Consider the following 56,802-nt stretch of genomic DNA (forward strand, 5'->3'; position numbering starts at 1 on the left):
CGGTGCTCAAAGGTTTATCGCGGGGTGGAGCAGCCCGGTAGCTCGTCAGGCTCATAACCTGAAGGCCGCAGGTTCAAATCCTGCCCCCGCAACCAAATCCTACGCTACACTATCCCACATTATCCCAAAGCCACGATCCAGTACGCTAAACAGCTACGATAAAACAGGCTAAATCCCCGACACAAAACACAAATTCTGAAATCGGAGGCGCTGATGATGCCGCTTGCTCGCCATCGTGCATGGCCTGATCGCGGCTGTTAAGATCGGCCGCAAAGGCAAGGCTTCGCGAGCGAGACGATCTGCCGGAAGGTGCGTCACGGCTGATCGATGAAGCCGTTTTCGCATGGGGGCGTAAGCTTTCATATCTGGGCATTGAATCGGGGAAAGGTAGAACGCTGGGGCAGGTTCTCCGGCTGGCTGGGGCGATATGCGAGCGCCTTGCCGAGCCAACGGAAAATGAAATGGACTTCCGTACATTCTCCAGGTTGGCTTCAGGTGACAGCAAAGCGCTTGAACGTAATCTCAGTTCAGTGGCGTCGGCGTTCGCGTGCCTCTGTCCGCAGGCAGAATCGCAAATCGGGCTGGATGCCGAAGAGTTGCTCGCCAGCGTTGGCATAAGACGCCTTCCTCAGCCCGTGCTCATCCATGGTTCCATTGCGTTGGATGGCCAGCCGTTCCCGAAAATGCCTTTTGTCGGAACGCCAGCCGAATGTGCAGGGCGTATCAGCCTGTATGCGAGGCCGACCTACCTGCTGACGATTGAAAACTTCGCATCCTTCGTACGCTATGTTCGTGAGATCGGGCATGGCGACGACGGATTGGTGATTTATTCGGGAGGCTTCCCTTCACGGCCCGTAATGGAGACGATTGCAAGGCTGGCCCGTCAGGCCGCAGTTCCGACCTTTCATTGGGGGGATATGGACGCAGGCGGCGTCCGTATCTTCCGCTACATAGAGCAGCAGTTACTTGCATCGGCTGGGGTTCGCCTGCATCCGCATATGATGAATGCTGATCTTCTTCGACGGGTCGGTTCGAAAGGGCAAGGTCTGGTTCGTATCGGTGAAGTGGCGGAAAGCTCAATCGCAGAGCTTGCTTCTGTTATTGAGCAAACGGGACTCGTGCATGAACAGGAGGAGTTCGATCCGCAAAGCCCACTTTATGCAGTTATATCATTATAATATTATTTAATTTTCTTGTTCTCATTGGTGAAACATATCGCCCATAGCCTGTAGGGCCGCGACGTTTCAGGAGAACGATCATGACGCAATAGCAATCAATACCGCTGGCCGGGGGCATTCGTACAGCCGACCAATGCGGTCGGTCGCTGACGGAGCTTGCGCATACCTCCATTCTACGATTCGCGGACGACGTGATAAATGGGCGTTTGATTGTCATGCCCCCTGACGGGTTTTCGGATTTTTGCTTGGGCTTATCTGAACCGGCTGCATCGGTTCCAGAGATAGTCGAGCTGATAAATCGGCCAGCGCCTTGGGAACGAGAACAGACTGCCGATAAGTGATTGGACTTCACTGGTTGCTCGCCCTCTGGTTTGAAGGCGAGGTAGCTATGCCCATGTTGCAAAAAGTTCGCCTTGCGGGGCGACGATATCCCTGGAAGCCATTGCTAAATAATCTGAAATTGCGCGATTTAAACCCGCAACCAAAATTATCGAAAAAGCCTCGTCACCCAAATGACGAGGCATTTTGCGTTCCCACGCGCCGGAAGCCCGCTCCGACTGTCAGGATCGCGGCTTCGCCCTCAGGCGCAAACCGGTCATCCGGTTGACGGTGTCATTGTGATTCAGTCGGAAACTTCCCAGGGTTGGATGAACCCTCCGCTCATTACCGCACAAGATCATTCGCAACGATAAAGCGCGCCTCAAAGCCGTCTTTCCTGTCACCTGCCGGGGACTGGAACGCGAGTTGGCCGCCAGCTCCGGCGGCGATGGTCTTGGCAATGGCCAGACCAAGGCCGGCGCCCCGCACCAGAGCCTGACCGCGCTCGAAGGGTTCGCTCAGCCGGGCAAGCGTTTCCGCGGGCACGACAGCACCGGCGTTTATAACGCGCAAAATGCCTTCAGCGGACAGCGAGACATGAACCGGCACATTCTGTGCGCCGTGTTTGAGAGCGTTTTCGATCAGGTTTCGCGCCAGTATGGCAAAGGCATCCGCGTCGATGCTCGCAAGCACCGGCCGGTCGGGCTGGGTCAGTTCAATGCGACCGGCAGCGTCGGTAAAACTGCTGAACTCGCTTACGACCAGTCGAAGGATGGCGGCAATATTGACCGGTTTTTCCGCCAGAAGGCGCCCGCCTTCCGCTCTAGCCAGTTGCATCAGCTTTTCCGTCAGCCGGGAAAGACGGCGCAGGGCTGTCTCCATGTCCTGCGCGCGCTCGCGCGTGGCGTCATCCTTTGCCTCGACGATCAATCTTTGCGCCTGTGCCAGCGCCGCCGCTACCGGGGTGCGCAATTCGTGGGCCGATTTGGCCGCAAGACTGCGTTCGGCTTCCAGCGTCAGCTTCAGACGATCCAGCAACCGGTTGACTGCCTTGGCAACGGTGCCGATCTCGGAAGGAAGTCTGTCGACGGCCACCGGATTGAGATCGCCGCCACCACGAGACTCGATCTGGTCGCCGAAGTTGCGCACCGGCGCCATGGAAAATCGGATGATGAGCCAGACGCCGATCAGTCCGAGCGGGACGATCGCGGCGAGCGGCAGGACAAGTGCGAACAGAATATGTCCGGCGGTGCTGCGGCGGTGGGCGAGAGGTTCGGCGACGGTGATAGTGAGGCTGCCTTGCAGCGCCGCGTCGGAATAGAGCCGGTGGGTCGGCGTCGTGGTAAAACCCATTTTCTTATAGGGCGGAAAGATACTTAGGTCCGCATTATGGGACCGCATCAGCACCGTTCCGTTCGCGTCGCGCACCACATAAGTGAAATATTCATTATGCCGACGCAAGGTCGCCACCCGCTGCTCGGTGTCATCTGCATCGCGTCCGAATATTTCGAGTGCCGCGACAGGCAGAATTCGCTGTGCGGTCTCTTCGAGCGCGCTGTCGAAAGCTTTGTTTAGTTCGTGGCGCAGAACCTGCGCCGTCACTATGGTTGTTACAACCAGCAATATGACCGCGCCAAGTCCGAGCCAGAGGGAAAGTCTCCATTGCAGGCTCTTCGGCTGCTTCATTTTGCGCTTCCCAGCCGGTACCCGATGCCACGAACGGTGTCGATGATCCCGTGTCCGAGTTTTTTGCGCAGGCGGCTGACATGAACTTCGATGGTATTGCTTTCAACCTCGTCGCCGAATGCATAGAGACGGTCCTCGAGTTGCGACTTGGTCAATGCGATGCCGGGCCGTTGCATGAAGGTTTCCAGCAGCGCCCATTCGCGACCGGTCAAATCGACGGAGCGGCCGTCTTGCTTTACCGTTTTGGCGGCAAGATCGATCTGGAGGTCGCCTATTTCGACCAGTGGATTGGGATTGCCGCTGTAGCGTCGCGCGACGGCATTCAGTCTTGACGAAAGTTCCGCCAGGTCGAACGGTTTGATCATGTAATCGTCCGCTCCGGCATCAAGCCCTTCGATACGGTCGGAAATCTGGTCCAGTGCCGTGAGAATGATAACCGGCGTGACGCTGCCCTTTGCGCGGAGCTTTCGCAGGAAGCCGATGCCCAGCCCGTCGGGAAGCATCAGGTCCAGCAGGATAAGGTCATAGACCGTCGAATCCAGATGCCCGGCTGCGTCGTCGAGCCGGGTCACCCAGTCCACGGAGTGGCTGGCGGCAATATGGTCGCGAACGGCCTTGCCGAGGATTGTATCGTCTTCGATCAGCAAAACACGCATCCGACAGCCCCCGTTACACACTGAATAAAAGCAATTGAACCACGCCGATCCGATTGAACCGGATCGAACGCGCTTCGAATAAAACCCCGAACTGTCATTTTGCTGAAGGCGTGAGCCTGCCAGCTTCAGGTGTTTGTCAGAAATGGCTGGCATTATCCCCGTCAAAGCGCATTGACCAAGGACAATGACATGATGAAGCACATTGCTGCAACCTTCCTTCTTGTGACCGTGGCGGGAACCGGCGTGGCGCGAGCCGACGACGACTGCCACGTGCCGATGAACCAATGGCAACCCAGGGAAGCGGTTCAAACCATGGCGACTTCGCGCGGCTGGACCGTGACGCGGATCAAAATTGACGACGGCTGCTACGAGGTTCGCGGCTCCGATGAAACGGGCAAAGCCTTCAAGGCAAAAATCGACCCGGCGACACTGGCAATCGTCAAGATGAAACAGAGGGATCGCGATCATGACCGCGATCACGATCGCGACGATGGCCGTCGCGGATCGAAGCGTGGCGAAGGCCAGCAGCCGGGCGCTGCCGCTCCTTCGAACGCTCCTTCCAATCCCCTGTTCGATCAGAATTCCCGACCGAAGGTTATCGTAAAATAAGCAACCGTCGCGCCGACCATCAAAGGCGCTCTTTCAAGAAAGTCTTGTCATGCCTCACAATCCCGAGCGTTATTCGAAAAGCATGGTTGTGGTTCACTGGCTCACCGTCCTGTTGATCCTGGGGGCCTGGTTCACCTCAATGGGCGGACGCCGCATGGTGGAAAATCCGCCCTTGCTGCATTTTTCGCTGGGGCTTGCGGTGCTCGTGCTCGTTCTGCCGCGTTTTCTCCTGCGGCTTGCCGGTGGTGCGCCGAAAGAATCTCCGGCGAAGGGGCTGCTTGCCGTGGCGGCCAAGGCCGGTCACGCGGTGCTCTATCTGTTTCTGATCGCCTTGCCGCTTAGCGGCTGGTATGCCGCCTCGCGGATCGGTGTCCCCATATCCTTCTTCGGTCTTTCCGTGCCAGCAATCACCGCTCCCGTGCAGGGCGCTCCGGGACTGATCGCCGACCTTCATGAAAATGCCGGCACCATCATTCTTTATCTGGCCGGTCTCCATGCGCTGATGGCGATATGGCACCAGTTCGTCCTGCGTGACGGTACGCTCCAGCGCATGTCGCTGCGCTGATAACCGCACCGCATTGTCGGTTCCTGAAACGGCGGACCTGCCAGCAGGTTCGCCGTTTTCGTTTCATGTCTTTCCTGACGAAGTGCTGAAGGAGAAATCGCATGGATGTCAGGTGACGTTCAGCTCGTCTTGCCAGAGTAGCCGGGATGGATGCGGACCCGGTTGGGATCCGCCGCCCGTTTCTTTGGAAAAGGCAGACCGACATGAAAGCACTTCTCGCAATATTGGCAATGACCACGGCGCTTACGCTTCCCGGTATCGCCATGGCGCGGCCCGTGACACTGACCACCACGCTGAACAGCTATGGCGGCGATGGCGCTTATCTCGCCTATTACGTCACCGATGCCCAGGGCAAATATGCCGGCAGTCTGTGGATGGCTGGCGGCAAATCCAAATATTACGAGCATCTGTCCGGGTGGTATCGCGCGACGGGCGGCAATACGGGCGAAATCAACGGCATTACGGGTGCGAGCGTCGGTGCGGGCAGGACGCTTGAAATCACGCTCGATCTGGCCGACGCGCTTTTTGATGCGGGCTATACGCTGCATGTCGATGCCGCCGTGGAAGACATGCGCGACAGTCCCAATGAAGTGGCTATCCCGCTGACGACCGCCGGTGCGAAAACGCCAGTCAAGGGACGGCGCTACGTCGCAACGGTCGATTACTCCCTTTAGAGCGCGTTTCGATCCGATTTCATCAGATCGGCGCTCTAACGATTTGTTTTAACGCGCATCTTTTCCGAAAACCGTTTCACACTTTTCGGGATGCGCTCTAAACGGTGACAGCTATGTTCCGCATTGTCCATCGCTGGCCGGGGCTTCTCGCCGCGCTGCTTCTGATCGTACTCAGCCTGAGCGGCGCTGCCCTGTCGATCTTTCCCGCCTTTGAAAGCGCCTCCTCCTTGCAGGTGGAGGCCACGCTTTCGAGCGCCGATCTGGCGGCGCGCGTTCAAGCCGTCTATCCGCAGGTGGAGCAGATCCGGCGGGCGCCTTCCGGCCGGATTACCGCCTATTGGTTCGATAATGGCGCGCCCCAGGCGGCTGTTATCGACCCCGCAACCGGCAGGGAGATCGCATCCGCCGATCCGAATCCCGTCGAACGCTGGCTGACCAACCTGCATCGTTCGCTCTTTCTCGACGATAGCGGCCGCATCGTCATGGCTGCGGGAGCCGCCGCCATGCTGGTGCTGAGCCTGTCCGGGGCGGTGCTCGTTGCGCGTCGGGCTGGCGGCTGGCAGCACTGGTTCGCGCGCTTGCGCGGCCCGCTTTCCGGTCGTCTTCATGTCGAGATCGCCCGGTTGGCTGTCGCGGGTCTGCTGCTTTCCTCGGCCACGGCCCTGTGGATGACGGCCTCCACCTTCGATCTCATGCCTGACGGGGCTGTATCGCCTGTCATGCAGACCGAGGCAAGCGGCCAGACCGGGGCGCTTCCGGCGGCGATGGAAGCGCTGCGGCAGGTTCCGGTTTCCGAATTGCGCAGCCTGTCATTCGCCGATCAGGGCGATCCGACGGATGTCTTCACCCTCAAGACGGACCGGGGCACCGGCTATATCGATCAGGGCACGGGCACGCTTCTTGGCTGGAGCGATCTGACCGGATGGCAACGCGTCTCGGAAACCGTCTATATGCTGCATACCGGGCGAGGGGCATCCGTACTGGGGCTGGCCCTCGGCCTGATGGCGCTTGGCGTTCCGGCCATGGCAATCACGGGCGTCGTTCTCTGGTTTGCCGGTCGGCGCGGGCGGCCCCGCATTCGCGGCAATGTCTCCGCAGGACGTGCGGAGACGGTCATTCTCGTCGGCAGCGAAGGCGGCAGCACATGGGGTTTTGCCGCGACGCTGCATGCGGCGCTATCCGATGCTGGTCAGGCTGTCCATGCCGCACCGATGTCGGCCTTCGACCCGGCCCGTTACGGGCAGGCGCAGCGCATCCTCATCCTGTCGGCTACTTATGGCGACGGCGATGCGCCCGCCTCGGCCAAGGGGTTTCTCGACCGGCTGTCGTCCCTGTCGGCGGCTCCGGCAATTCCGCTGGCGGTGCTTGGTTTCGGCGATAGCAGCTTTCCGGCCTATTGCGCTTTCGCGCAGGCGGTGACGGAAACCGCACAGGCAGCCGGATGGAAAATGCTCGTGCCGTTCGACACGGTGGATCGCCAGTCGCCGCAGGCATTCTCCCGCTGGGGGCGGGCGCTTGGCTCTGCGATGGGCATCGACCTCGAACTCGCGCATCAGGCCGTCCAACCGGTGGTCATTCCTCTCACGCTTGTGTCGCGCCGTGATTATGGCGCCGAAGCGCAGGCGCCTGCGGCAATCCTGCGTTTCGCTTTGCCTGAACTTCCATTCTGGCAGCGGTGGTTCGGTGGCGGACTGGGCCGCTATGTGGCTGGCGATCTCCTCGGTATTATTCCGGCTGGATCGCCCGTTCCCCGGTTTTACTCGCTGGCTTCCGGGCACGGCGACGGCTTTGTCGAGATCGTCGTGAAAAAGCATCCGGGAGGCTTATGTTCCTCTCAGCTCCTCGATCTGGAGCCGGGGGATGCGGTCAGTGCTTTCCTGCGCCGCAACCCGGCTTTCCATACGGACGGCGCGCATAGGCCCCTGATCTTGATCGGGGCCGGTACAGGAATCGGGCCTCTGGCTGGTTTCATACGCGCCAATGCGCAGCATCGTCCGATCCATCTGTTCTTTGGAATGCGTCAGACGGACAGCGATTTTTTCTATGGCGAAGAACTGCGGGAATGGCAGCAGAAGGGCCAGCTCACGCAACTCACGACCTGCTGTTCACGCGGGAAAATGCCGCGCTATGTGCAGCACGCGCTTTGCGAGGAAGCCGCTGAAGTCATCCGGCTTGTCCGGGAAGGCGCGCGGGTCATGGTGTGTGGCGGTCGCGATATGGCAGCCGGGGTCTCGTCGGCTCTCGCCGATATTCTCGGGCCTGCGGGGCTGACACCGGCCAAACTCAAGGCGGAGGGACGTTATGTCGAAGACGTCTACTGAATTGCAGCGTCATGCGCTGAACGGACCTACCATGGGGACGCGGTGGTCGTCGCTGTTCCATAGCGCGGCCGGGTTCGATGTTGAACCTGTTCGGATAGCGCTTCAGGCGGCGGTGGACGAGGTGGACATGCAGATGTCCACCTGGAAGCCGGATAGCCATCTGATGCAGGTGAATGCCGCGCCGGTGGGGCACTGGATAAAGGTGCCGCAGCGGCTGATGGAAGTCTTGCGCCTTGCGCTCGACATAGGCCGCGCGTCGGGCGGCGCGTTCGATATCGGCATGGGCGATGCCGTGAGCGCCTGGGGGTTCGGCCCTTCCGAGGCCGATCGGGAGCGGATCGGGAAGGCGTTTGAGGCCGGGCGGCGACCGGCCCATGAGGTGCTGGAACTGGATATTCAGGCGGGGATGGTGCGAAAGACCACTCCCGTGACGCTCGATCTCAACGGCATTGCCAAGGGATACGGTGTGGATCGTCTGGCCGGGACATTGCGGGTTTTCGGAATTTCGTCCGGCCTCGTCGGGATCGACGGGGAGATGCGGGCGCTTGGGCTGCGCCCGGATGGCGAGCCATGGTCGATTGCAATCGAATCTCCCGAGCATGATCGCCGCGCGCCTCATTCGATTCTTGCCTTGCAGGATGCTGCGGTCGCCACGTCGGGCGATTACCGGCACTGGGTTGCCATCGGGGACCGCCGCCTGTCGCACACCATGGATCCGCGTCGCGGCGCGCCCCTTATGGAATCTCCGGCTTCGGTCACCGTCGTGGCGCGAAGCTGTGCCGAGGCGGATGCATGGGCGACGGCGCTGATGGTGCTTGGTTCCGAGGCTGGTGCGGCGCTTGCAGGGCAGTTGCGCCTCGACGCGCTGTTCCTGTTGCGCGATGGCGAAGGCGCTATCCGGTCCCGATCCATAGGGCCTCTGTTTTCTGAAGAAGGAACATTTTCATTCTGACTTATATTCGCATGGCATGAAGTCGCCGGTGTATTCGTCGGGCAAAGATGTCGATTTGTGGTTGCCCTGCGCGGCGTTCAGGTTCAACTATGCTGCCTGCCTGGTGTGGCGAATCCGAAATTCGGATTCAAATCAACCATACCAGTGTGGTGGATTTGAAGTTCCTATCATTTGCCTGGCATCTACGTTTAGGAACTTCAAATCCGTAAACCACACTCGATTCAATATCTTGCTAGTGTGGCTTTGAATCCGAAATTCGTTCGCAACACTGCTCCAAAGTGATACGAATTTCAGATTCACCACACTAGCCTGGGCGGAATCTATCTCCGCGCACGGCCAACAGATTTCAATCTTGGAGATACACCATGCTCTACGCTGCGGCCGCTGACCGCTACCAGTCCAACATGATCTATCGCCGCACGGGCCGAAGCGGCATCGACCTGCCGGCGATTTCGCTCGGCCTCTGGCACAATTTCGGGGGCAGGGACGTGTTCGAGAACGGGCGCGCCATTCTGCGCCGCGCCTTCGATCTCGGTGTGACCCATTTCGATCTTGCCAATAATTATGGCCCGCCGCCCGGTTCCGCGGAAGAAAATTTCGGCCGCATCATGGCAAGCGATTTCCGCCCCTATCGCGACGAGATGATCATTTCTTCCAAAGCGGGCTGGGATATGTGGCCGGGGCCTTATGGCGGCATCGGCGGCAGCCGCAAATATCTGATCGCCAGCCTCGACCAGTCCCTGAAGCGGATGGGCCTCGACTATGTCGACATTTTCTATTCGCACCGGGTGGATGCCACCACGCCGCTGGAAGAGACGATGGGCGCGCTCGCGCATCTGCACCGCCAGGGCAAGGCGCTTTATGTCGGCATTTCGAGCTATTCGCCGGAACTGACGCGCAAGGCCGCAGCCATCCTGAAAGAGGAGCGCGTGCCGCTTTTCATCCATCAGCCCAATTACAATATGTTCAACCGGTGGATCGAGGGCGGTCTTCTCGATACGCTTGAGGATTTGGGCACCGGATGCATCGTTTTCTCGCCGCTGGCACAGGGGCTGCTGACGTCGCGCTATCTGAACGGCATTCCCGAAGGGGCCCGCGCGAATCAAAGCGGTTCCCTCAAGGCCAGCGCCCAGAATCAGGAACTTCTCGGGCGTATCCGTGCGCTCAATGCGATTGCCGAGCGTCGCGGACAGACCCTGGCGCAGATGGCAATCGCCTGGACGCTGCGCGATCCGCGCGTGACATCTTCGCTGATCGGCGCGAGTTCCGTGGCGCAGCTTGAAAACTCGCTGGGCGCCTTGAAGGGGCTGGAATTCAGCGCCGAAGAACTGGCCGAAATCGACCAGTATGCGCATGATGGCGGCACCGATTGGTGGAAAAGCTCGACCTCGCTGTAATGCGGTCGGCCTGAGCGATGGAATGAGCAATGCTTTGTGCGTCCGAAACGGCGCGCAAAGCTTCAGGAAGGGGACGGCGGCAGGCACTCGTGAGGCCGGCCGTGGGGCAAAGTTTTTGAGAGCATGTCGCTGCGATCGCTGATGAGCAGTTTCAAATATCCGCTGATCCGGGCAGGGCTGGAGGCTATCGCCTTTTCCGGCGCGGCGAAGCTGTTTCCCGCTGCGGGCGGGCGTGGCATCGTCTTCACCATGCATCATGTGAAACCGGAAGAGGCAGGCGACCGCCACGATCCCAACGCCATCCTGTCGATCACGCCGCAGACGCTGGAAATGGCCATAGAGACGGCACTGGAGGCGGGCCTCGTTCCGGTTCACCTGCACGACCTGCCGAAGCTTCTGGGCGAGCCGGACGGTACAGAGCGCTTCGTCGCCTTTACGCTGGATGACGGCTATCGCGACAATGCAGAATTCGCAGCGCCCGTCTTCGCCAGATATAATGTCCCCTTTACGATCTTCATCACCACAGGTTTCGTGGAGCGCGAACGGTCCATGTGGTGGCGGACAGCCGCGGCCCTCGTGACGGGGGGCGACGGCTTCCGATTCGACTTCGGCGACGGGATGACCGACGTCAGCCTGAAAAGTCCCGGCCAGAAACAGGCCGCATTCAGGCAACTGGCGCAGTTCGCACAGCGTCTGGATGAGGACGAGGCGGTCGCCCGCATCGACATGGCGGCGCAGGCAGCGGGGATTGATCCGCTCGGTCTCGTCGGCGAATCGGTGATGGATGGAGCCGAACTGCGCAGCCTGGCGGAAAATCCGCTTGTTCATCTGGGCGCGCATACGATCACCCACGTCAATCTGCGGCGCGTCGATGAGGTGCGGCTGGCGAAGGAAATTACCGGATCGGCCGACGCGGTGGAGCGTTATGCCGGTTACAGGCCGCGATCCTTCGCCTATCCCTATGGGTGGACGAGTGCGTTTGGCGCGCGGGAAATGAAGGCGGTTGCCGATGCGGGCTTCGCGGTGGGCGTGACCACCCGGCCCGGCATATTGCAGCCCCTCGGGTCGATGCCCGTCATGGCAATCCCGCGTGTTTCGCTCAACGGCTATTTCCAGAAGAAGCGCTATATCGGGGCGCTGGTTTCGGGCCTGCCTTTCAGGCTGGTCTAGGTCCTGACCCTAGTCGCTTCCATCAATCTGCCCGATTTCGGTCATCCTGAAAAGCAAAAATCCCGGACAAAGCCGGGATTTTGATACCTGATCCAAAGAAAAACTGGAGCGGGCGAAGGGATTCGAACCCTCGACCCCAACCTTGGCAAGGTTGTGCTCTACCCCTGAGCTACACCCGCTCGCGCCAGTCGTTCCGGAACCGTTCGTTTCCGTCAGGCAGGCGCTATATGGACTAACGCTCCGAAGATTGCAACAGGGAATTTCGCATCTTTGTGCAAGAATTTGCGAGAAATTCCCGAAGCTGTGGATGACGCCGGAAACATGCCTCCCGAAAGCCGGATCGACGTCGATCAGCGCCCGAGGCGCATGGCGCTGATCAGCGACGCGAACATCGCGAAGCCGGAGGCGAAGAACAGGATATAGGGCGTTCCCTCGACACCCCACTGCGCCAGCAGGAAGGCAACGAAAGCCGCGCCCAGCGACTGGCCGAGGAGGCGGGCCGTGCCCAGCATACCGCTTGCCGCGCCGCTTCGCGAACGCGGGGTCGCGGTGATCATCATGCGGTTGTTCGGGGCCTGAAACAGGCCGAAGCCGACGCCGCAGATCGCCAGGCGCCAGCAGATATCCGGGATCGTCGGACGGTCCGGCAGCATACCGACGAGGGCAAGGCCCGCGGCAAAGGTGACGAGGCCGACCAGTCCCAGAATCGCGGGCGAGTGTCTGTCGGAAAGCCTGCCCGAAAGCGGGGCGACGACGGCGAGCGCGATGGGCCACGGCATCATCAGGAAGCCGACTTCGATCGGCTTGAAACCGAAGACGAGCTGAAACAGGAAGGGCAGCGAGATGAATGCCATCATCTGCGCCAGGAAGGACATGATCGAGGTGCAGATGGAAAGGGTGAAGACGGGAATGCGCAAGAGATCGAGCGGCAGGAGCGGGTCGGCCATGCGCAGCGACCGCCGGGTCAGGAGAACGCCCGCGATCAGGCAGCACAGCGCCTGCACAAGCACGGCGGAAGAGCCTACGCCATTGCCCGCACTGTCGATGGTGGTGACCAAAAGGCCGATGGTGAGCGCTGTCAGCACCGCGCTGACGACATCGAAGCGGCGTGCGGAGCGCTCATTGTCGGGCAGGTTTCCAAGCCCCATCAGCACGGCGGCTATCCCGAGCGGAATGTTGATGACGAAAAGCCACGGCCAGCTCAGGGACGAAAGCATGATGCCCGCAAGCGTCGGTCCGATGGTCGAGGAAACGGCGACGAAAAGCGCGTTGAGGCCGATGGCCGTGCCGAATTTCGCCTGCGGCACGGTATAGCGCAGAAGCGCGGTGTTGACGCTCATGAGCCCGGCCGCGCCCAGCCCCTGCATGATGCGCGCAAAGGTCAGCGCTTCGAGTGAGCGCGAGAAGACGCAGGCGACCGAGGCGACGGTGAACAGCGACACACCCGCCACATAGACATGCCGGTAGCCGTAGATTTCGCCCAGCGCGGCGAGCGGCAGCAGCGTGACGACGATGGCAAGCTGGTAGCCGTTGACGATCCAGATCGAGGCGGAGGGCCCGGCGGAAAAGTCCGCCGCGATGGTCGGCAGAGCGACATTTGCGATGGTGCCGTCGATGACGGCAAGGGTGAGACCCACCATCAGGGTCGCCCATGCCCAGTAGATTTTCGGTTTTGGCAGTCCATCCGGGGCTGTGGGCGCTGCCGGCAGGATGGCGGTTTCATACTTCATTTCATTACCAGTATATTCGGCACACGGCATTTCCGGTGAAGAGCCTGTTATCCAGGGTCAGGACCTATTAATTTGGCGGAAATGGTGTGAAGCCATCCGTTTGGATGCAAGGAGAAAAGGCGAAGGAAATGTGGTTCATTTTCGAGACTTTTCGTGCATGTAGCCGGGCGGATGGACCACATCCTTCGGACACCGAAAGGCTAAGGCCGGAAATTGGCGATCTGCTGCGTCAAGCCGCTCAACCGGGGGGACCACCCCGTTTTTCGCGTCTTTCCTTGCAGTTCTTGTCATTTCAGGTGCCATTTTCATCAAATTAATAGGTCCTGACCCTAGCCGAAAATTGCCCGACGAAAACTGTTTTCGGGCCGTAAACCGGTCCGGTAACGCTATTGTGTGCCGGTTTTCGGCGAAACGGGCATTGGCAGAGCTGATCCGTCGATCTGGCATTCATGTCGTTTTTGTCGCCTTGTGAGAAATTTTCTGTCTTTCATATCCATTTTAATTTCTGAAAAGAGCGTTCGTTTTCACGTTGACTGATTTTGTATCCAGGATATTGTTTGAAGAAAAGTTGGGAGGCTTTTCTATTGTCGGCTTATGAGTGGCGCAGTCAGACCCGTTTGCTGGACGAAGTTGCCGAGGCACTTCGCGAGCGAATCTATGCGGGGGATTATGCGCCGGGCGCGATACTCCGGCAGGAACACCTGGCCACCGAATTCGGCATCAGCCGCACGCCGTTGCGCGAGGCCCTGCGCGTTCTCGAACGCGACGGGCTGGTCATCCATCTGCCGGGCCGGGGAGTGCGTGTCGCTTCCGCCGATCTTGCCCGTCTCATCGATGCCTATGCAGTGCGCGAAGTGCTGGACGGCGTGGCCGCGCGCTTTGCCGCCGAACGGGCGACGGATGAGGATATCGCGAAGCTGCGCGCTTTGGTCTGCGGGCAGGCGGGTGTGGTCGATCCATGGGACGCAAAAGCCTATACCCAGTCCAATGTCGATTTTCATATGGCGGTGATGAGCACGGCGGGCAACGCCTCGCTGGCCGCTTTCGTGCCGCTTTTGCGCATGACATCGCAGGTTTTCGCGCCTTCCTTCTCGCTGTCGGCGGACAGGGCGGGCGAGGCGATCCGGGAACATGGGGTCATTGTCGAGGCCATCGCGGCGCGCGATGGCGAGGAGGCTGAGCGGCTGGCGCGGGCGCATATCCGCGCAACCACCGCAAGACTGGAGGCTGAGACGCCTCATCGGGAGACTGAAAATGAAGCATGAGAACAAGGCGGGAGGAACCGGCTTGCTGCGTTATGGCAATTTCATCGCGGGCCAGTGGCAGGATGCCGTTGGCGGCGAGCATATCACGCTGAAAAATCCCTCTGATGGCAGCGATCTGGCGCTGATCGCGCGTGGCACGAAAACCGACATTGACCTGGCGGTGGCGGCGGCCCGTGGCGCGCTTTCCGGCGACTGGGGCAAGCTGACGGCAACCGAGCGTGGGCGCGTTCTGCACCGAATTTCGGAAGAAGTGCTTAAAAATATCGATCTCCTCACCGATCTGGAATCGAAGGACGTCGGCAAGCCGGTGACGCAGGCTCGCGCCGATGTGGTGGCGCTGGCGCGTTATCTGGAGTTTTACGGCGCATCCGCCGACAAGGTGCATGGCGATACGCTGCCCTATCAGAATGGTTTCACGGTGCTGTCGATCTATGAACCACATGGTGTGACGGGGCATATCATCCCTTGGAATTATCCGATGCAGATTCTGGGGCGTAGTCTTGGCGCGGCGCTGGCCATGGGCAATGCCGCCGTGGTGAAGCCCGCCGAGGAAGCCTGTCTCACGATCCTGGAATTTGCGAAGATCGCCGAAAAGGCCGGTCTGCCGAAGGGCGCGCTCAATGTCGTGACGGGGCTGGGCGGGGAAGCGGGCGCGGCCCTGTCCGAACATCCCGGCGTCAATCATATCTCGTTTACGGGGTCTGTGCGGACTGGCGAGGCTGTTCAGGCGGCGGCTGCCAAAAATACCGTGCCGGTGACGCTGGAACTGGGCGGCAAGTCGCCGCAGATCGTTTTTGCCGATGCCGATCTGGAGCGGGCCCTGCCGTTTCTGGTGAATGCGGGTATCCAGAATGCTGGCCAGACCTGTTCGGCCTCGTCGCGCATTCTGGTTGAGCGCTCTATCTATGAGGAAGTTGTCGCCCGCATGAGCGACCGCTATCGGGCGCTCAAAGTCGGCCCGGCAGGGGCCGACCTGTCGGTCGGGCCGGTCGTCTCGGAACGTCAGAAGGCGATTGTCGAAGGCTATCTGGATCTTGCGGAACAGGACGGGCTGGCCATTGCCGCGCAAGGCGAACTGGTCGCCGATGCGCCGGAAGGCGGCGCCTATGTGTTGCCGACGCTGATCCGCGATGTGCCTGCCGGTCACCGGCTGGCGCAGGAAGAAATTTTCGGCCCGGTACAGGTCATCATGCCGTTCGATACGGAAGAAGAAGCCATCGCGATTGCCAATGGCACGTCTTACGGGCTTGTTTGCGGCATCTGGACCAATGATGGCGGACGCCAGTTCCGTCTGGCCCACGCCATCCATTCCGGTCAGGTCTTCATCAATAATTACGGTGCTGGCGGCGGTATCGAGCTGCCGTTCGGCGGTGTGAAAAAATCCGGCCATGGCCGCGAGAAGGGTTTCGAGGCGCTCTATGGCTTCGCCTCGCTGAAGACCATATCGGTCTGGCACGGATAAATTTAGCATTTGGGAGAAGCAAAGTGTCGCTTGAAGGTAAGGTCGCGCTCATCACGGGAGCAGGTTCGGGTTTCGGCGAAGGCATGGCAAAGCGCTTCGCTTCCGGCGGCGCGAAGGTCGTCATCGTCGATCGCGACGAGGCGGGCGCGAAACGTGTTGCGGGCGAAATCGGCGATGCGGCCATTGCGGTCGCCGCAGATATTTCAAAGGAAAGCGATGTCGATGCGGCGGTGGAGGCCGCTCTGTCGAAATTCGGCAGGATCGATATTTTGATCAACAATGCCGGGATCGGTCACAAACCGCAAAATGCCGAACTGGTCGCGCCGGAAGAATTCGACCGCATTTTGGGTGTCAATGTGCGCGGCGTCTATCTGATGACGCGCAAGCTCATCCCGCATTTCAAGGAGAACGGTGCCAAGGGAGAGGAAGCCGTCATTCTCAATGTCGCTTCGACGGGGGCCGGGCGTCCGCGCCCGAATCTGGCCTGGTACAACGCCACCAAGGGCTGGGTCGTCTCGGTGACGAAGGCGCTGGCAATCGAGCTTGCGCCTGCCAAAATCCGCGTGGTGGCGCTTAATCCGGTTGCGGGCGAAACACCGCTTCTCACCACATTCATGGGTGAGGACACCGAGGAAATCCGCAAGAAGTTCCGCGATTCCATCCCGATGGGCCGCCTGTTGAAACCCGACGATCTGGCCGAAGCCGCGGCTTTCCTTTGCTCGCCCGCTGCCTCTATGATTACCGGGGTTGCGCTCGACGTGGATGGCGGGCGCTCGATTTAAAAAAGAAAAGAGGAACAGGGGAAACCATGGGTAAACTGCTGAAAGCCGGGCTGGTTACAGCCGCGATGCTGGCATCGATCAACGGTGCCTTTGCCAAGGACACGCTGGTCGTGGGCGAAGTGCTGGAACCGCCGGGACTGGACCCGACGGCCAATGCCGCCGCCGGTATCCGGCAGGTTACCTATGCCAATCTTTATGAGGGGCTGGTGCGTATCGTCGAGGACGGTACGGTCAAGCCGCTTCTGGCTGAAAGCTGGACCGTCTCCGACGACAAGAAGACCTATACGTTCAAGCTGCACCAGGGCGTGAAGTTTCATGACGGCACGCCATTCGACTGCTCGGTGGTAAAATTCTCCTATGAGCGCGCCGTCGCGCCCGACTCCACCAATGCGCAGAAAGGCCTGTTCGAGCCGATTGCCAGCACCGAATGTCCCGATCCGGCGACCGCTGTGGTGACGCTGAAGCGCCCGACCTCGAACTTCCTGTTCAATATGGGCTGGGGCGATGCGGTGATGATTGCGCCGAATTCGGCTGCGGGAAACAAGACCAAGCCCGTCGGCACCGGCCCGTTCAAGTTCAAGCGCTGGGTGCAGGGCGATCGCGTGGAACTGGAGCGCAACCCGGATTACTGGGGCGAACCGGCAAAGCTTTCCACTGTCACCTTCCGTTTTGTCAGCGATCCGTCTGCGGCGGCAGCGGCGATCCTGGCAGGCGATATTGATGTGTTCCCGATGTTTCAGGCACCGGAACTGATCAGCCGCTTCAAGAGCGACGACAAGCTTCAAGTAGAAGTGGGCGATACGGCGGGCAAGGTCCTGCTGTCGCTCAACAATGCCAAGGCGCCCTTTGACAATGTAAAGGTGCGTCAGGCGCTGGCCCATGCCATCGACAGCAAGGCGCTGATCGAGGGCGTCTATTCCGGCTTCGGCACGCCGATCGGGTCGCATTATGCGCCGGTCGATCCGGGCTATGTCGACCTGTCGCAGACCTATCCCTATGATCCGGCCAAGGCGAAACAGCTTCTGGAAGAGGCGGGCGTTCCGGCGGGGACGACGATGACCATCACGCTGCCGCCACCGGTCTATGCGCGTCGCGGCGGCGAAATCATCGCGGCCATGCTGGCGGAAGTGGGCATTCAGGCCAATCTTGTGCCGATTGAATTCGCGCAATGGCTGGATCAGGTGTTCAAGCGTTCGGATTTCGATGCGACGATCATCGCCCATACGGAAGCGCGCGATCTCGATATCTACGCCCGCGACAAATATTACTTCAATTATCAGAACCCGGAATACAAGGCGCTCTACAAGGCCTATGCGGAAGCCGGCAGCGACGAGGAACAGTTGAAGCTCGTGAAGCAATTGCAGGAAAAGCTTGCCGCCGACGAGCCGAACATCTTCCTCTATGCGCTGCCGAAAATCGGCGTCTGGAACAAGCAGGTCAAGGGCCTGTGGAAGAACATGCCCATTCCGGCTGACGACGTGACACAGGCTTACTGGGAGTAGGTCGTCTTGCTGGCATATATATCCGGGCGGCTGGTTGCACTTCTGCTGACGACGCTTAGCGCTTCCGTCATCGTCTTCCTGTTGATGCAGGTGCTGCCGGGCGACCCGGCAGCGGTGATCCTTGGCATCAATGCGCAGCCCGAAACCCTGGCCGCGCTGCACAGGCAGCTCGGCCTCGACCAGCCACTCTGGTGGCGCTATCTCGCATGGATCGGCGGCTTCTTCGTCGGTGATTTCGGCACCAGCTACACCTATTCGGTGCCGATCAGCGAACTGCTTGGGCCGCGCATCATGGTCACGCTGCCGCTGGCGCTTCTGTCCATGGTTCTGTCGGTGGCGGTTGCCATTCCGGTTGGCGTTTATGCCGCGTCGAGGCGCGGCAGGACCGGCGACGTCGTCTCCATGGGCGTGGCGCAAGTCGGTGTCGCCATCCCCAATTTCTGGCTCGGCCTCCTGTTGATCCTGCTGTTCGCCTTGCAGCTCGGCTGGTTTCCGGCGTCGGGTTTTGCAGGCTGGGAGGGTGGATTCTGGAACGGCATCCGTTCGCTGTTTCTGCCCGCGCTGGCGCTTGCCCTGCCGCTGGCGGCAATCCTTGCCCGCGTCACCCGTTCGGCGGTGATAGAAACGCTGGGCGAGGATTTCGTGCGCACGGCCCGCGCCAAGGGGCTGACGCGCAAGGCAGCACTCTGGCGTCATGCAGTGCCGAATGCGCTGATCCCGGTCGTCACCATCATCGGTTTGCAGTTCTCATTCCTTCTCGCGGGAACCATCATCATCGAAAATGTCTTCAACCTTCCCGGCATCGGACGGCTGGTGTTTCAGGCCATCGCGCAGCGCGATCTCGTCACCGTGCAGTCGCTGGTGACGCTGCTTGCCGCTTCGGTGATCGCCGTCAATTTCATCGTCGATCTGGTTTATGGCTTCATCGATCCGCGCCTTTCCACGGGGGGCAGCCGATGAGCGAAGCCGAAGCCCTTCCGAAGCCGAGTGCCTTACGGACGCTGTTTATGAGCCGCAGCCTTTTGATCGGCTCCTTCATTACCGTCATTCTCGTCGGCATGGCGCTCATCTCCTTCGCGTGGACGCCGTTTTCGCCGACCGCGATGAATTTTCGCGACAAGTTGCAGGGGCCGGGCCTCGTGCATCTGTTCGGGACGGATAATTTCGGGCGCGACGTGTTTTCCATGATCATGGTCGGTGCGCGCAATTCCATCGCCGTGTCGATTATCGCCGTGCTGGTTGGAGCGGGCATCGGTATCCCGCTTGGCGCCTTTGCCGCGGCGCGGGGCGGGCTGGTGGACGGTTTCGTCATGCGCATGACCGACCTTGCCTTCGCCTTTCCGGCCCTTCTGACCGCCGTGATCATCACCGCGATTTTCGGTCCCGGCGCAGTCAATGCGATGATCGCCATCGGCATCTTCAACATTCCGGTCTTTGCCCGCGTCACACGCGGCGCTTCGCTGGGGCTCTGGAAGCGCGAATATGTGCAGGCAGCGCGCTGTGCCGGGCGCGGCGATATATCGATCACGCTTTTGCATGTGCTGCCCAATATCAACCATGTGCTGATCGTGCAGGCGACGATCCAGTTCGCGCTTGCCATCGTTGCGGAAGCGGGGCTGTCCTATGTCGGTCTTGGCACACAGCCGCCGATGCCGAGCTGGGGCAAGATGCTCAACGACGCGCAGACCTATATTTATGACGCGCCGTGGCTTGCCATCTTCCCCGGCCTTGCCATCACGCTTGCCGTGCTTGGTCTCAACATGCTGGGCGACGGATTGCGCGATGTGCTCGACCCGCGCGTCAGGAGGCAGAGATGACGGCTCCCTTGCTTGAAATGGACAATATGTCCGTCGAACTGCCTTTCGGCACCCGCAGTGCGGATATTGTTTCCAATATCACGCTGACGCTCAATCGCGGCGAACGGCTTGGCGTCGTGGGCGAATCCGGCAGCGGCAAGTCGATCACCGCATTGGCCGCGATGGGCCTGCTTCCCGACCGGATGTGTGTGCGCGGCAGTTTGCGTTTCGACGGCGCGGACCTTGCCGCAATGCCAGAAGCCGAACTCTGCAAAATGCGCGGACGGCGCATGGCGATGATCTTTCAGGAGCCGATGACGGCGCTCAATCCGGTCAAGACCATCGGCGCGCAGATCGCCGAAGGCCGTCGCCTGCATCTGGGAGAAAACCGCACTGATGCCGAACGCAAAGCGCGCGAACTTCTCGACCGTGTGGGGCTGGCCGCGCCGCGCTTCAATCTCGATCTTTATCCGCATCAGTTGTCTGGCGGACAGCGCCAGCGCGTGATGATCGCCATGGCGATTGCCTGCGAGCCGGATCTGCTCATTGCCGACGAGCCGACGACCGCGCTCGACGTTACCGTGCAGGCGCAGATTCTCGATCTCATGGATGAGCTGATCGATGAGACCGGCACCGCTTTGATGCTGATCACTCACGATCTCGGCGTGGTATCGGAAATGACCGACCGCATCGCCGTCATGTATGCCGGGCGCATTGTCGAGACGGGGCGCACCGAAGCCGTGTTCGAGCGCATGGCGCATCCTTACGCGCGTGGACTGTTCGCGGCGTCGCCGCACGGGGCTGCGCTGGTTCGCAATCAGGCGAAGACGCGCCAGCGCCTTGCCGCCATTCCGGGTGTCGTGCCGGACCCGCTGGCGCGGCCCGCTCATTGCAGCTTTGCCGACCGCTGTGCTTTCGTCGAGGGCGATTGCCGCCAGACAATCCCGGCGCTCGACCCGCTTGGGGAGGATGCTGGGATTGTGCATCGCGCCGCCTGTTTCCATCCGCGTGACGGCAGGGTGACAGCATGAGCAGGATGATTTTGCAGGTGCGCGACGTGGTGCGCGAATATCAGCTCCCGCGCCCATCCTTCTTTTCCAGGCCGGGATCGCTGCGTGTCCTGCATGGCGTGAGTGTCGAGATCGAAGCGGGCCAGAGCCTCGGCATCGTGGGCGAAAGCGGTTCGGGCAAATCCACGCTCGCGCGCGCCGTGATGGGGCTGGAGCGTCCGCAATCCGGGCAGATTCTCATCAACGGGCAGGATATTTATGCGCTCGACCGCGCCGGTCTGCGCGAGGCGCGAAAGGGCTTTCAGGCGATCTTTCAGGACCCTTACGGTTCGCTTGATCCGCGCCATACGGTGAGGCGCATCGTTTCCGAGCCGGTTGTGTCGCTGGAAAAGAGTACGAGTGCGAAGGATCGTAACGACCGCGTGACGGAGGTGCTGGAGGCCGTCGGGCTGCCCAGGGGATCGGCGGAGAAATATCCGCATGAATTTTCCGGCGGGCAGCGCCAGCGCATCGCCATTGCCCGCGCGCTGATCACCCGGCCTGCGCTGATTGTCGCCGACGAGCCGGTTTCGGCGCTGGACGTATCCATTCAGGCGCAGGTCTTGAACCTGATGATGGATTTGCAGGAAAAATTCGGTCTGTCCTATCTGTTCATCAGCCATGATCTTGGCGTCGTGCGCGCCATTACCGATCGCGTGGCGGTGATCTATCGCGGCAATATTGTCGAGGAGGGGACGACGGGCGAAGTCTTCGACAATCCGCGGCACGAATATACAACTGCGCTGGTCGATGCGGTGCCGAAGCCGTTCTCGGGCCGCCGCAAGCGGGCGCACCGGAATGGCACAATCAAATTACCGGAATGAATGGGAGCATCATGTCTGCATTAGCCGATCTGTCAGCCGTCGAACTTGTTTCCGCCTATAAGGCAAAGTCGCTTTCGCCGGTGGAGGTTACCGAGGCGGTGATTACCCGCATCGAAGCCTATGAGCCGAAGCTGAACGCGCTTTGGTCCTACGATCCTGATGCGGCGCGCACGGCGGCAAAGGCATCCGAAGCACGTTGGGCCAAGGGCGAACCCGCAGGCCCGATCGATGGCGTGCCGCTGACGCTCAAGGAAAACATCGCCACGAAAGGCACACCCATTCCGCTTGGGTGCGCTGCGCTTCCACTGAAACCTGCCGCCGCCGATGCGCCACCGGCCGCCCGTTCGCGTGAGGCAGGCGGTGTGCTGCTTGCCAAGACCACCATGCCCGATCTCGGCATGTTGTCCTCCGGGCTTTCCAGTTTTCACAAGCTGGCGCGCAATCCATGGAATCTCGCCACCAATCCGGGCGGTTCGAGCGCGGGGGCGGGTAGTGCCGCTGCCGCCGGTTACGGCCCGCTGCATATCGGCACGGACATTGGCGGTTCCATTCGTCTGCCTGCGGGCTGGTGCGGGCTTGTCGGGCTAAAGCCGTCCTTCGGGCGCATTCCCATCGATCCGCCGTTTCTGGGCCGCGTCGCTGGCCCGATGACGCGAACGGTGGCCGATAATGCGCTTTATATGTCGGTTCTGTCGAAGCCTGACCGCCGCGATGCGATGAGCCTTCCTTATCAAGACATTGACTGGATGGAGCTTGGCATTGATCTGAAGGGGCTGAAGATCGGCCTGTGGCTCGATGCCGGTTTTGGCGATCCGGTCGGTGCGGAAACGAAAGCCGCCGTGGAAGCTGCCGCAAAGCTTTTTGCCGATGCGGGCGCAATCATCGAACCGGTCGCGCCTTTCCTCAATCGCACCATGATTGATGGTCTTGATCGTTTCTGGCGCGCGCGTTCATGGTCGGATATCAAAAAGATGACGCCGGAAAACCGTGCGAAAATCCTTCCCTATATCTATCAGTGGACGGAGACCGCGGAAGGGCTTTCCGGCGAGGAAGTCTATCTCGGTTTTGCGCAGATGGATGCCATGCGCTATGCCGCGCTTGCCGCGTCGAAAGATTTCGATTTCATCATTTCGCCGACGTCGCCTATGGCCACCTATCCGGCGGAATGGGCCTCTCCGATTAATGATCCGCAGCGCCCGTTCGAGCATATCGGCTTCACGGTCGCCATGAATATGTCGGAGCAGCCCGCGGTTTCGATCAATTGCGGCTATACGTCCGATGGGTTGCCTATCGGGTTGCAGATTTTCGGTGAGCGTTTCGACGATCTCGGCGTTTTGCGGCTGGCGAAGGCGTATGAAGAGATGCGACCTGAGCAACGCCCCTGGCCTGTTATTGCGTGATCGCTAAATCTGCCCCTCATCCTGAGGAGGCGCGAAGCGCCGTCTCGAAGGGCGAGGGGCCATCTCCCATCCTTCGAGACGGTAACCTTCGACAAGCTCAGGTCACCTCCTCAGGATGAGGGAGGTGCTGAATGCGGCCTTTTTATTTCTTCGCCCGCATTGGCGCGCGTTCCTTGTAGCGGTCGACGGCTGTCAGTTTCTGGATCAGCGGATCGGCGTCGCGCCAGTGGTAAATCTCGGTGCGCAGATAGTCGAGTTCGGTGTCGAGTTCATCGTCGTCGACTTCCGTCCACCAGGATTTCGGTCGGCCGTCCGTGCCGTCCGACCAGCGATAGCCACGCGCCTTTAAGTGATCCTTCATCTCGAACGGGCTGTTTTCGGCATAGATGCGCATCCGCGATTTCCGGCTCGCCTTCAGCAATTCGGCAAAGGGCGTGGTGTCGCCCGATTGTTCCTTCAACACCGCAAGCAGGGCCTGGCAGTCGTCTTCGGCGCGGTGACCGTTATGGAAATAGCCGCTCTGGCCGATGAGGTAGCCAAGTTTCGTGCCCTCGAAGCCGCGCGCCGTCCAATCGATTTCCTTGACCGAACAGGCCCATGGCTTATTCTCGAAGACGGGCGAAAAACGCTCCAGAAACGGCCGGTCGAAGCCCGCATTATGCGCGATGACGAGATCGGCATCGGCTATCAGCGCGTCCAGTTCCGCGCGCGGAATGGTCTGGCCCTTGACCATCTCGTCGGTGATGCCTGTAATGCGCGTAATATCTGCCGGAATGGGTTTCGATGGCTGTTGCAGCGCGCCGAAAGTGGCGCAGACATCGCCCACAGAGCCGTCATCGGCATAGCGGAAGGCGACCGCGCCGATCTCGATGATTTCTTCCTGGGCCGGATTGAGACCGGTTGTTTCCGTGTCGACCACGACGCCAAGACGCGGGAAGGCTATCCTGTCGGCACCGGGCACGGTCGGCGGCGGGTCGAGGCGTTGCAGGATGCGGTAGCGTCCGCTGTCCCTCAACTGCTGCACCATCGCCGCTTCGTCCATCGGCGGCGTCTTGCCTGTTTTCGGGCGGGCAGGGCGCAGTTCCGCCCGTTTTTCCCCTTCCGCAGGGGAAGGAGCAAAAAGGTCGAACTGATGACGCATGTAAATTCTCCAATGGGGCAGGCTGCAACAGAATGCCATCTTGGCGGGCGGCAACCAAGCCTGCATTCATATAAGTAACAGGTAATCATGGCGCCAGACGACAATAAGGCGAGGGCTTGCGAAGGGCTGCGCGCTGGCATATTCCCTTCCGCAAAGCTTTGAGGAGAGGGATTTCGTGGCTGGTTTTGATTATTGCGTTATCGGGGGCGGCATTGTCGGGCTGGCGACGGCAAAGGCCGTGCAGGAAGCCGATCCGGGCGCGAAGGTCATCGTGCTGGAAAAGGAAGCGGGGCTGGCCCGTCACCAGACCGGGCACAATAGCGGCGTCATCCATGCAGGCATCTATTATCAGCCGGGGTCGCTGAAGGCGCAATTGTGCCGGGCGGGCGCCGAAGCGACGAAAGCCTTCTGCGCGCAATATTCGATCCCGTTCGAAACCTGCGGCAAGCTTCTGGTCGCAACCTCGGCGCAGGAAGTGGAGCGCATGGAAGCGCTGGCCAAACGTGCCTTGCAGAACGATATCGCGTTCCAGCATCTCGACCGGCAGACGCTGGCGACTGCAGAACCGGCCATTGCCGGTGTCGGCGCGCTGTTCGTCCCCGCGACCGGCATTGTGGACTATGCCAGGGTCTCGCGCGCCATGGCCGCCGAAATCGAGGAACGGGGCGGCGTCGTGCGTCTCAATTCTCCGGTCACGGCAATCCGGGAGGACGAAAGGGGCGTTACGGTCATGGCAGGCGGCGGCGATACCGTGCGCGCCTCGAAACTGGTCGCTTGCGCGGGACTGCAATCCGACCGTCTGGCGCGGCTTGCCGGTCTGGACATCAGCCATCGCATCGTGCCGTTTCGCGGCGAATATTACACGCTGCCGCAATCGAAGGCGGATATCGTCAAACATCTGATCTATCCGATCCCGGACCCGGAACTGCCCTTTCTCGGCATCCATCTGACGCGCACCATCGATGGCGGCGTGACGGTTGGCCCCAACGCCGTTCTCGGCTTCGCGCGCGAGGGCTATCCGAAGGGCAGCTTGCGCGCTGGCGACGTGGCGGACATGTCACTGTTTCCCGGCTTCTGGAAAATGGCGCTGAAAAACTGGCGGTCGGCTGTATCCGAATTCGGCAATTCCGTTTCGCGGACGCGCTACCTGAAGGAATGCCGCAAATATTGCCCGGAACTGGAGCTGTCCGATCTTGGCAATCCGGGTGCAGGCATTCGCGCGCAGGCCGTGCTTGCCGATGGCACGCTCGTGCACGATTTCCTCTTCAAGGAGACCGAAAGGATGCTGCATGTGTGCAATGCACCGTCACCGGCGGCCACTTCCTCTATTCCCATCGGGCGGATGATTGCCGACAAGCTTATGGGGATAAGTTCCAGGTCGGCCGCCGGGTGAAAATAAAACCTACAGAGAGCGCGTTGTTTTCAATTAATTATTAGTATTCGCTTATTTAATGCCTGTGTTTTTTAGGTGCCCGGCGGGTTTAAAACTTTAGAATCGTTCACTTGACTTTCCCTTCGCTTTGTATTTGCAGAGTAGGTTCGATTGGAAAGCACCGTTCCCGTTTTACCGATTAGGGCCCGTTCGTGAAGTTTGTTCCGCCGCTGGAAGTGCTGTTGTTTGCCGCGACGATGTTGAGCGTCTGGTTGCTCGACACGAAGCGCAGGCATCTTCTGCTTTTTGCCCTCGGCTTTGCCAGTTTCGCTACCGGCTTTCTGGTTTTGCAAGCGCCGCCGATCGGCACTATTGCCCTGTCGTCGCCCATTGCCTCGTCATGTCATTTTCTGGGTATGGTCCTGCTCTGCGAAGGCGTGATGCAGCGCATGGGCGAACGCTATTCCCGTCTGGCGATCGTCGTCATAGGGCTTGGCCTCTTCTGCCCGATGGCCTATTTCATCGCGTCCGGAGCGACCTACCGTCAGGTCGCGTTCACGATCAATCTGGTGCTTGGCAGTCTTGTCTTCGTTCTCTGCATTCAGGCGCGCGCGCTCATGCATCGAAGCCTGATAGAGCGGGTCTTCTTTATCGCTCTTGTCCTGCTTGCCATGCAGCTCTACGGACAGGCGATCTTTTCGCTCAATCTTTCGCGCGACATCGTGCGCCCGGCCGATTTCGCCCGGTCGGGCTTCTGGCAGGTTGTCCAGATATTCGGGGCTCTTGGAGGCGCGGTCGTCGGACTTCTCGTTCTCGCCGTCACCACATCGGACCTGATGAGGGAATTGCGGGACGAGCGTGATACCGATCCTCTCACCGGCGTTCTCAACCGGCGCGGCCTGGAACGTTGCTTTAAAGCGCGGAGGAGGGCTGGCTGCGGCGTGATCATCGCGGATATCGACCATTTCAAGTCGATCAACGACGAACTCGGACATACCGCAGGAGACCGGGTTCTGGTGGAGTTTGCCCGGATCTTGCAGGCGGCGGATGCGAGGATATGCTGCGTGGGCCGCGTGGGCGGTGAGGAATTCGTTCTCGTGGTCGAGGGCGACGCCGCTGCCTGCGAGTACATGGGCAAGCTGCTGTGCCGACGCGTCGCCCGTCATGATTTCTCCGCATTGCCGGGAGGGCGTCACGTCACATCGAGTTTCGGCATCGCCATGGTGCGCGGCGGCGAGACCCTGTGGGAGACCGTGGCGCGCGCCGACCTTGCCCTGATGCGCGTGAAACGGCGCGGGCGCAACCGCGTTGCCGTGGAAGGGCTGGAGTTTCCAAGCGCCATGCAGGGCACCTATCTTCAAACTGCCTGAGAGCGGTTCCTGCTTTGACCAGGGCCACCCTGGAACTGCGTGGCCGCCCCGAATTCTTCACCCCGTAAAGGATTTGGTTACCATAATTGACGATGCTGGAAGCGATCTTCCAGTCACTGCTTTGCATGTCGTGTTCGTCTTCTGCCGGACCAACATGCAAGGCGGTGCCCGCGAAGGTTAGGCTTTCATCGGGTATCGTATCATGGCGTGTGTGACTGAAGTGTATGGCTGCGCGGCTTCGCGCGGCGGCATCAGGCTTCCTTCCGGCTTCAACGGTTTTGCGCGTTTTGCCGTTTTCGCGGCGGCCGGGCTGGTCGCGGGCGGCTGGATGATGGCCGCGCTCGGCACGCTTGAAACGGTCGTGCCGGCATTCGCTCCCCTCGCTCCGGTCTTGCGCCGCGCTCCGCTGGCAGCGCCGCAGGCACTGGCGATCGTCGATCACGCGATTGCGCCTGCGGGGAAGGCCCGGCAGAGCTTCATCAAGTCCTATACCGCCAGTTCGGCCTATTCCAACCTCGACTGGCGGCGTAACAGGAATGCCGGTGACGCGCCGATCATCGCCGAGATCGGCCCGGATTCCGTAATCGAGGACAAGCCGGTCGATACGGCTTCGCTGATCGAACTGCGCGCCGACCGCGTCCGCCGCAAAGAACCCGTCCCGGCGAAAGCCGGGGATACGGCAACGGTCGCAGCAGGCGATATGCTTGGCTATGCGCAATTGCCGACCGCTTCGCAGGCGGCGCTGGCCTTCAGCAAGATTACGCCCCTTTCGCGCGCGGAAGAAGCGGATGCGGCGGAAGAGCAAACGGACCGCGACCTGTTCGTGCCGGACGATGTGCCTCTTCCGGGTGTAAAGCCCGCAATGCGCCGCTTGCGACCGGAAACGAGGACCGAGCTTGCCTATGCGCCCGAAAGCGGTGCAACGGAAGATCCGCAGCCGGGGCTGTTCAGTCCGTTTCTCAATCAGGCTGCGCGCAGCAGGACCGCCGTCTACGACATTTCCGCAGCGACCGTCTATCTGCCGGGCGGTGAGCGTCTTGAAGCGCATTCCGGCCTTGGACAGATGCGCGATAATCCGCGCTATGCGAACCAGAAAAACCGTGGCCCCACGCCGCCGCATACCTATAATCTGCGTATGCGCGAAGCGCTGTTCCACGGCGTGGAGGCGATCCGCCTGACGCCCGCCGATGGCAAGAATCGTTATAACCGCGACGGACTTCTGGCGCATACTTTCATGCTCGGGCGCCGGGGCGATTCCAATGGCTGTGTCGTGTTCAAGAATTATGCCCGCTTCCTGCGCGCCTTCAAGCGCGGCGAGTTCAACAAGCTCGTCGTGGTGGGGCGGATGCCGACCTCATCCGGCACAGCGCGGATCGCATCGCTTTTCTGACGGACAAAAGCACTGGCCATTTCGCCGACAGATGGAAACTGTTGGTGTCGCGTCAATGCCGTGAGCACGAGACAGGCTTGTAGCGGGGAAGATAGAGGATCAAATGGCGGAGAGAGAGGGATTCGAACCCTCGATACGGTTTCCCGTATACACGCGTTCCAGGCGTGCGCCTTCAACCACTCGGCCACCTCTCCGTCTGCCTTGCTGTCGGGGAACCGCATTCGCGGTAAAAACTGACTGCAAACGTGACACCGCTTTCAGACAGGCGCTGGTTAGTCGCCAACTAGCGGGTGCGGCGCGCAATATAGCCAGAATACGCATATGTTCAACAGCTATTTGCAAGTTTTTGCGACTAAATCATAAAGCCTGTGCAAACAGGTATTTTTCCGCTTTAACTAATTGAAAATAAAAGGGTTTATTTCACTCCCGCAAATGTGCGTCAGTCCGGCTTTGAGCCGAACCGCCTCTCCATGCTATGCTTTCGCCACATCCAGGAGACAAATCCTCGGACGGTCGGGCAGGAATCCGGCGTTCGAAGCGGGACAGGAAAGGCCGGGCAGAGAATCGTGATCCGATTTGTATTGCGTAGTTTTGCGGTTGTTTTTCTGGCGCTGGCCGTGATCTTCGCGGTCCTCGATGGTGCGCGTTCAGTGGGCGCATCGCAATTCGTTGCCAAGCCGCTTCTCGCCATGTGGTCGCGCAATGCGCCCGAAACGCTGGCCGATGCTCAAGCGCTGGTGACACACCATATAGGGGAAGGCATCTGGAATTCCGTCTGCATTCCCGCACTTGGAGCGCCGGGCTGGGTTTTCTTCGGCGTACTTGCGCTTTTCTTCTATGCCATGGGCCATCGCCGGGAGCGCCCCTTGGGACGCTTTACCGCCCGATAATCAGGAGTGCATCATCAAAGGCGTCCGTGGTTCCATTCCGCACAGATAGGCACGAGGCCGAGGCACCTGGCGAGGGAAATCTCAAGCATGGCTCACCAGTGGGGCGGTTTGGTGACCGGAACTTGCGGCGCTGTCTGTTCTTCCAGCTCCAGAAACCTGTCGGTCAATGCGCTGAGCTTCTTGGAAAGCCGGTCGATGGTCTTCCACTGTTCGGCCAGGACGGACGATAATTCATCAATTGTCTTTTCCTGTTCGGCGACACGGATTTCCAGCTCGATCAGGCGTTTTTCCATAGGCATGGCCGTGGTTCCTTGCAAGGAAGGTGGAAGCGGCAGGCCGGGATGGCGCCCTGCCGCTCCGCTGTCTGGTTATTTCGTGCCGTACATGCGGTCGCCCGCATCGCCGAGGCCGGGGACGATATAGCCCTTCTCGTCGAGGCGTTCGTCGATGGCCGCCGTGAAGACATCCACATCCGGGTGCGCCTTGGTGAAGCGTTCGATGCCTTCGGGCGCGGCCAGCAGGCAGAGGAAACGGATATTGGTCGCGCCGCGTTCCTTCAGCTTGTCGATTGCCGCAATGGCCGAATGGCCGGTGGCGAGCATCGGGTCGACGACGATGACGAGGCGATTGACGATATCTTCCGGCGCCTTGAAGTAATATTCGATCGGCTGAAGCGTATTGTGATCGCGGTAGAGGCCGATATGGGCGACGCGCGCCGCGGGCACCAGATCAAGCATGCCTTCCAGAAGCCCGTTGCCCGCGCGCAGGATGGAGGCGAAGACCAGCTTCTTGCCTTCGAGCACCGGCGCGTCCATCGGCATCAGCGGCGTCTCGATCGGCATCGTGGTCAGTTCGAGGTTGCGGGTCACTTCATAGCAGAGCAGCAGCGAGATTTCCTTCAGCAGCCGCCGGAAGCTGGCCGTGGACGTTTCCTTCTTGCGCATGATGGTAAGCTTGTGCTGGACAAGCGGATGGCTGACGACTGTAACGCCCATGATCTCTCCACTTTTCTTGTTATCGTTTAGCCTAGAGCGGTTCCGGTTATAATGGAATGGTTGGAACCGCTCTATTCATTTGTTTATCGCATTATCCGACGCAAAACCGCTTCGCACTTTTGCTGGAAATGCTCTAACGGCACATTGCGCCGGAGAAAACGCGTGGCCGGGCCCACGCGCACAATTTTCTATCTCTTCGACCATTTTTATGCCGAGCGCAAGCCGCGATCACAAATGGTGCACCATCACAAAAAGGCTGATGGCGGCGGTCTGTGCTTGTATCGTTCGGCACAAGCTTTATATGCATGAATGCAAAACGTTTTCGTCATAAACCTCGAAAAGCAGGATGAGCTATGAGCCAGCAGAACGGCAATGCGGACCGCGTGGGCGCGCAAGGTGGCATGGAGCATTCTTTCGGCTTCAAGGCGGTCGACGAAAGCGAAAAGCAGGGGCTGGTCAACGACGTTTTCCATAAGGTCGCCGACAAATATGACGTGATGAACGATCTCATGTCGGCGGGTATGCATCGCGTCTGGAAAGACGCGATGATTGCATGGCTGGCGCCGTCGAAACGTCCGGGCTGGACTTCGCTCGATGTCGCGGGCGGTACGGGCGACATTGCGTTTCGCATTGTCGAGGCATCGGGCAAACAGGCTCATGTCACCATTCTCGACATTAACGGCTCGATGTTGGGTGTCGGTCGCGAACGCGCCGTCAAGAAGGGCCTTGCCGACAATCTCGAATTCGTCGAAGCCAATGCCGAGGAACTGCCTTTCGAGGATAACAGTTTCGATGCCTACACGATTGCCTTCGGCATCCGCAATGTGCCGCATATCGACAGGGCGTTGTCGGAGGCCTATCGCGTTTTGAAGCCGGGCGGGCGCTTTCTGTGCCTTGAATTCTCCGAGGTCGAATTGCCGATCCTCGACAAGGTCTATGACCAGTGGTCGTTCCATGCCATTCCGCGTATCGGCAAGATGATCACGGGCGATGCCGATTCCTACAGCTATCTGGTCGAATCGATCCGCAAATTTCCAAAGCAGCAGGATTTCGCCGCGATGATCGAGAAAGCCGGTTTCGAGCGCGTCAGTTATCGCAATTTCACCGGCGGTATCGCCGCGCTCCATTCGGGCTGGAAGCTCTAGCATATGAGCAATCTTTCCGCCGCTTTCCGGCTGATGCGGGCCGGGTGGGTTTTGACACGCGAGGGCGTTATCAGCGCGCTTCCGGTCGAAGGACTTTCCGGCCTTCCGGCTTTCGGGCACAAGGTGGCGGGTCTTTTGGCGCGTCCGCGCGCGTGGCAGATGCAGCGCTCCGAGCGCATGTCGCGGGCCATGAACAAGCTTGGACCGTCCTATGTGAAGCTCGGTCAGTTTCTGGCCACAAGGCCCGATATTGTCGGGCGCGATGTCGCTGGCGATCTGGAGCTTTTGCAGGATCGGCTCGATTTCTTTCCGCAAGCCGATGCGGTTGCGGCCATCGAAGGTTCGCTTGGCCGCAAGATAGACGACCTTTATGCGCGTTTCGATGCGCCGATAGCCGCCGCTTCGATGGCGCAGGTGCATCCGGCGGAAATATTGAAGAACGGGAAGCCTGAAAAGGTTGCGGTCAAGGTGATCCGGCCCGGCGTACGCCAGCGTTTTACCCGCGATCTCGAAGGTTTCTACATGGTCGCGCGGATGCAGGAGCGCCATGTTCCCTTCGCCCGGCGCCTGCGCCCGGTTCAGGTTGTCGAGACGCTCCAGCAGACTACGCGTATCGAGATGGATCTGCGGCTTGAGGCCGCTGCACTGTCCGAGATCGCCGAGAATATCAAGGACGACAAAGGTTTCCGTGTTCCAAACGTCGATTGGGAGCGTACGGGCCGCGATGTGCTGACGCTCGAATGGATCGACGGCATCAAGATGTCGGATATTTCCGCGCTTGAGGCTGCCGGTTTTGATCTCAAGAAACTGGCCGAAACGCTGATCCAGTCCTTCCTGCGGCATACGCTGCGCGACGGTTTTTTCCATGCGGATATGCATCCGGGCAATCTGTTTGTCGATCCTCAGGGGCTGATCGTCGCGGTCGATTTTGGCATTACCGGACGTCTCAACAAGCAGCAGCGGCGTTTTCTGGCCGAAATTCTCTATGGCTTCATTACGCGCGACTATATGCGCGTCGCCGAAGTGCATTTCGAGGCGGGCTATGTGCCGCACACGCATGATGTGGCGAGTTTCGCGCAGGCTATCCGCGCCATTGGCGAGCCGATCCACGGCCAGCCCGCCGAAACCATTTCGATGGCCAAGCTGCTGACGCTGCTTTTCGAAGTGACCGAGCTTTTCGATATGGAAACCCGGCCAGAGTTGCTGATGCTGCAAAAAACCATGGTTGTGGTGGAAGGCGTGTCGCGCACGCTCGATCCACATTTCAATATGTGGAAGGCGGCGGAACCGGTCGTGGGCGACTGGATTGCCAAAAATCTCGGGCCGCAGGGCATGTTGCTGGATGCGAAAGACAGCGCCTATTCGCTGCTGCACTTCACCCGCAAGACGCCGGAACTGGTGGCGCGTGTCGATCGTGTTTCGGTTGCGCTGGACGATATGGCCGCAAATGGTTTGCGTTTCGATGCAGCGACGGCGGAAGCCATCGGGCGGGCCGAAGCGCGTCATTCGCGCTGGGGCCGCATCGCGCAGGGCGTGATTGCGATTGCACTCGCAGCAATAGCGATCAAGCTCTATATCTGGCTGTGAAACTATTCTCTTTTGAGAGGTCGGCGACACATGGCATTGCTGGACGGTAAGCGCATCCTTCTCATCATTGGCGGCGGCATCGCCGCCTACAAGACGCCGGATCTTATCCGCCGCCTGCGCGAGCGTGGCGCGAAGGTGCGCCCACTGATGACGGCGGCGGCACAGCAATTCGTGACGCCTCTGACCATTGGCGCGGTTTCTGCCGATCATGTTTTCACCGATCTTTTCTCACGCGAAGACGAGCAGGATGTCGGGCATATCCGGTTGGCTCGCGATGCCGACCTGATTGTCGTCGCGCCCGCAACCGCCGACCTGATGGGTAAAGTGGCGCATGGTCTGGCCGACGATCTGGCGAGCGCCGTGCTTCTTGCGCGCAAAATCCCGGTCTTGATCGCGCCGGCCATGAACCCGGCCATGTGGGACAATCCGGCGACAAAGCGCAACCGCCAGACATTGGTGCAGGACGGCGTGCATTTCATCGGCCCTGAAAAGGGCGAGATGGCGGAAGGCGGCGAGGCGGGAACAGGCCGCATGAGCGAGCCGCTGGCGATTGTCGCGGCCATTGAAAACCTGCTTGATGCCGGTGCGAAGCCGCTTGCGGGCAAGCGCATCGTGATGACCTCCGGCCCGACGCATGAACCGATTGATCCGGTGCGCTATATCGCCAACCGCTCGTCGGGCAAGCAGGGTCATGCCATTGCGGCAGCACTCGCCAAGCTTGGCGCGACGGTGCATCTGGTGTCCGGCCCCGTAACTATTCCCGATCCCGAAGGCGTCGATGTGATCCACGTCGAGACGGCGCGTGAAATGCAGGCCGCTATTGAAAGCAAGCTTCCTGCCGATGCGGCGGTGATGGTCGCAGCCGTCGCCGACTGGCGCACGGAAAGTGCGGCAGACCAGAAAATCAAGAAAAAGCCCGGTGAAGGCGCGCCGACGCTTTCCATGGTCGAGAACCCGGATATTCTGGCGGGCGTCGGCCATAGCGCCAGGCGCCCCGGCCTTGTGGTGGGCTTTGCGGCGGAAACGCAAGATGTGAGCGAAAACGCGAGAGCCAAGCTTGAGAAAAAGGGCGCTGACTGGATCGTCGCCAATGATGTGTCCGGTGACGTCATGGGCGGCGACCGCAATTCTGTGCGTATCCTCAGCCGATCCGGCATCGAAGATTGGCCGGAAATGAGCAAGGAACAGGTGGCCGAAAAGCTGGCGGAAAAGATTGCCGCCAGACTTCTGGATCAGAACGCCTGATCAGGCCATATCGCGTACCTGATAGTCCTTGACGGTCGCGAAGCGAATATCCTTCCAGCGCTCGGCCTCGTAATTGAGCGAAAAGCCGTTCTGGGCAAGGAAAACCGGATCGTGATCGAGGTCATGCGCGATGTCGGCGCGGTGGGCCGCGATGAAGCGGTCGAGTTCTGCCGGGTTGTCGGCGGAAATCCACCGGCAGACCGAAAAGCGCGACATTTCAAAGCCGACCGGCAGCGAATATTCCACTTTGAGGCGTTCGGTCAGAACGTCGATTTGCAGCGCGCCGACCACGCCGACAATAGCTGGCGAACCGTCATCCGGTACGAAAAGCTGCACCACGCCTTCTTCGGCCATCTGTTGCAGTGCTTCGCGCAGTTTCTTGGCCTTCATGGCGTCATCCAGACGCACACGGCGCAGGATTTCCGGCGCGAAATTCGGCACACCACGGAACAGGATGTCCTCGCCCTCGGTCAGCGTGTCGCCGATGCGCAAGGTGCCGTGGTTCGGGATGCCCACCACATCGCCTGCAAAGGCTTCGTCGGCAATCTGGCGCGAACGCGCAAAGAAGAATTGCGGCGCCGACAGGCTCATAGGCTTGCCGGTGCGCACGAGCTTGGCCTTCATGCCGCGTGCAAGCTTGCCGGAACAGACGCGCAGGAAGGCGATGCGGTCGCGGTGGTTCGGGTCCATATTGGCCTGAATCTTGAACACGAAACCGGTCATCTTGTCTTCGGTCGAACCGACCATGCGCGCGTCGGCCTGCTGGTCGCGCGGCGAGGGGCCGAAATCGCAGAAGGCTTCGATCAGGTCGCGCACGCCGTAATTTTTCAGGGCCGAACCGAAATAAACCGGCGTCATATGGCCTTCACGGAAGGAAGCGAGATCGAAGGGACGGCAGACGCCGCGCGCCAGCTCGACATTCTCGATCCATGCCTGACGTTCGTTTTCCGGCAGAAGCCCTGCGACCTCTTCCGGGCCGCTCACCCTGGTCGGGTGCTCTTCGCTGTCCTGACGGCGCATCGTGTCATTGTGCAGATCGAAAGTACCCGCAAAGCTCTTGCCCGAACCGATTGGCCAGGTGACGGGCGCGGTGTCGAGCGCCAGCTTTTCCTCGATCTCGTCGAGGATTTCGAGCGGATCGCGCGCTTCACGGTCCATCTTGTTGACGAAGGTGACGATCGGAATGTCGCGCATGCGGCAGACTTCGAACAGCTTCAGCGTGCGCGGCTCGATACCCTTGGCGGCGTCGATGACCATGACAGCCGAGTCCACGGCGGTCAGCGTGCGATAGGTATCGTCGGCAAAGTCTTCGTGGCCCGGCGTGTCGAGCAAGTTGAAGATGCAGTCCTTGTATTCGAAGGTCATCACCGAGGTCACGACCGAAATGCCGCGGTCGCGCTCGATGTTCATCCAGTCCGAGCGTGTCTGGATGCGGTCCTTCTTGGCTTTCACCTCGCCGGCGAGCTGGATCGCGCCGCCGAATAGCAGCAGCTTTTCGGTCAGCGTGGTTTTACCGGCGTCCGGGTGCGCGATGATCGCGAAGGTACGGCGCTTGGAAACGGGATGGTCAGCGGGCATGAAAAACTCGTGATGGCAAAGGGACAGGCAGCATGAACCGCCGCAAAGACTGGCGGATCATCTAGCAGCCCTTTGCCAAAAGGTCGAGTTTAAATGCTTTGCATATATTACCGGCTCTTGATGCCAAGCCCGAAGGCGATGAAGGACCAGCCCTGGAAGATCAGGTCTATCGCGAGGAAAAGGCCAAGAATGAACAGGCTGTTGACCGGCCATTGCGCGGCAATGATGAGGCCGAGCAGCACGGTGATGACGCCGCCGGCGACGACCCAGCCCCAGCCTGCTGCGGGTTTGGACTTGAAGCCGAGCCAGACGCGGAACGCGCCGGAGCCGAGCAGTGCCGCCGCCAGAAGGAAGGTGAGCACTCCGGCTGCGAGCACCGGGTTGACGAAGGCGACGATGCCTGCCGCCGTGTAGAGAAGGCCGCTCAGCGCCCAGAAGAAGAAGCTGCCCCAGCTTTTGACGCCGAATGCGTGGATGATTTCGATAATGCCGCCGAAAAGCATCATCAGGCCGACATAGTAGACCGAGACCACGGTGGCGAGAACCAGATTGCCGAAGGCGATGCCGCCGAGGATCAAAAGCGCCACCCCCAGCGCCACGAACCAGCCCCACTTGCCGGAAAGTTCTTTCGGAAAGGTCGGGCGGTCGAAATCGTTATGTGCCATTGCCATGAGACGTCCCTCAATTTTCAAGCCTCTCGAACAATATAAGGCAAGTCCGGCATTTGACCAGCTTTTGTGCAGAACGGTCGGGATCGTCTTCGCTTCCCCTGTTCGTTTCACGGGCAAGGCATTATATCCCTTTGCTGTTGCGGCCGTTTTCCGCTTAAAGTCCACTGATGTTCGATCTCGTTTCCCACTACTGGCCGCATATATTGTTTGTCCTGTCGATCGTTCTCGGAGCGATCGCGGCCATCCATGCGACCATGACGAAGGAAGAGGTTCGAACCGCCATCGGCTGGGTCGGCGTGATCGTGCTGTCGCCCATCGTCGGGGCGGTGGTCTATGCGATTGCGGGCGTCAATCGCATCCGGCGTTCGACGCTGAGCCATCAGCGCGCCAATATGGGCAAGATCGCACTCTACCACCTGTCGCATTTCGACACGACGAACGATCTGGTGCGCGCCGCCTTTGGGCGTCAGTTCGGCGCGATGAAGATACTGGGCGATGCCGTCAGCCTCTACGATTTCACAAGCGGCAACCGTATCGGCATGTTGGAGACGGGTGACGAAGCCTATGCCGCCATGCTCGACGCCATAGGCCGTGCCGAGCGCAGCATCATGCTGGAGACCTATATTTTCGACCGGGACGGCATAGGAGAGCAATTTGCCGACGCGCTCGGCGCCGCGGTCGGGCGCGGGGTGGAAGTGCGCGTGCTGGTCGATGCGGTGGGCGCCCGTTATTCCATTCCGAGCATCGTGAGCCTGCTCAGGGAGAAGGGCGTCGCTGTCGATGTGTTCAACGGCAATATCATCATCGGGTTGCGCCTGCCTTATGCGAACCTGCGCACCCACCGCAAGATACTGATCGTCGACGGCAAGGTCGCTTTCACCGGCGGCATGAATATTCGCGCCGGTTTCGTCCGTGCCATTGCGGGCAGCGAGGTCGCCTTCGATACCCATTTCAAGCTGGAAGGCCCGGCGATTGCCGATCTTTTCCATATTGCTTCCGAGGACTGGCGTTTTGCGACCGGAGAGCTTCTCACTGGTGAGGCCTGGAAAATCGCGCCACCGGAAAACCCGCCGGGAACGGGGACGCTGGTGCGTGTGGTCGGGTCCGGGCCGGACAAGAATGTGGAGACCAACCAGCGCATGATGATGGGCGCTTTCTCGATTGCCGAGCAGCACATTCTCATCATGACGCCCTATCTCCTGCCGGATCGCGAACTGATTAGCGCGCTGGTGACGGCGGCGCGGCGCGGCGTGTCGGTCGATATCGTCGTGCCGGGCGTCAACAATCTGAAACTGGTGGACCGCGCCATGCGCGCGCAGTTCGACCAGCTTTTGAAGGATGGTTGCCGTATCTGGCGGGCGGGCGGTGCTTTCAATCATTCCAAACTGATGACCATCGACGGCGCATGGTCCTATATCGGGTCGTCCAATATCGATCCGCGTTCGCTGCGGCTCAATTTCGAGGTGGATCTGGAAATCCTCGACCGTGACGTGGCGCGAGAGGTCGAGGAGCGTATCGGCAAGGCTATCGAGGAGAGCCGCGAGGTCCATCTTGCGCGGCTCAAAAGCCGTCCCTTCCTGGAACGGCTGCTGGACCGGATTATCTGGCTCGGTTCGCCTTATTTGTAGGAATCATCCCGACATCATCCCATCTGGCCCGTGAATATTTCCGGGCTGAATTCTTCCAGAAGGCCCGTCGCCGATTTGAGATCGAGATGCGCCTTGATCGGCAGGTGATCGGATGCCAGCCGCGCCAGCGGCGTGTTGTGCACTTCAACCGATGTGACGAGATTGTGCGGCGCTCCCAGGACGCGGTCGAGCGCGAAGACCGGAAAACGCGATGGAAAGCTCGGTACGGCGGTCGCAACGTGATTGAATGTCGGCATGAGGGCGGCCAGCGACGAGCGCTTGCCGATGCGCCATTCGTTGAGGTCGCCGATGAGAAGGGTCGGCAGCGTATCGGCTTCCTGCAAGGCGGTGAGGATACTTTCGGCCTGCTGCTCGCGCGAGCGTTTGAGAAGGCCCAGATGGGCGGCGATCACGCGGAGCGGCCCCGCCGGAAACTGAAGGTCGGCAACCAGCGCGCCGCGCGGCTCGACGCCGGGCAGCTTGAGTTGCTGCACGTTGCGCACCACGCCTTCGCGAAACAGAAGCACATTGCCGTGCCAGCCGTGCCCCTTCGGCATGGTGGAGGTAATGGGGACGGGAATCAGGCCGTGACGGCGTTCGAGCAGGCCGAGGTCGAGCAGGCCGGATCGCTCGCCAAAGCGCCGGTCGGCCTCTTGCAGGGCGATCACATCGGCGTCGATCTCGCTGATCACTTCGGCGGTGCGCTGCGGGTTGAACTGCTTGTCGATCCCGATGCATTTGTGAACATTATAGGATGCAATGACGATATCGCCGCCGGTGACATTGGCGTTGAGCGGCCTGTAACCCGGCCTGTTCCGGATCGCCGTCAGAATGGACTTCGATATCCGGTTTGATCCCTTTTTCTTCAGCACCCGTTTTTCACCTGTCCGCTATTGCGTTGTGAAAGACTACTCCAGATGCCCGCGACGCGAAGCGCAGACCGGCATGGCGACCGTTGAAACAGACACCGAAACTCTCGTGCAGTCACCGGATATATATAGTCCGGTTGGGGTGCTGTTTGAATACCGGTCCCCAACTTTAGAAGTCATGTTCAGCGCACGATAAGCCGGATCAGCCTTTCCGCAAGGCCGTTATAGGGCGGTTTGATCAGATCGCTCGCCGCAGGGGCATATCTGGTCAGCACCGGCATAGCCTTGGAAAAGGTCAGAAAACCGTCATGGCCGTGATACTGGCCCATGCCGCTTGCGCCGACGCCGCCGAAGGGCAGGTCACCGCAGGCAAAGTGATAGAGCGTATCGTTGACGCAGACGCCGCCCGCCACGACGCGGCCAAGCACCATTTCGATCTCGGCGGTGTTGTCGCTGAAACAGTAAAGCGCCAGCGGGCGATCGCGGGCGAGAATTTCGGTTATGGCGTCATCGAGAAGGCGATAGCTTATGACTGGAAGGAGAGGGCCGAAAATCTCCTCCTGCATGATCGCGCTCTCCGCGGAAGGCTCCAGAACGAGCGCCGGTGTCATCAGTCGCGGACGGTCGGTGTCCGGCAGCAGTTCGATCACCGCTTCGCTTTTCCCGGCGGCATCGGCAAGCAGGCCGGCGAGCCGCGCTTCCTGCGCATCGTTGATGATGGTGGTGCGGTCCTTCCCTGCCGAGGGGCCGCTATAACGCGCCTCTGTTTCTGCGCGCAGAAGGCTTACGAATTCGTCGCGCCTGCTGTCGTGGATCAGCACGTAATCGGGCGCGATGCAGGTCTGCCCGGCATTGAAGAACTTGCCGGTGGCGATGGCGCGCGCGGCGCGCTTCAGATTGGCATTCTCGCTGACGATGGCAGGCGACTTGCCACCGAGCTCCAGCGTCACGGGCGTCAGGTTGTGCGCTGCCGCTGCCATGATCCTGCGTCCGACGGCGGTGGAGCCGGTGAAAAAGAGATGATCGAAGGGCAGCGATGCGAATTGCGCCGAAAGCGATGCATCTCCAAGCGCTACCGCGACGCGGTCGTCCGGAAATACATCCGCCAGCAGGCTTCTGAGGAATTCGGCTGTGCGCGGTGTATGTTCGGACGGCTTGAGGAAGACGTGGTTTCCGGCGGCAATCGCCGCGACGAGTGGGGCGAGCGCCAGATTGACCGGGTAATTCCACGGCGCGATGACCCCCACCACACCCAGCGGAACATAACGGATTTCGGCGCGGGCAGGCCACATTTTCCAGCCGGCCCTGCGGCGCTGCGGCTTCATCCAGCGCTTGAGCCGGTGCAGCGCCTCATCGATTTCGGAGAAGACGATGCTGGCTTCGCCAAGCAGCGTCTCATGAACCGAGCGATTGCCGAAATCGGCGCTGATGGCCTTCGCCATTTCATCGAGCCGGCTTTCGAGCCTTTCGCGCAGCCGTCTCAGATCGTCGATGCGCTGCTCATAAGCGGGACGGTTCGCAAGCCATGCCTGCCGCAGCCGGTCGAATGAGAGGTGCAATGCCTGTTCTTCAACCGCCATGGGCAAAATCCTCCGTCGAACGGGCAAAGAGGAACTGCGCGGCATAATAGGTTGCCAGCACCCAGAGGCCGTTCAGCGGAATGTCGAAACTGAAGCGCCCATAGGCAAGCAGGGTATCGCTTGCCATGAAGAAAAGCCCGCCCGCCGCTGCAAGCCGGGTGGCGTAGCGCTGCGGCGTTTCCGGTGTCGCGTCGAGGGCGCGGCTCATGGCTTGCGCGGCCATGACGCCGAGAGCGGCGGCGTAGACGATAACCGGAATTATGAGGGGTGTCGGCAATGAGGTCCACAGGCCGGCGACGATAGCGATCGCGGCAAGGGCGAAGATGACGAAGACGCCTTTATGCGCGGCAAAGCGGGCATGGCGGCAAAGCGCATAGATATAGGCGCAGTGGGTGATCAGAAAGCAGATGAGACCGGCCATGAAATAATCGCCGGGCAGCATCAGGAAAAAATCTCCGAGCGCGGCAAATACCAGCCCGAAAGCGATGGCGAACCCGTAGGATTTCGATTTTGGCCGCCCGGCGCAAAGGAGCGCGGCGAGAAGCAGCAGGGTCGCCGTCGGCTTGGTGAGATAATGCAGCCAGCGCCAGAGGGAGGCTTCGCCATTCTGGCTCAACAGACTGCCTGCGATGGCGCAGACCGCACAGAACAGAAACAGGCCGTAGAGCGTTCTGTTTCTTCCGAATTCGAGCAGGCCTTTCCGGCGCATCGTCGCTCCCCCCGTTATTTATATTTCCGGCAATATCCTTGATAAAACAGGCACCGGATTGTGCCGCCATTTGCGCGGCTTGCGCAATAGGGGCGGCCGACGGGGTTGTTGACAAGCCTTGGCTGAAGGGCGGACAGGTTTGCCGCCCAATTCGCCGAACAGGCTCAGGACAGATTCTTGCGGCGCTCGATTTCCGCTTCCGAAGGGTGATCGCTCGCAAACGAGCCGGTCTGTACCTCGCCGTCGCGCCTGTATGTGGCGGCAACCACGCCGCCCGGCGATATGGTGGAACTGACGAGCCTGAGCGAGACGGGCATGGCTCGTCGGTCGAAAAGCCGTTTCCCATTGCCCAGAATGACCGGATAGGTGAGGAGGGCCCACTCATCGACCAGATCGCTTGCGAGCAGCTGGTGGACGAGTTCGCTGCTGCCCTGCACGAGAAGGTCCGGCCCGTCGGTGGATTTCATGATCTTGAGCGAGGCGACGACGTCTTCGTCAAGGGCTTCGCTGTTCTGCCAGTTCAGGCTCTCGGGCCGATGCGTCGCCACATATTTTGTCGCATTGTTGAAGGTCCGGGCTATGTCGCCCTCGCCGGGGACGAAGCCGGGCGCGTCGGGGTCGGATTCGATCATCGGCCAATAGGCCGCGAAAATGTCGTATGTCCGCCGCCCGAGAAGCAGGTCGAAGGGCTTGGAAAAACGTTCGCCCATGACGACTGCCAGCGCGTCGTCCCAGTAGGGGACGGTCCAGCCGCCGAACCTGAACTGGCCGCTCGGGTCCTCGTCCGGTCCGCCGGGGGCCTGCATGACGCCGTCAAGGCTCAGAAATGTTCCGACGATGATCTGCCGCATCTCTTTTCCTTCCAGAGAAAGCCCACCGCCAGCGCAAGTCTATAGGTGAAAGATCGTCAGGCAAGATGCAATCGCTCGTGGCAGGGATGATGGCGGCGGTCAGATGGCCTGCCAGTTCGTTTCGGTGTTTTCCTGCCAGCCGTTTTTATGGAGAAGCGGCATGTCGTCATGGGCGGACGGCCAGCCGATGCACAAATAAAGGCTGAAGCGCCAGCTTGGCGAAACCCGGAACAGTTCCTCCATCGCGCGCGGGGAGAGGATGGAAACCATGCCCACGCCCAGCCCGAACGATCTGGCGGCGAGGTTGAGATTCTGGACCGCCATCGCGGTGCTCTGCTCCAGTGTCGATGCCATGGACTGCCGTCCGAGGCCATGACCTTCCGCGGGAGCCGTTTCGGTGAAGATGGCCAGTTGCACCGGAGCGATCTCGATGCCTTCGAGTTTCAACGTGCGGTAATTCGCGGCGCGCTCGCCGTCGTAGGTTCGCGCAGCCTCCCGGTTCGCTTCGATGAAAATATCGTGGACTGCCTTGCGCTTTATCTGGCTTTCGACGCTGAAAACCCGCCATGGCCGCGCATTGCCCACCGATGGCGCATAGTCCATCGCCGCTTTCAGCGCGTGGACCATGTTTTCGGCGATCGGCTCGCTTGTGAAATGACGCACGTCCCGCCGCCATTTCAGAAGCTGGAAAAAGGCATCGCGCTCGGAAGGGGAAAACTGCATCGACTGCCGACCGATCTGGAAAAGGAAAAGATAACTGGGGCGAATCCTGTTTAGACGGAAATGTCGGAGCCGTTCCATCCATTTGTTTCTGCGCAGTTGCAGGCAACAAAAAAGCCCGCTTGCGCGGGCTTTTTGGGCTGCTTCTGAACCTTGGTAGTGGTCCGAAGACTTGGAAATGGTGCCCAGAAGAGGACTCGAACCTCCACGCCCTTGCGAGCGCCAGCACCTGAAGCTGGTGCGTCTACCAATTCCGCCATCTGGGCGACGAGGACCCATCTAAGGGGTCGACCTGCCTCTGTCAATCGCGTTTTCGATATTCAGCCAGCTTTTTTTCAGCAGATGCTTTTTTCGCGTTGAAAAGAGTGTCGGGCGCGCGAGCGCGCCCGGAAAAAACAGCCCGACAGGCTATCAGGCTTCGAGAATTTCCTTCGAAGCGACGGTCGAATCAGCGTTGAGCCGATAGATGATCGGAACGCCGGTGTTGAGTTCCTGCTTGAGAATCTGTTCCGGGGTCAGTCCGTCGAGTGCCATGATCAGCGCGCGCAGCGAATTGCCGTGGGCCGCGACCAGAACGGTCTCCCCGCGCAGGACATGCGGCTGGATCTGGTGGAGGTAGTAAGGCCACACGCGGGCGCCCGTATCCTTCAGGCTTTCGCCGCCCGGAGGCGGGACATCATAGGAACGGCGCCAGATATGGACCTGTTCCTCGCCCCATTTGGCACGGGCATCGTCCTTGTTGAGGCCGGACAGGTCACCGTAATCGCGCTCGTTGAGCGCCTGATCGCGAATCGTCTCGAGGCTCGACTGGCCAAGCTCGTCGAGAATGTGCTGGCAGGTGACCTGCGCGCGCGAAAGGGCGGAGGTATAGGCGACGTCGAATTTCAGGCCGGCGGCCTTCAGGCGCTGGCCTGCGGCCTTGGCTTCCGCATGGCCCTGCTCGGTGAGGCCCGGATCGCGCCAGCCGGTAAACAGGTTCTTGAGGTTCCATTCGCTTTGTCCATGGCGGACCAGGACGAGGGTACGAGACATCACAGCACTCCGTTGGTGGGAAGAATCAGTCAATTATCAAGCATCCAGCCCGAGCACGTCGAGCATGGAATAGAGGCCCGGCTTCTTGCCATGGGCCCACAGCGCGGCCTTGATCGCGCCGCGCGCGAAGATCGAGCGGTCTTCGGCATGGTGCGAGAGCACGACGCGTTCGCCCGGTCCGGCCAGGATGACCGAATGGTCGCCGATGACCGAGCCGCCGCGCAATGTGGCGAAGCCGATCGTTCCGGTTTCACGCGGACCGGTATAGCCATCGCGCACGCGCACGCTGTTGTCCGTCAGAGCGACGTCGCGGCCGTGAGCCGCCGATTCTCCCAGAAGCAGCGCCGTGCCGGACGGCGCATCGACCTTGTGCCTGTGATGCATTTCCAGGATTTCGATATCGAAATCCTGCGGATCGAGCGCCTGCGCCGCTTTCTGCACGAGAACCGACAGAAGATTGACGCCAAGGCTCATATTGCCAGACTTGACGATGGTGGCATGGCGTGCCGCGGCGCGGATTTTCTCGTCGTCTTCTACAGAGCAGCCCGTCGTTCCGATCACATGGACGATGCGCGCCTGTGCGGCGAGGCCCGCAAATTCCACGCTCGCGGCGGGGCTGGTGAAGTCGAGAACGCCTTGAGCCTTGGCAAATACCGGCAGCGGATCATCGGTGAAACTGACGCCGAGCGGCCCGATGCCGGACACTTCGCCCGCATCCTTTCCAAGAAGCGGAGAACCGGGACGCTCCACCGCGCCGACCAGTTTCGCGCCATCGATGGACTGGACGGTGCGGATCAGGGTCTGGCCCATGCGGCCACCCGCGCCGACGACGACAAGACCCATTTCGCTGTTCTGCGTTTCTGCGCTCATCGGGTTTCTCCTGTCCGCAATTCTTCCGTGGTCTGTTCGGTGATGAATTCGTCATTGCCGCTCTGCAACTGGTAGAAGCGGGCATAGACGCCGTTCTGGATGCCTATCAGCTCTTCATGACGGCCTTCCTCGACCACGCGGCCTGCTTCCATCACCACGATGCGGTCGGCATTGACCACGGTCGAAAGGCGATGGGCTATGACGATGGTGGTGCGGCCCTGCATGATGCCTTCGAGCGCCTGCTGGACGCGCTTTTCCGATTCGTTGTCGAGCGCGGAGGTAGCCTCGTCGAGCAGGAGGACGGGGGCGTTGCGCACGATGGCGCGGGCGATGGAAACGCGCTGGCGCTGCCCGCCGGAAAGCGTGACGCCGTTTTCGCCCACCGGCGTGTCATAGCCCTGCGGCTGCTGTTCGATGAAATCATGCGCATGGGCGAGCTTCGCCGCCTCGACGATCTGCTCGTCGGTGGCGTCCGGGCGGCCGTAGCGGATATTGTCCGCGATGGTACCCTCGAAAAGGTAGGGCTGCTGCGAGACATAGGCGATGGCGTGGCGCAGCGACTGCTTGCTGACCTTCTCGATGTCTTGCCCGTCGAAGAGGATGTGGCCCTTGTCGAGATCGTAGAAACGCTGCACGAGATTGATGAGCGTGGACTTGCCCGCTCCCGACGCGCCGACGACGGCGGTGGTTTCGCCCGCCTTGGCGACGAAGCTCACACCATGCAGCACCGGTGCAATCTCGCTATAGGAGAAATAGAGGTTATCGAAGCGGATTTCGCCGGGGCCGGGCTTCAGTTCGACCGCATCGGGCAGGTCGCGCTGCTGCGGTTCGATATCCAGCACTTCATAGATCATGCGCGCATTGACCAGCGCCTTTTCCAGCCCGACCTGAAGGCGGGCGAGGCGGCGCGCCGGATCATAGGCGAGGAGAAGCGCCGTGATGAAGGCGAACATGGCGCCGGGCGGCTGCTGTTCCAGGATGGCGCGATAGCCGCCATAGGCGAGAACTCCGGCCACGGCAAAACCCGCCAGCACTTCGGAAATGGGCGTCGTGCGCTCCGAAACCCTGGCGATCTTGTTGCTGCGGCCTTCGGCCTGATCGATCAGCTTGCCGATCTTGTCGCGGAGCTGGTCTTCCATGGTGAAGGCTTTCACGATGGCGATGCCCTGGATCGATTCCTGCATCGCGCCCAGAAGATGCGAGTTGAGATGGACGAGGTCGCGCGTGACGGAGCGGATGCGCCGCGAAATATAGGCGACGGCCAGGATGAGCGGCGGGCCGATGACGAAGACGGCGGCGGACAGCACCGGATCCATGTAGAACATCATGCCGACGAGGCCGACGAGCGAGATGAGGTCGCGCGCGATAGACGAGACCGTCATGTTGAGGAGGTCGCGGATGCCGGAGACATTCTGGTTGATCTGCGCCGCCAGATGGCCGGAGCGGGTGTCGTTGTAGAAATCGAGCCCGAGCTTCATCAGATGGTCGAAGACCCGCTTCTGGTAGCGGGCGACCAGATTGTTGCCGATCTTGGCCAGCTCTACAGCCTGTATGTAGCCGGACAGGCCGCGCAGGATGAAGATCGCAAGCAGGGTGCTACAGATGACCCAGATCAGGCCGACCTTCTGCTCGTAGAAGATCTTGTTGATCATCGGCTCCATCATGTAGGCGAGCGCCCCGTTGGAGCCGCCGACGATCAGCGATGCGACGATGGCGATGAAGTAATTCTTTTTATATTCGCGGATATTTTCCGACATCATGCGCCGGATCACGCGGGTGGCTTCGCCCGTATCGATTTTCTTTTTTTTCTTCTTGAATAGATTCACGTGCAAAAGCGCTTTGTCTCTGAGACCGGCGGCGTCCCGCCGGCTATCGTTGAAAACACGGTTTCCATACGGCGCTCGAGCGAGAACGCCGCCATGGCGCAATTTCATTGCAGCGTTTCTATAACGTCATCCGTGCGTCATGACCATCCCATGATGCACTTCAAGGCTCTCATCGCGTTCCGGTCAGTCGATGCGCCAGCGACGCCCCTCGGTGGACACTTCGAAGCGCGAGGGAGCCTGCGCGAACGCCGAGAGTCCGGCAAGGGCGGCAAGTCCGTGCGTGATGACGCGGACCGGTATGTCGCGCATGATGGCCTTGTGCGGCGCCTTGTCCTCGAAAGCCTCGCGGAAAGAACCGGCCTTGAGCGCGGAAAGGATGCGTTGCGGAATGCCGCCCGAAAGATAGACGCCGCCATGGGCCATGAAGATCAGCGCGAGGTCGCCCGCCACACGCCCGAGATAGGTCACGAAGAGATGCAGCGTTTCTTCCGCCTGCGCATTGCTGCCGTCGAGGCCGGCTGCGGTGATGTCGGCGGGCGTCTCGAGCGTCGGGGCGATGTTGTCGGCAGCGCAGATGGCGAGATAGAGATTGCGCAGGCCGCGACCGCACAGGATCTGTTCGCCCGCGACGCGACCGTCGATGCGCTCGATATGCGGGAAGACCTGATAATCGCGCTCCGTGCGCGGCCCGATGTCGATATGGCCGCCTTCACCCGGCACCGGCACCCAGGCGTGGCGGGTGCGCACCAGACCGGCAACGCCGAGCCCGGTTCCGGGGCCGAGCACGACGCGGGTGGCGACCAATTCGTCCGGCTTGCCGCCGATCTGCTCCAGATGATTGCCTTCGAGCGACACGACGGCGAGAGCCTGCGCCTCGAAATCGTTGAGGACGGTTACGTCCTCGAAGCCCAGTTCCGATATCATCTGCTTCGGGCGGACGACCCAGTCGCAATTGGTCAGGTCGATCTCGTCACCGTCCACGGGACCGGCCACCGCCAGAATGGCTGAACGCGGGCGGATGGCGGTATGGTCGAGAATGCCGTTCTGGATCGCCTCGTCGATGGTGGCGTAATCCGCCGTCTGGAGAACGGGGAAATGCTTCGGTTCCGCATTCGAATCCACAAGGATGGCAAAGCGGGCATTCGTGCCGCCGATATCGCCGACGAGTACCGGAAACTTGAAACTCTGTTCGGTATCGATAGTCGCTTGCATGTCCTCTCCCCGGAGCGGTTGGGTTCAAAACGGAATGGCCGAAACCGCTTTGTCTTGTCTTTCGGTGTTCAGTCTAGCGCCTTGATCAGCTTTTCCGCCGTCGCGCGGTTGAGCGCCATCGGAATGTCGTACACGCTGCCGAGGCGCGTCAGGGCTTTCACGTCGACATCGTGCGGGAGCGGCGACAGCGGGTCGATGAAGAAGATGAGCACCTTCACCGTGCCTTCCGCGATCATTGCGCCGATCTGCTGGTCCCCGCCGAGCGGGCCGCTCTTCACCCGCTCTATGCGCAGCGAGGAGCAGGCGTCGAGAATGAGACCGCCCGTCGTGCCCGTTGCCACGATATCGTAGCGGGACAGCGCCTGCTCATGCGCCTTTGCGAAGGCGACCATGTCGTCCTTCTTCTGGTCATGGGCAATCAATGCAATGCGCAGGCGCTCGGTCATGGGGCGGAAATCTCCAGAATTGATAACCTTGTCATTTTCACTCTAAATCGTTTTAAATCTATAGTGAAGCCATGAAGCGCTGAAAAGGGGCTTTAAAGCGTGTCGCGTTCAATCATACTCAGGCGGCACACTTTAAGTTTTTGTTTTGACGCATGTCTTTATCCCGAAACCGGTTCCCACTTTCGGGAGACATGCTCTAGGGGCAGTTCCCGCTATTGGCTGCTGAAGGTCACGTCGGCGACCGAATTGGGCGCGGGACCGTCGAGGACGGCGGCGCAGGCTCTCGGCAGGTCGGAGACCATGACTGGGCGCGGCTTCTTCGTCGGTTTCTTCGATGGTTTTGCCGGTTTCCACGGTTCGTCGGTGAACCACCAGGCAAGCGACTTGTCGCAGCCGTCGCCGGGCGCGACTTTCGCCTGCGATTTGCACTGGGTAGAGCCGGGCTGGCAGGTCAGGCGCACATGGAAATGATAGAAATGGCCCCAATAGGGGCGAACCTTGCCGAGCCAGCTTCTGTCGCCGGTAACGGTGTCGCAAAGCTCTTTCTTGATGCCCGGATGCACGAAGATACGCTCCACTTCCGGGTAGCTCGCAGCGTGTTTGAGAAGGGCGGTGCGGGCAGGCGTCCATTTCTTCGGATCGACATAGAGCGAATCCGGCTTCAGCATGGAGACGGCGGAGACATTTTCGCGCTCGGCGTCGGTGAAGCGCTTTTTCGGCATCGGCGTCAGCCAGATATCGGCATCGAGGCCGACCTGATGCGAGGCGTGGCCGGTCAGCATCGGGCCGCCGCGCGGCTGTGAGATGTCTCCGACGAGAAGGCCGGGCCAGCCGTCCCTCGACGCATCGCGGGACAGTTTTTCCAGAAGGCCGATCATGCGCGGGTGCCCCCAGCGGCGATTGCGCGAAAGGCGCATTACCTGCCAGTTCGGGCCATCTGTCGGCAGGGCCACAGCGCCCGCCAGGCAGCCCTTGGCATAAAAGCCGATGGATTGCGGTTTCTGCGTCAGGACCGGCAGGGCCTGCGTGCCGAAGGCCTGCTTGGCAGGCATGTTTTCGGCACTCGCCAGTGAAGGCGCTATTGCGATTAGCAAAGCGGTGAGAGCGAGACGCGACCGGAATTTGGAACTGCATTTCTGGGTCATGGGCCGATTTCCCGAAATTTGGACACGAATCATTCGCGCATGATGCGGGGATTATGCGGTGCGTCGTTACAAACGGCAATCAGCGCCAGTTGTTCCTGCTCCACATTTCGGAGAAGGCCGAGCGGTAGTCGGGATAGGCGAACTCATAGCCGAGCGCGCGGATACGCTGGTTGGAAACGCGCTTGTTCTCGCCGTAGAAAGAGCGCGCCATGGGCGTCAGGTCGGCTTCCTCGAAGGGCACTTCCGGCGGAGGTGTCGCGCCCATCAGTTCCGCCGCGTAAGTGACGACATCCTGCGGCGGCGAAGGCTCGTTGTCGGTGATGTTGAAGATGCCGCTGCTATCGGTGCCCGAAAGAAAGCGCAGGGAGCCCGCAATGTCATCGACATGGATGCGGTTGAAAACCTGGCCCTTCTTGACGATGCGCCGCGCCGTGCCGCGTTCCAGATTGACGAAAGCATTGCGGCCCGGACCGTAAATGCCGGACAGGCGCAGGATCGCCAGCGGCGTCGCGTGTTTTTCGGTTAAATGCCGCCAGGCCTCTTCCGCCTCGAGCCGTTCGCGGCTGCGGCGGGAAACCGGTTTGCAGGACGCGGTTTCATCGACCCATTCGCCCTGATGGTCGCCGTAGACGCCGACCGTGGAGAGATAGCCGATCCAGCGGATCGTGTTGTCGGGGTGACCGAGCGCCTCTTCCACCAGCGCAAGGGCCGGGTCGCCGTTTTCGCCGGGAGAGATCGAAACCACCACATGGGTCGATCTGGCGAGCTGGTCGGGAAGGTCCGGCGACGTGCCCTCGTCGCCGAAGAGCAGCGGTGCGATGCCGGACTGCTCCAGCTTTGGAAAATTGCGCTCGTCCCGCGTGGTGCCGGCAATGCGTTCGACTTCGCCGGTCATGCGGCGTGCGAAGGTTTGCGCGGAATAGCCGGCTCCGAACAGAAAAATACGCATATCAGATTGTCTCCAGATTCCATTCGGCCAGCACCGTAGCATCATCTTCGTCGACAACCAGACGTTTTTGCCAAAGATCCGCGCGCCCTGGCTCAGCGAGCTGCCGCAGCGCCCAGATCGCCGCGCCGCGCACGACCGGCGCCGGGTCCTCAAGTAATGGCTCGATCTGCGGCAGAAGCGTCTCGTCGCCGGAATTGCCCGCCGCGATCAGCACATTGCGGATGAAGCGGTCGCGCCCGATGCGCTTGACCGGCGAGCCGGAGAAAAACGTGCGGAAAGCCGGGTCGTCCAGCGCCAGGAGATCGGCGAGGGGCGGGGCTTTCAGGTCGTCGCGGGCCTTCAGCTTCATCTCGCTTGCGGCTTGCGCGAACTTGTTCCAGGGGCAGGCGGCGAGGCAATCGTCGCAGCCATAGATGCGGTTGCCCATTGCCTTGCGGAATTCGACCGGGATCGGCCCCTTGCTCTCGATGGTCAGATAGGAAATGCAGCGTCGCGCATCGATGCGGTAAGGCGCGGGGAAGGCGTGGGTCGGGCAGGCGTCGAGGCAGGCGCGGCAGGAACCGCAATGGTCGCGCTCAGCCTCGTCCGGTGGAATTTCCGCCGTGGTGAAAATCGAACCGAGGAAGACCCATGAGCCGAATTCGCGGCTGACAAGATTGGTATGCTTGCCCTGCCAGCCAAGCCCGGCTGCGGCGGCCAGCGGCTTTTCCATAACGGGCGCCGTATCGACGAACACTTTCACATCCGCGCCCGCCCGCGCGGCGAAGCGGCTCGCAATATGCTTCAGCTTGCCCTTGACGATGTCGTGATAGTCGCGGTTCTGCGCATAGACCGATATGGCGGCGCGGTCCTTCCGGTCCAGTATTGCGCGCGGGTCTTCGTCCGGCCCGTAATTCATGGCCAGCATCATGATGGAGCGCACTTCCGGCCACAGCACCGCCGGATTGGCCCGGCGTTCTTCCGTTTCCTCCATCCACAGCATGTCGCCATGATGGCCGTCGGCGATATATTGCCGCAGGCGTTCAGGTGCCTGCGCAATGGCGTCCGGCGTCGTGAAGGCGACCGCATCGAAGCCGACCGCCTTCGCCTCTTCGGTCAGGAAGCGTTTGAGTTTCCGCTCGCGGCTATCAGAAATCGAGGTCGCCATAATGAGCCACCGGGGCAAGTCCGCGCACGCGGTCGGAAAGCAGCGGACGGAAAGCGGGGCGCGATTTCATGCGTGCATACCAGTCGCGCGCCGCTCTGGTCTCGCCCCATTCGATTTCGCCCAGATAATCGAGCACGGAAATGCAAGCCGCCGCCGCAGTGTCGGCATAGCTTGGATGCGCGCCTGCCAGCCAGTCGCGGGTTGCCGCCAGCCAGTCGATATATTTCATGTGCTGGCGGATATTGGTGCGCGCGGCGCGGATCGCTGTCGAATCCGGCGCGCTGCCGCCCATTTCGGCTGCCATTTGCAGCTTGTAGACCCGCTCGCGGGTGATATGGCGCGTGACTTCGTTTTCAAATTTGAGCAGGAACCAGTCCACGAGGCGGCGCACTTCGGCGCGCTCCATCGGGCTTTCCGGCAGGAGGCGGCGGCTGCGCTTCAGCGCGCCGCGCGTCTCGTCGAGATATTCGGCAATGACGGTCGCGCCAACGACCGGCAGGTCGTTTTCGGCCAGAAGCACGGGCAGGGTGCCCGCCGGGTTCAACGCCAGAAATTCCTTGCGGCGCGACCAGGGTCGTTCCTCGATCAGCTCCGCTTCAACGTCATACTCGCCGAGGATGAGCCGCACATAGCGCGAACCCGAAGACATGGGATGGTGAAAAAGCGTAAGCATGATCGACGCGATACTCTCGATAAACAGCTTGAACTGGTCGTCCGGAGATGGCTTGGCTGCTGGCGTTTGCTCATGCAGCAGGCTATTTCTGCTGCCGGGCGATTCGCGCCGCCTCAACGGAATATAAAGTCTATAAGGGCTATATTTGCGGGAGACAAGCAATCGCTGAAGCATTTCCAGCAAAAGTGCGTAGCGGTTTTGCGTCTGGAAATGCGTAAAAACAAATAGATAGCGCATGTTTTCGACAGAGCGTCCGCCATTCCGGCCCGCTTTTTGCCCCGTCATTGTGCCCACCATCCTAAGGTACTGACTTCATGGATATTTTCAATCTTCTGGAAGCTGCGGTTCTCGGCCTTGTCGAAGGTTTGACCGAGTTCATCCCGGTTTCCTCCACCGGGCATCTGCTTCTGATCGGACATTTTATCGGCTTCGAATCGACCGGAAAGACCTTCGAGGTTCTCATCCAGCTTGGGGCCATTCTGGCCATCCTGACCGTTTATGCGGCAAAATTGCTGAAGATTCTCGCCGATTTCCCGCGTGATGCACGCACCCGCCGTTTCGTTCTCGGCATCCTGATCGCCTTCCTGCCTGCCGCCGTGATCGGCGCGCTGGGGCATAGCTTCATCAAGAGCGTGCTTTTCGAAACGCCGATGCTCGTCTGCGTCATGCTCATCATCGGCGGCGTCATCCTGCTCTGGGTCGACCAGCTCGACCTCAGGCCACGCTATCACGACGTGATGGATTATCCGCTGCCGATCTGCCTCGCCATCGGCTTTATCCAGTGCCTCGCCATGATTCCCGGCGTCTCGCGCTCCGGCTCCACCATCGTCGGCTCGCTGCTGCTTGGCGCGGACAAGCGTTCGGCCGCGGAGTTCTCGTTCTTCCTCGCCATGCCCACCATGGCCGGCGCCTTCGCCTACGATCTCTACAAAAGCCGCGACATGCTTTCGTTCAACGATGGCGCGCTGATCGCGGTCGGCTTCGTGATGGCTTTCATTTCGGGCGTTTTCGTCGTGCGCTATCTGCTCGACTATGTGTCGCGCCACGGTTTCAAGCTGTTCGGCTGGTGGCGTCTGATCGTCGGCTCGGCGGGGTTGGCGGCACTTCTGATCTGGCACTAAACAAAAAAGGGGCCTTTCGGCCCCTTATTCATTGCGGGTTGCTTGCTTCACGCAAAGCCGGTCTTGGTATACTGTCCGGCGACGCGGTAGCGCCACAGATAGGCGGGAAGGATGGCGTCCACGGCTTCCGGCTCGATGCCCATGCCCTGAAGCGTACGGCCTTCCTTGATGGCGGCTTCAGAAACCACATTGTCGGATTTCAGCAACGTCACCTGATCGTTGGTCAGCATGGGCTTGGGCAGAAGGCCCAGAACCGATGCCTGCACACGGGCAAGCCACCATGGCACGGAGACGATGGCGCGCTTGCGCCCGATGACGCCCAGCATGTCCTGCATCCAGCCCTTGAATGGCTGCACGTCCGGTCCGCCCAGTTCATAAGTGGTGCCCGGCATCAGCTTGCCGTCGACGGCGCGCGCGACGGCTTCCGCCACGTCGCCGACATAGACCGGCTGGAGTTTTGTTTCGCCGCCGCCGATCGCCGGCAGGAAGGGCGAGAAGCGCGCCATATTGGCGAAGCGATTGAAGAAGCTGTCGTCCTGGCCGAAAATGATCGACGGACGCAGGATGACCGTATCCGGCAGCACGGCGCGTACGGCGTTTTCACCTTCGGCCTTGGTGCGGGCATAGGCCGATGCCGATTTGGCATTCGCGCCAAGCGCGGAAAGATGCGTCATCGGGATGCCTGCGGCCCTGGCGGCTTCGGCGATATTTTTTGCGCCCAGAACCTGTACCGTATTGAAGCGCTGGCGACCGCTTTCGGCGAGGATGCCGACGAGATTGACCACATGGTCGGAGCCCTTGACCACGCGCTCGACCGAGTTGCGATGGCGGACATTGGCCTGCACCATCTGGATCTGGCCGACATTGCCGAGCGGCGCCATATAATAGGCGATTTCCGGCTTGCGCACGGCGACGCGCACGCGATAGCCGCGCTTGGTGAGGCTTGCCACGACCGCGCGCCCCACAAAGCCGGAGCCGCCGAAAACGGTGACCAGCTTCGGCCTGTTGTGGACTTCGTTCGGTTCGGTCTTCATCCTAAACTCCTGCATGAAAGCCAGTTGCGCCGCCTGCGATACGCCGCCGCGGTGCGTCTATATGGCCGGTGATTTATCGCCTTTTCGCCACGAGGCAAAGGGGACTTGTTGTCACGATCATGATAGCAGGGCTTTTTCCCATGTTTAACGCGCAATAGAGCTTTGAGATTTCGCGTCTTGCTGTTAAATCGCGCGCATGAGCACACCACTTGACCATATTCGCAATTTTTCGATCGTCGCCCATATCGATCATGGCAAATCGACGCTGGCCGACCGCCTCATTCAGTTGACCGGCGGGCTGGATACGCGCGAGATGAAGGATCAGGTTCTCGACTCGATGGATATCGAGCGCGAGCGCGGCATCACCATCAAGGCGCAGACCGTTCGTCTCAGCTACAAGGCGAAGAACGGCGAAGACTATGTGCTGAACCTGATCGACACGCCCGGCCACGTTGACTTTGCCTATGAAGTCTCGCGTTCGCTCGCAGCCTGCGAAGGGTCGCTTCTGGTGGTGGATGCGAGCCAGGGCGTGGAAGCGCAGACGCTGGCCAATGTCTATCAGGCCATCGACAACAACCACGAAATCGTGGTGGTGCTGAACAAGATCGACCTGCCCGCCGCCGAACCCGAACGCGTCAAGAGCCAGATCGAGGAAGTGATCGGCATCGACGCTTCCGATGCGGTCAATATTTCCGCAAAGACCGGCCTCGGCATCGAGGACGTGCTGGAAGCCATCGTCAACAAGTTGCCCGCGCCGAAGGAAGGCGACCGCAACGCGCCGCTGAAAGCCATGCTGGTCGATAGCTGGTACGATAGCTATCTCGGCGTTATCGTTCTGGTGCGCGTGATCGACGGTGTGCTGAAAAAGGGCCAGACCATCCGCATGATGGGCACCGGCGCGAAATATCCGGTGGAACGCACCGGCGTGTTTACGCCCAAGATGCTGCCCGTGGACGATCTTGGCCCCGGCGAACTCGGCTTCATCACCGCTTCGATCAAGGAAGTGGCCGATACGCGCGTTGGCGATACGATTACCGAAGATCGCCGCCCGACGGAAAAGATGCTGCCCGGTTTCAAGCCCGCGCAGCCGGTGGTGTTCTGCGGCCTGTTCCCGGTCGATGCGGCGGATTTCGAAGATTTGCGCGGCGCCATGGGCAAGCTGCGCCTCAACGACGCGTCGTTCTCGTTCGAAATGGAAACCTCGGCGGCGCTGGGCTTCGGCTTCCGCTGCGGGTTTCTGGGGCTTCTGCATCTGGAAATCATTCAGGAACGCCTTGAGCGCGAGTTCAATCTCGACCTCATCACGACCGCACCTTCGGTCGTCTATCGCCTGAACATGACGGATGGCACTGAGCGGGAATTGCACAATCCCGCCGACATGCCGGATGTGGTGAAAATCGCTTCCATCGAGGAGCCGTGGATCAAGGCGACCATCATGACGCCCGACGATTATCTCGGCGCGATCATGAAGCTGTGTCAGGAACGTCGCGGCATTCAGGTGGACCTGACCTATGTCGGTCCGCGCGCCATGATCACCTATGACCTGCCGCTCAACGAAGTGGTGTTCGATTTCTACGACCGCCTCAAGTCGATCTCGAAGGGCTACGCCTCGTTCGATTATAACCTTTCGGAATATCGCGAGGGCGATCTGGTCAAGATGTCGATCCTCGTGAACGAAGAGCCCGTGGATGCGCTCTCCATGCTGGTGCATCGTTCGGCTGCGGAAAAGCGCGGTCGCGCGCTGTGTGAAAAGCTGAAAGACCTGATCCCGCAGCATATGTTCAAGATTCCGATTCAGGCGGCGATTGGCGGACGCATCGTGGCGCGCGAGACGATCTCGGCGCTGCGCAAGGACGTGACGGCCAAGTGCTATGGCGGCGACGTGACGCGCAAGCGCAAACTTCTGGAAAAGCAGAAGGAAGGCAAGAAGCGCATGCGCCAGTTCGGCAAGGTCGAAATCCCGCAGGAGGCCTTCATTCAGGCGCTCAAGATGGGGGACGAGTGATCTTTTCCCTGTGATAAACGGGGTTGGTTTACCGAATGTCGTTTTGGATTGGGCGCATCTGGCGCCCTTTCTTTTGAACCATAATGCCCGCTCCCGCCCTCATCCTGAGGAGCCTCCCGAGCTTGTCGAAGGAGACGTCTCGAAGGACGAGGGCGACGGCGCTCCCCCTCAGCCCTTCGAGACGGCTCCCTTGAGCTGCGCTCAGGGCGCCTCCTCAGGATGAGGGGGAGGGAGAGAGCCTAACGATAGGCTTTATTTTCGCTTT

At 60.5% G+C, this 56,802-nt stretch carries 51 protein-coding genes and 4 tRNA genes (1 of these 55 only partly in view); 28 read left to right on the forward strand and 27 right to left on the reverse strand.

Features of this window, described 5'->3' with window-relative positions; all coding sequences use genetic code 11:
- Positions 1-18: 18 nt before the first annotated feature.
- Both FHS76_RS14455 and FHS76_RS14460 read left to right on the forward strand, forming a co-directional pair.
- Positions 19-95, forward strand: a tRNA-Met gene (locus FHS76_RS14455).
- 366 nt (positions 96-461) lie between these two features.
- Entirely contained in the window at positions 462-1,178 is a 717-nt protein-coding gene (locus tag FHS76_RS14460) for a Wadjet anti-phage system protein JetD domain-containing protein (protein WP_183653988.1), read from the forward strand.
- 663 nt (positions 1,179-1,841) lie between these two features.
- Here the strand turns inward: FHS76_RS14460 and FHS76_RS14465 are convergent.
- Together FHS76_RS14465 and FHS76_RS14470 are read right to left on the reverse strand one after the other, a co-directional pair.
- Complete coding sequence (locus FHS76_RS14465) at positions 1,842-3,182, reverse strand: sensor histidine kinase (RefSeq protein ID WP_183653990.1); 1,341 nt, start codon at positions 3,180-3,182, stop codon at positions 1,842-1,844.
- Positions 3,179-3,838 carry a response regulator transcription factor gene (locus tag FHS76_RS14470; protein WP_183653993.1) on the reverse strand — a complete coding sequence of 220 codons (660 nt, stop codon included), beginning with the start codon at positions 3,836-3,838 and terminating at the stop codon, positions 3,179-3,181. The genes FHS76_RS14465 and FHS76_RS14470 overlap by 4 nt, the downstream gene beginning before the upstream one ends.
- A gap of 189 nt (positions 3,839-4,027) precedes the next feature.
- Between FHS76_RS14470 and FHS76_RS14475 the strand changes: the two genes are divergently transcribed.
- From FHS76_RS14475 to FHS76_RS14505, 7 genes are all read left to right on the forward strand, one after another.
- On the forward strand, positions 4,028-4,447 hold the full coding sequence (locus FHS76_RS14475) for a PepSY domain-containing protein (protein WP_183653996.1): 420 nt from the start codon (positions 4,028-4,030) through the stop codon (positions 4,445-4,447).
- A gap of 49 nt (positions 4,448-4,496) precedes the next feature.
- Positions 4,497-5,012, forward strand: coding sequence for a cytochrome b (locus tag FHS76_RS14480; RefSeq protein WP_183653999.1), 516 nt, complete (start codon positions 4,497-4,499; stop codon positions 5,010-5,012).
- Between the two features lie 203 nt (positions 5,013-5,215).
- The gene (locus FHS76_RS14485) at positions 5,216-5,686 is read left to right on the forward strand and encodes a DUF2271 domain-containing protein (protein WP_183654002.1); all 471 of its coding nucleotides are present in this window, start codon (positions 5,216-5,218) and stop codon (positions 5,684-5,686) included.
- Positions 5,687-5,799: 113 nt separating this feature from the next.
- Complete coding sequence (locus FHS76_RS14490) at positions 5,800-8,007, forward strand: PepSY domain-containing protein (RefSeq protein WP_183654005.1); 2,208 nt, start codon at positions 5,800-5,802, stop codon at positions 8,005-8,007.
- Positions 7,988-8,959, forward strand: coding sequence for an FAD:protein FMN transferase (locus FHS76_RS14495; protein ID WP_183654008.1), 972 nt, complete (start codon positions 7,988-7,990; stop codon positions 8,957-8,959). Before FHS76_RS14490 ends, FHS76_RS14495 begins: the two co-directional genes overlap by 20 nt.
- A gap of 365 nt (positions 8,960-9,324) precedes the next feature.
- Positions 9,325-10,356 (forward strand): L-glyceraldehyde 3-phosphate reductase, encoded by a 1,032-nt coding sequence (mgrA, locus tag FHS76_RS14500; protein WP_183654011.1) that lies wholly within the window; start codon positions 9,325-9,327, stop codon positions 10,354-10,356.
- A gap of 141 nt (positions 10,357-10,497) precedes the next feature.
- Complete coding sequence (locus tag FHS76_RS14505; protein WP_235992679.1) at positions 10,498-11,526, forward strand: polysaccharide deacetylase family protein; 1,029 nt, start codon at positions 10,498-10,500, stop codon at positions 11,524-11,526.
- Between the two features lie 104 nt (positions 11,527-11,630).
- Here FHS76_RS14505 and FHS76_RS14510 read toward each other — a convergent pair.
- Positions 11,631-11,705 (reverse strand) — tRNA-Gly (locus FHS76_RS14510).
- 171 nt (positions 11,706-11,876) lie between these two features.
- The gene (locus FHS76_RS14515; protein WP_183654017.1) at positions 11,877-13,256 is read right to left on the reverse strand and encodes an MFS transporter; all 1,380 of its coding nucleotides are present in this window, start codon (positions 13,254-13,256) and stop codon (positions 11,877-11,879) included.
- 584 nt (positions 13,257-13,840) lie between these two features.
- Here FHS76_RS14515 and FHS76_RS14520 point away from each other — a divergent pair.
- From FHS76_RS14520 to FHS76_RS14560, 9 genes are read left to right on the forward strand one after another with little or no spacing between them, the layout of a single operon-like run.
- A complete protein-coding gene (locus FHS76_RS14520; protein ID WP_183654419.1) occupies positions 13,841-14,521 on the forward strand; it encodes a GntR family transcriptional regulator in 681 nt (226 codons plus the stop codon).
- Positions 14,511-15,983 (forward strand): aldehyde dehydrogenase family protein, encoded by a 1,473-nt coding sequence (locus FHS76_RS14525; protein WP_183654020.1) that lies wholly within the window; start codon positions 14,511-14,513, stop codon positions 15,981-15,983. The genes FHS76_RS14520 and FHS76_RS14525 overlap by 11 nt, the downstream gene beginning before the upstream one ends.
- A gap of 23 nt (positions 15,984-16,006) precedes the next feature.
- A complete protein-coding gene (locus FHS76_RS14530) occupies positions 16,007-16,765 on the forward strand; it encodes a glucose 1-dehydrogenase (RefSeq protein WP_183654023.1) in 759 nt (252 codons plus the stop codon).
- A 26-nt stretch (positions 16,766-16,791) separates the two neighbouring features.
- The gene (locus FHS76_RS14535; protein WP_183654025.1) at positions 16,792-18,267 is read left to right on the forward strand and encodes an ABC transporter substrate-binding protein; all 1,476 of its coding nucleotides are present in this window, start codon (positions 16,792-16,794) and stop codon (positions 18,265-18,267) included.
- A gap of 6 nt (positions 18,268-18,273) precedes the next feature.
- Entirely contained in the window at positions 18,274-19,227 is a 954-nt protein-coding gene (locus FHS76_RS14540) for an ABC transporter permease (protein ID WP_183654028.1), read from the forward strand.
- Positions 19,224-20,084 (forward strand): ABC transporter permease, encoded by an 861-nt coding sequence (locus FHS76_RS14545; RefSeq protein WP_183654030.1) that lies wholly within the window; start codon positions 19,224-19,226, stop codon positions 20,082-20,084. Before FHS76_RS14540 ends, FHS76_RS14545 begins: the two co-directional genes overlap by 4 nt.
- Entirely contained in the window at positions 20,081-21,094 is a 1,014-nt protein-coding gene (locus FHS76_RS14550) for an ABC transporter ATP-binding protein (RefSeq protein WP_183654032.1), read from the forward strand. Before FHS76_RS14545 ends, FHS76_RS14550 begins: the two co-directional genes overlap by 4 nt.
- Positions 21,091-21,936: an ATP-binding cassette domain-containing protein gene (locus tag FHS76_RS14555; protein ID WP_183654035.1), complete on the forward strand. Its 846-nt coding sequence runs from the start codon at positions 21,091-21,093 to the stop codon at positions 21,934-21,936. The genes FHS76_RS14550 and FHS76_RS14555 overlap by 4 nt, the downstream gene beginning before the upstream one ends.
- A gap of 11 nt (positions 21,937-21,947) precedes the next feature.
- Positions 21,948-23,336, forward strand: a complete 1,389-nt coding sequence (locus tag FHS76_RS14560; RefSeq protein ID WP_183654038.1) for an amidase — start codon at positions 21,948-21,950, stop codon at positions 23,334-23,336.
- 142 nt (positions 23,337-23,478) lie between these two features.
- On the opposite strand, the gene FHS76_RS14565 is transcribed toward FHS76_RS14560, so the two are convergent.
- Positions 23,479-24,477, reverse strand: coding sequence for a 3'-5' exonuclease (locus tag FHS76_RS14565; protein ID WP_183654041.1), 999 nt, complete (start codon positions 24,475-24,477; stop codon positions 23,479-23,481).
- A 175-nt stretch (positions 24,478-24,652) separates the two neighbouring features.
- Here FHS76_RS14565 and lhgO point away from each other — a divergent pair, with 175 nt between their 5' ends.
- The 3 genes from lhgO to FHS76_RS14580 all read left to right on the forward strand — a co-directional run bounded on the left by lhgO (position 24,653) and on the right by FHS76_RS14580 (position 28,609).
- Positions 24,653-25,870 (forward strand): L-2-hydroxyglutarate oxidase, encoded by a 1,218-nt coding sequence (gene lhgO, locus FHS76_RS14570; RefSeq protein ID WP_183654044.1) that lies wholly within the window; start codon positions 24,653-24,655, stop codon positions 25,868-25,870.
- Between the two features lie 191 nt (positions 25,871-26,061).
- On the forward strand, positions 26,062-27,219 hold the full coding sequence (locus tag FHS76_RS14575; RefSeq protein ID WP_183654046.1) for a GGDEF domain-containing protein: 1,158 nt from the start codon (positions 26,062-26,064) through the stop codon (positions 27,217-27,219).
- 202 nt (positions 27,220-27,421) lie between these two features.
- Positions 27,422-28,609 (forward strand): DUF2778 domain-containing protein, encoded by a 1,188-nt coding sequence (locus tag FHS76_RS14580; protein ID WP_183654048.1) that lies wholly within the window; start codon positions 27,422-27,424, stop codon positions 28,607-28,609.
- A 104-nt stretch (positions 28,610-28,713) separates the two neighbouring features.
- Here FHS76_RS14580 and FHS76_RS14585 read toward each other — a convergent pair.
- Positions 28,714-28,803: transfer RNA gene (locus FHS76_RS14585), tRNA-Ser, on the reverse strand.
- 372 nt (positions 28,804-29,175) lie between these two features.
- Here FHS76_RS14585 and FHS76_RS14590 point away from each other — a divergent pair.
- Complete coding sequence (locus FHS76_RS14590) at positions 29,176-29,499, forward strand: hypothetical protein (RefSeq protein ID WP_183654049.1); 324 nt, start codon at positions 29,176-29,178, stop codon at positions 29,497-29,499.
- 92 nt (positions 29,500-29,591) lie between these two features.
- Here FHS76_RS14590 and FHS76_RS14595 read toward each other — a convergent pair whose 3' ends face one another.
- Entirely contained in the window at positions 29,592-29,798 is a 207-nt protein-coding gene (locus tag FHS76_RS14595) for a SlyX family protein (protein ID WP_183654052.1), read from the reverse strand.
- A 69-nt stretch (positions 29,799-29,867) separates the two neighbouring features.
- Complete coding sequence (gene upp / locus FHS76_RS14600; RefSeq protein ID WP_183654055.1) at positions 29,868-30,494, reverse strand: uracil phosphoribosyltransferase; 627 nt, start codon at positions 30,492-30,494, stop codon at positions 29,868-29,870.
- Between the two features lie 353 nt (positions 30,495-30,847).
- On the opposite strand from upp, the gene ubiE reads away from it, so the two are divergent.
- Genes ubiE through coaBC form a run of 3 tightly spaced genes read left to right on the forward strand, consistent with a single transcriptional unit; the run spans position 30,848 to position 34,471 of the window.
- On the forward strand, positions 30,848-31,639 hold the full coding sequence (gene ubiE / locus FHS76_RS14605) for a bifunctional demethylmenaquinone methyltransferase/2-methoxy-6-polyprenyl-1,4-benzoquinol methylase UbiE (protein WP_183654058.1): 792 nt from the start codon (positions 30,848-30,850) through the stop codon (positions 31,637-31,639).
- Between the two features lie 3 nt (positions 31,640-31,642).
- Positions 31,643-33,226, forward strand: coding sequence for a 2-polyprenylphenol 6-hydroxylase (ubiB, locus tag FHS76_RS14610; protein WP_183654061.1), 1,584 nt, complete (start codon positions 31,643-31,645; stop codon positions 33,224-33,226).
- 30 nt (positions 33,227-33,256) lie between these two features.
- Positions 33,257-34,471 (forward strand): bifunctional phosphopantothenoylcysteine decarboxylase/phosphopantothenate--cysteine ligase CoaBC, encoded by a 1,215-nt coding sequence (coaBC, locus tag FHS76_RS14615; RefSeq protein ID WP_183654064.1) that lies wholly within the window; start codon positions 33,257-33,259, stop codon positions 34,469-34,471.
- Here the strand turns inward: coaBC and FHS76_RS14620 are convergent, their stop codons facing one another.
- Together FHS76_RS14620 and FHS76_RS14625 are read right to left on the reverse strand one after the other, a co-directional pair.
- Entirely contained in the window at positions 34,472-36,049 is a 1,578-nt protein-coding gene (locus FHS76_RS14620; protein WP_183654066.1) for a peptide chain release factor 3, read from the reverse strand.
- A gap of 107 nt (positions 36,050-36,156) precedes the next feature.
- Positions 36,157-36,720: an HdeD family acid-resistance protein gene (locus tag FHS76_RS14625; RefSeq protein WP_183654069.1), complete on the reverse strand. Its 564-nt coding sequence runs from the start codon at positions 36,718-36,720 to the stop codon at positions 36,157-36,159.
- Positions 36,721-36,887: 167 nt separating this feature from the next.
- Between FHS76_RS14625 and FHS76_RS14630 the strand changes: the two genes are divergently transcribed.
- On the forward strand, positions 36,888-38,348 hold the full coding sequence (locus tag FHS76_RS14630; protein WP_183654073.1) for a phospholipase D-like domain-containing protein: 1,461 nt from the start codon (positions 36,888-36,890) through the stop codon (positions 38,346-38,348).
- Positions 38,349-38,362: 14 nt separating this feature from the next.
- Here FHS76_RS14630 and FHS76_RS14635 read toward each other — a convergent pair whose 3' ends face one another.
- The 15 genes from FHS76_RS14635 to FHS76_RS14705 all read right to left on the reverse strand — a co-directional run bounded on the left by FHS76_RS14635 (position 38,363) and on the right by FHS76_RS14705 (position 52,377).
- Complete coding sequence (locus FHS76_RS14635) at positions 38,363-39,220, reverse strand: endonuclease/exonuclease/phosphatase family protein (protein WP_183654076.1); 858 nt, start codon at positions 39,218-39,220, stop codon at positions 38,363-38,365.
- A 179-nt stretch (positions 39,221-39,399) separates the two neighbouring features.
- Entirely contained in the window at positions 39,400-40,797 is a 1,398-nt protein-coding gene (locus tag FHS76_RS14640) for a coniferyl aldehyde dehydrogenase (RefSeq protein WP_183654078.1), read from the reverse strand.
- On the reverse strand, positions 40,787-41,506 hold the full coding sequence (locus tag FHS76_RS14645; protein ID WP_183654081.1) for a lysoplasmalogenase: 720 nt from the start codon (positions 41,504-41,506) through the stop codon (positions 40,787-40,789). Before FHS76_RS14645 ends, FHS76_RS14640 begins: the two co-directional genes overlap by 11 nt.
- A gap of 164 nt (positions 41,507-41,670) precedes the next feature.
- Positions 41,671-42,357 (reverse strand): dihydrofolate reductase family protein, encoded by a 687-nt coding sequence (locus tag FHS76_RS14650; protein ID WP_183654084.1) that lies wholly within the window; start codon positions 42,355-42,357, stop codon positions 41,671-41,673.
- 99 nt (positions 42,358-42,456) lie between these two features.
- Complete coding sequence (gene bluB / locus FHS76_RS14655; protein ID WP_183654087.1) at positions 42,457-43,080, reverse strand: 5,6-dimethylbenzimidazole synthase; 624 nt, start codon at positions 43,078-43,080, stop codon at positions 42,457-42,459.
- A gap of 176 nt (positions 43,081-43,256) precedes the next feature.
- A tRNA-Leu gene (locus tag FHS76_RS14660) sits at positions 43,257-43,343 on the reverse strand.
- 145 nt (positions 43,344-43,488) lie between these two features.
- Positions 43,489-44,109 (reverse strand): 2,3-bisphosphoglycerate-dependent phosphoglycerate mutase, encoded by a 621-nt coding sequence (locus FHS76_RS14665; RefSeq protein ID WP_183654090.1) that lies wholly within the window; start codon positions 44,107-44,109, stop codon positions 43,489-43,491.
- Positions 44,110-44,145: 36 nt separating this feature from the next.
- Positions 44,146-44,979, reverse strand: coding sequence for a 4-hydroxy-tetrahydrodipicolinate reductase (gene dapB, locus FHS76_RS14670; protein WP_183654093.1), 834 nt, complete (start codon positions 44,977-44,979; stop codon positions 44,146-44,148).
- Positions 44,976-46,805: an ABC transporter ATP-binding protein gene (locus FHS76_RS14675; protein ID WP_183654097.1), complete on the reverse strand. Its 1,830-nt coding sequence runs from the start codon at positions 46,803-46,805 to the stop codon at positions 44,976-44,978. Before FHS76_RS14675 ends, dapB begins: the two co-directional genes overlap by 4 nt.
- 183 nt (positions 46,806-46,988) lie before the next feature.
- Positions 46,989-48,017, reverse strand: a complete 1,029-nt coding sequence (locus tag FHS76_RS14680; RefSeq protein ID WP_183654100.1) for a glucokinase — start codon at positions 48,015-48,017, stop codon at positions 46,989-46,991.
- 68 nt (positions 48,018-48,085) lie between these two features.
- Complete coding sequence (locus FHS76_RS14685; protein ID WP_183654103.1) at positions 48,086-48,463, reverse strand: methylglyoxal synthase; 378 nt, start codon at positions 48,461-48,463, stop codon at positions 48,086-48,088.
- Positions 48,464-48,675: 212 nt separating this feature from the next.
- Positions 48,676-49,608: a penicillin-insensitive murein endopeptidase gene (gene mepA, locus FHS76_RS14690; protein WP_183654107.1), complete on the reverse strand. Its 933-nt coding sequence runs from the start codon at positions 49,606-49,608 to the stop codon at positions 48,676-48,678.
- 79 nt (positions 49,609-49,687) lie between these two features.
- Positions 49,688-50,557 carry an SDR family oxidoreductase gene (locus FHS76_RS14695; RefSeq protein ID WP_183654110.1) on the reverse strand — a complete coding sequence of 290 codons (870 nt, stop codon included), beginning with the start codon at positions 50,555-50,557 and terminating at the stop codon, positions 49,688-49,690.
- A 1-nt stretch (position 50,558) separates the two neighbouring features.
- Positions 50,559-51,704, reverse strand: coding sequence for a tRNA epoxyqueuosine(34) reductase QueG (gene queG, locus FHS76_RS14700; RefSeq protein ID WP_183654113.1), 1,146 nt, complete (start codon positions 51,702-51,704; stop codon positions 50,559-50,561).
- Positions 51,685-52,377 (reverse strand): glutathione S-transferase family protein, encoded by a 693-nt coding sequence (locus FHS76_RS14705; RefSeq protein WP_183654422.1) that lies wholly within the window; start codon positions 52,375-52,377, stop codon positions 51,685-51,687. The genes queG and FHS76_RS14705 overlap by 20 nt, the downstream gene beginning before the upstream one ends.
- 314 nt (positions 52,378-52,691) lie before the next feature.
- Here FHS76_RS14705 and FHS76_RS14710 point away from each other — a divergent pair, with 314 nt between their 5' ends.
- Positions 52,692-53,498: an undecaprenyl-diphosphate phosphatase gene (locus FHS76_RS14710; protein WP_183654116.1), complete on the forward strand. Its 807-nt coding sequence runs from the start codon at positions 52,692-52,694 to the stop codon at positions 53,496-53,498.
- A gap of 47 nt (positions 53,499-53,545) precedes the next feature.
- Here the strand turns inward: FHS76_RS14710 and FHS76_RS14715 are convergent, their stop codons facing one another.
- A complete protein-coding gene (locus tag FHS76_RS14715) occupies positions 53,546-54,532 on the reverse strand; it encodes a complex I NDUFA9 subunit family protein (RefSeq protein WP_183654119.1) in 987 nt (328 codons plus the stop codon).
- Between the two features lie 196 nt (positions 54,533-54,728).
- Between FHS76_RS14715 and lepA the strand changes: the two genes are divergently transcribed.
- Positions 54,729-56,537, forward strand: a complete 1,809-nt coding sequence (gene lepA / locus FHS76_RS14720) for a translation elongation factor 4 (RefSeq protein WP_183654122.1) — start codon at positions 54,729-54,731, stop codon at positions 56,535-56,537.
- A gap of 252 nt (positions 56,538-56,789) precedes the next feature.
- Here lepA and FHS76_RS14725 read toward each other — a convergent pair whose 3' ends face one another.
- Positions 56,790-56,802: the end of a GIY-YIG nuclease family protein gene (locus FHS76_RS14725; RefSeq protein WP_183654125.1), read on the reverse strand. It continues 269 nt past the right edge of the window; 13 of the gene's 282 nt are visible here — the last part of the coding sequence; the start codon falls outside the window, past its right edge — the gene reads right to left on this strand; it ends in the stop codon at positions 56,790-56,792.

The organism is Brucella daejeonensis, from assembly GCF_014199265.1.
GTDB lineage: Bacteria > Pseudomonadota > Alphaproteobacteria > Rhizobiales > Rhizobiaceae > Brucella > Brucella daejeonensis.

Coding starts and splice junctions, on each gene's coding strand:
- mgrA (WP_183654011.1), top strand. CDS start 9,325: ATGCTCTACGCTGCGGCCGCTGACCGCTACCAGTCCAACATGATCTAT.
- upp (WP_183654055.1), bottom strand. CDS start 30,494: ATGGGCGTTACAGTCGTCAGCCATCCGCTTGTCCAGCACAAGCTTACC.
- FHS76_RS14630 (WP_183654073.1), top strand. CDS start 36,888: ATGTTCGATCTCGTTTCCCACTACTGGCCGCATATATTGTTTGTCCTG.
- bluB (WP_183654087.1), bottom strand. CDS start 43,080: ATGCAGTTTTCCCCTTCCGAGCGCGATGCCTTTTTCCAGCTTCTGAAA.
- FHS76_RS14565 (WP_183654041.1), bottom strand. CDS start 24,477: ATGCGTCATCAGTTCGACCTTTTTGCTCCTTCCCCTGCGGAAGGGGAA.
- FHS76_RS14490 (WP_183654005.1), top strand. CDS start 5,800: ATGTTCCGCATTGTCCATCGCTGGCCGGGGCTTCTCGCCGCGCTGCTT.
- FHS76_RS14485 (WP_183654002.1), top strand. CDS start 5,216: ATGAAAGCACTTCTCGCAATATTGGCAATGACCACGGCGCTTACGCTT.
- FHS76_RS14470 (WP_183653993.1), bottom strand. CDS start 3,838: ATGCGTGTTTTGCTGATCGAAGACGATACAATCCTCGGCAAGGCCGTT.
- FHS76_RS14595 (WP_183654052.1), bottom strand. CDS start 29,798: ATGCCTATGGAAAAACGCCTGATCGAGCTGGAAATCCGTGTCGCCGAA.
- FHS76_RS14695 (WP_183654110.1), bottom strand. CDS start 50,557: ATGCGTATTTTTCTGTTCGGAGCCGGCTATTCCGCGCAAACCTTCGCA.
- FHS76_RS14495 (WP_183654008.1), top strand. CDS start 7,988: ATGTCGAAGACGTCTACTGAATTGCAGCGTCATGCGCTGAACGGACCT.
- FHS76_RS14625 (WP_183654069.1), bottom strand. CDS start 36,720: ATGGCAATGGCACATAACGATTTCGACCGCCCGACCTTTCCGAAAGAA.
- FHS76_RS14640 (WP_183654078.1), bottom strand. CDS start 40,797: ATGGCGGTTGAAGAACAGGCATTGCACCTCTCATTCGACCGGCTGCGG.
- FHS76_RS14710 (WP_183654116.1), top strand. CDS start 52,692: ATGGATATTTTCAATCTTCTGGAAGCTGCGGTTCTCGGCCTTGTCGAA.
- FHS76_RS14580 (WP_183654048.1), top strand. CDS start 27,422: ATGGCGTGTGTGACTGAAGTGTATGGCTGCGCGGCTTCGCGCGGCGGC.
- FHS76_RS14620 (WP_183654066.1), bottom strand. CDS start 36,049: ATGCCCGCTGACCATCCCGTTTCCAAGCGCCGTACCTTCGCGATCATC.
- FHS76_RS14680 (WP_183654100.1), bottom strand. CDS start 48,017: ATGCAAGCGACTATCGATACCGAACAGAGTTTCAAGTTTCCGGTACTC.
- FHS76_RS14545 (WP_183654030.1), top strand. CDS start 19,224: ATGAGCGAAGCCGAAGCCCTTCCGAAGCCGAGTGCCTTACGGACGCTG.
- FHS76_RS14460 (WP_183653988.1), top strand. CDS start 462: ATGGACTTCCGTACATTCTCCAGGTTGGCTTCAGGTGACAGCAAAGCG.
- FHS76_RS14475 (WP_183653996.1), top strand. CDS start 4,028: ATGATGAAGCACATTGCTGCAACCTTCCTTCTTGTGACCGTGGCGGGA.
- FHS76_RS14650 (WP_183654084.1), bottom strand. CDS start 42,357: ATGCGGCAGATCATCGTCGGAACATTTCTGAGCCTTGACGGCGTCATG.
- FHS76_RS14505 (WP_235992679.1), top strand. CDS start 10,498: ATGAGCAGTTTCAAATATCCGCTGATCCGGGCAGGGCTGGAGGCTATC.
- FHS76_RS14705 (WP_183654422.1), bottom strand. CDS start 52,377: ATGCTTACGCTTTTTCACCATCCCATGTCTTCGGGTTCGCGCTATGTG.
- FHS76_RS14465 (WP_183653990.1), bottom strand. CDS start 3,182: ATGAAGCAGCCGAAGAGCCTGCAATGGAGACTTTCCCTCTGGCTCGGA.
- ubiB (WP_183654061.1), top strand. CDS start 31,643: ATGAGCAATCTTTCCGCCGCTTTCCGGCTGATGCGGGCCGGGTGGGTT.
- FHS76_RS14550 (WP_183654032.1), top strand. CDS start 20,081: ATGACGGCTCCCTTGCTTGAAATGGACAATATGTCCGTCGAACTGCCT.
- FHS76_RS14665 (WP_183654090.1), bottom strand. CDS start 44,109: ATGTCTCGTACCCTCGTCCTGGTCCGCCATGGACAAAGCGAATGGAAC.
- FHS76_RS14535 (WP_183654025.1), top strand. CDS start 16,792: ATGGGTAAACTGCTGAAAGCCGGGCTGGTTACAGCCGCGATGCTGGCA.
- queG (WP_183654113.1), bottom strand. CDS start 51,704: ATGGCGACCTCGATTTCTGATAGCCGCGAGCGGAAACTCAAACGCTTC.
- FHS76_RS14645 (WP_183654081.1), bottom strand. CDS start 41,506: ATGCGCCGGAAAGGCCTGCTCGAATTCGGAAGAAACAGAACGCTCTAC.
- ubiE (WP_183654058.1), top strand. CDS start 30,848: ATGAGCCAGCAGAACGGCAATGCGGACCGCGTGGGCGCGCAAGGTGGC.
- FHS76_RS14480 (WP_183653999.1), top strand. CDS start 4,497: ATGCCTCACAATCCCGAGCGTTATTCGAAAAGCATGGTTGTGGTTCAC.
- FHS76_RS14515 (WP_183654017.1), bottom strand. CDS start 13,256: ATGAAGTATGAAACCGCCATCCTGCCGGCAGCGCCCACAGCCCCGGAT.
- FHS76_RS14560 (WP_183654038.1), top strand. CDS start 21,948: ATGTCTGCATTAGCCGATCTGTCAGCCGTCGAACTTGTTTCCGCCTAT.
- mepA (WP_183654107.1), bottom strand. CDS start 49,608: ATGACCCAGAAATGCAGTTCCAAATTCCGGTCGCGTCTCGCTCTCACC.
- coaBC (WP_183654064.1), top strand. CDS start 33,257: ATGGCATTGCTGGACGGTAAGCGCATCCTTCTCATCATTGGCGGCGGC.
- FHS76_RS14715 (WP_183654119.1), bottom strand. CDS start 54,532: ATGAAGACCGAACCGAACGAAGTCCACAACAGGCCGAAGCTGGTCACC.
- FHS76_RS14525 (WP_183654020.1), top strand. CDS start 14,511: ATGAAGCATGAGAACAAGGCGGGAGGAACCGGCTTGCTGCGTTATGGC.
- dapB (WP_183654093.1), bottom strand. CDS start 44,979: ATGAGCGCAGAAACGCAGAACAGCGAAATGGGTCTTGTCGTCGTCGGC.
- lepA (WP_183654122.1), top strand. CDS start 54,729: ATGAGCACACCACTTGACCATATTCGCAATTTTTCGATCGTCGCCCAT.
- FHS76_RS14685 (WP_183654103.1), bottom strand. CDS start 48,463: ATGACCGAGCGCCTGCGCATTGCATTGATTGCCCATGACCAGAAGAAG.
- FHS76_RS14555 (WP_183654035.1), top strand. CDS start 21,091: ATGAGCAGGATGATTTTGCAGGTGCGCGACGTGGTGCGCGAATATCAG.